Source organism: Streptomyces sp. NPDC052299 (genome assembly GCF_040679335.1).
Lineage (GTDB): Bacteria > Actinomycetota > Actinomycetes > Streptomycetales > Streptomycetaceae > Streptomyces.
Window position 1 is genome coordinate 337,288 of record NZ_JBFAUP010000004.1, and the last position, 53,809, is coordinate 391,096.

Genomic DNA, 53,809 nt, shown 5'->3' on the forward strand with positions numbered 1-53,809 from the left:
GGACCGGTAGTGCGGGGTGCCCAGGTAGTAGCGCAGGACGATGGGGCGCCAGGCCTTGACCATCTCGCTGACGAGGACGGAGTTGCCCAGCGACTTCGACATCTTCTCGCCGGACATGGTGACCCAGCCGTTGTGCACCCAGTAGCCCGCGAAGTCGTCGCCGAACGCCTTGGCCTGGGCGATCTCGTTCTCGTGGTGCGGGAAGATCAGGTCGATCCCGCCGCCGTGGATGTCGAAGGCGGTGCCGAGGTACTTGTGCGCCATGGCGGAGCACTCCAGGTGCCAGCCGGGGCGGCCGCGGCCCCAGGGCGTCTCCCAGCTGGGCTCGCCGGGCTTCGACGCCTTCCACATGGCGAAGTCGCGCTGGTCCCGCTTGCCGGTCTCGCCCTCGCCGGAGGGCTGGCGCAGATCGTCCAGCTCCTGGTTGGACAGCTCCAGGTACCCCGGGAACGAGCGCACGTCGAAGTAGACGTTGCCGTCGGCGGCGTACGCGTGGCCGCGCTCGATGAGGCCCCGCATCATCTCGATCATCTCCGGGACGTGCCCGGTGGCGCGCGGCTCGTAGCTGGGCGGCAGGCAGCCGAGCGCGTCGTAGCCCGCGTTGAACGCCCGCTCGTTCTCGTAACCGATGGACCACCAGGGGCGGCCCTGCTCGGCGGACTTGGCGATGATCTTGTCGTCGATGTCCGTGACGTTCCGGACGAACGTCACGTCGTAGCCGCGGTACGTGAACCAGCGGCGCATGATGTCGAAGTTCAGCCCGGACCTGATGTGCCCGATGTGCGGGGCGGCCTGGACGGTAGCGCCACAGAGGTAGATCGAGACACAGCCCGCTGTGAGCGGGACGAAGTCACGGATCTGCCGGGCGCTGGTGTCGTACAGGCGAATAGTCACCCCTCAAGGGTAGTGGGCCCGCACCAGTGCCCCGCGCCCCTGTGGATATTGCGGGCGCAGTTGTTACGGGGGCGGGCACGACCGCTCGCGCGCACGGGTCAGCCGGTGCGGTAGACGAGGGCGGTCGCGAGGCCGGCGATGCCCTCGCCGCGCCCGGTGAAGCCGAGCCCGTCGGAGGTGGCGGCGGACAGCGAGACGGGGGCGCCGACGGCGTCGGACAGCACCCGCTGCGCCTCCTCGCGCCGCTTGCCGATCTTCGGGCGCACGCCGACGACCTGGACGGCCACGTTGCCGATCTCGAACCCGGCCGCGCGGACGATGCGGGCGGCCTCGGTGAGCAGGGTGACCCCGGCCGCACCGGACCACTCGGGGCGCCCGGTGCCGAAGTGCTGCCCGAGGTCGCCGAGACCGGCGGCGGAGAAGAGCGCGTTGCACGCGGCGTGGGCGACGACGTCCGCGTCGGAGTGGCCGGCCAGACCGGGGCCCTCGCCGTCCCAGCGCAGACCGGCGCACCACAGCTCACGGCCCTCTTCGAAGGCGTGGATGTCGGTGCCGATGCCGACGAGCGGGATCACCGGCGCGGGGGCCCGGCCGGGCCCGGGGGTCTCAGAAGCCATCGTTGGCCCTCCTGCGTGCGAGTACGGCTTCGGCCAGGACCAGGTCCAGGGGCCGGGTGACCTTGAACGCCTCTTCGTGTCCGGGGACGACGACCACGGGCGCGCCGAGCTGTTCGACCATGCCCGCGTCGTCGGTCGCGCCCTCGCCGCTGACGGCGACCTGCTCGTGGGCGCGGAGCAGGGTGGCCCGGTCGAAGCCCTGCGGGGTCTGTACGGCCCTGAGCCGGGCGCGGACGGGGGTGGCGAGCACCGGCTCGGGCGCGCCGGGGGCCCCCGGCTCGACCTCCTTGACGGTGTCGGCGAGCGGCAGGGCGGGAACGACGGCGGGGGCGCCGTCGCGTACGGCCTCGACGACGGCGTCGACGGTGTCCACGGGGACGAGGGGCCGGGCCGCGTCGTGCACCAGGACGGCGGAGACGGTGTCGGGGAGCGCGTCGAGGCCGCGCTTCACGGATTCCTGGCGGGTGTCGGCGCCGGGCACGACGAGGAAGTCGGTGCGCTCCGGCAGGGCGTGCTCGTCCAGGAGGGTGCGGACCTCGGCGACGCCTTCGGGCGGTGCGACGACGACGACCAGGGACACGTGCCGGGAGGCCGCCATGGCGCGGACGGCGTGGACGAGCATGGGCGTCCCGCCGAGCGCGCGGAGCGCCTTGGGGGCGCCGGGGCCGAGTCGTACGCCGCGGCCGGCCGCGGGGATCACGGCGGCCGTGCGGGAGGGACGCGGTTGTTCAGACATCGGTTGCACTCCGAGGCTTCGGCATGTTTGTGTCCACGGCCGACGTGGGTATGGCCACAAGCGAGCCGGGGCGCTGCGCCACGACTCGACCGGGACCCTTTCCGTGACCCCGGGCGAGCCGGGACACGCCGCGGCCGTTCGGGGTCGGTCTCGCACGCCGGTTCAGCAAGATCGCGAGCAACGTACCAAGGACGTGTACCGGGGGACCGCCGGCAAGTGGCCGGAATTCGCCGTTCGATTGCGGTCCGGACATGCCGCAGCGCCCGACGACACAGCGTGAATACAGCTGGTCAGCGGGCACCGCGGCACATTATCTACGGCCGGTGCGATCCGGTCGTGACGACCGGTGCCATCCGGTTCAGGATGCGAGGACCTCGTCGAGGAGAGCCTCGGCCTTGTCCTCGTTGGTGTTCTCCGCGAGGGCGAGCTCGCTCACCAGGATCTGGCGCGCCTTGGCGAGCATGCGCTTCTCACCTGCGGAAAGTCCGCGCTCACGCTCACGACGCCACAGGTCGCGAACGACTTCGGCGACCTTGATGACATCGCCGGACGCGAGCTTCTCGAGATTTGCCTTGTAGCGCCGGGACCAGTTCGTCGGCTCCTCGGCATACGGTGCGCGCAGCACCTCGAAGACGCGGTCCAGCCCTTCCTGCCCGACTACGTCGCGCACGCCCACGAACTCCGCATTGTCCGCCGGCACACGCACCGTCAAGTCGCCCTGAGCGACCTTGAGCACCAAGTAGGTCTTGTCCACGCCTTTGATCTGGCGAGTTTCGATAGCCTCGATCAGCGCGGCCCCGTGATGGGGATAGACCACGGTGTCGCCAACCTTGAACGTCATGTGACAGGTACCCCTTCCGTGGCTATCAAGCGTAACACGAGAATCGCTACTCCTGAATGGCGTTTTCGCAGGTCAGGGCATATCTCGGGGCTTGACAAGAGAGACAGGGACGTGCTGCGGAGGGCCCGCGGAAGACGGTATTCGCAGGTCGGAGCGGCTGTCCGGCGGCACGGAAACGCGGACGTTACACACCCTCCCGCCCCCTTCGAAGGGGCCGAACGTCCCGTTTTGTCGGGTTCCGCTGACTGAACATTCCGTAGCCCGTTCGGTGATGGATCACTCGTTCGGACGTAAGTGCCGATGGCCAATGAAATTGATCAACGTACGGCCTCGCCGGGGATTATGCGCAATGAATGCGCCACCGTCCGTGAACAGCCAGGAAGCCCGGGGCGAACGCATGGCCGGAATTTGATCAAGCGCGTTATGTGAAGGGACTGCGAATGTCCGTACGTGTCCGGGCCCCCCGATCACGGGCCCGTCAGGGGCGGGTCGGGTGCGGGGCGGCGAGGAGGGCTCGGTAACCTGACCGCTGACAGACCCTTAGGGCGGCTTTACCCCAGGCGCCCGACCCGTCCGTACCGTCCGAACGTTCAAGGAGTTGCCGCCGCCGTGAGCCGCAGCCTTCGACACGGCGCCCTCGCCGCCACTGCCATCGCGTTCTCGATCACCGCGCTCACCGCATGCGGTGCGGGCAACAACGCGCAGACGCTCGAAGTCCGCCCGGACAACGCCTCCACCCGGTCCGGCGACATCAAGATCCAGAACGCCAACGTCATCACCCAGCCCGAGCGCGAGGCCAAGGGCCCGGCGGTCGTCACCGCCACGCTGTTCAACAACGGCTCCAAGCCGGAGACCCTGGACTCCATCACCCTGAAGGGCGGCAGCGGCACCGTGCAGCTGCACCCCGCCGAGGGCTCGGGTCCGGTCGTCGTCCCGGCCGGCGGCCGGGTGATCCTGGGCGGCCAGGGCAACGCCTCCGCCGTGATCGAGAACGGCGATGAAGCCACGAAGAACGGCAACGTGCAGCCGCTGGTCTTCAAGTTCAGCCGCTCGGGCGACATCTCGCTGGGCGCCTCCGTCGTCCCGGCGACCCACTACTTCAAGGGCTTCGGCCCCAGCGCGCTGCCCGAGCCGTCGCAGACGCCCGACGCCTCGCCGTCCGGCTCCGCGTCGCCGGACGCCTCCGGAAGCCCGTCCGGCGAGGCCTCGGCCTCGTCCTCGGCCTCCGAGTCCGGCCAGCCCGGCTGAGCCGCACCCCGAGCCACACACGGCCGAGGCGCCTTCCCCGCCGGGGGAGGCGCCTCGGCCATGTCATGTGCGTACGGGCCGGCCTACGGCTCGAACTTGTACCCGAGGCCCCGCACCGTCACCAGGTACCTGGGCGCGCCCGGGTCCGGCTCGATCTTGGCGCGCAGCCGCTTCACGTGGACGTCGAGGGTCTTGGTGTCGCCCACGTAGTCCGCGCCCCAGACCCGGTCGATGAGCTGCATCCGGGTCAGCACCCGGCCCGCGTTGCGCAGCAGCATCTCCAGCAGGTCGAACTCCTTCAGCGGCAGGTCGACCTTGCCGCCGGACACCGTGACCACGTGCCGGTCGACGTCCATGCGGACCGGTCCGGCCTCCAGGGCGGCGGGGGCGACCTCCTCGGGCTCGCCGCGCCGGCGCAGCACGGCCCGGATGCGGGCGACGAGCTCGCGGGAGGAGAACGGCTTGGTCACATAGTCGTCGGCCCCTATCTCCAGGCCGACGACCTTGTCGATCTCGCTGTCCTTGGCGGTGACCATGATCACGGGCACGTTGGAGCGGCTGCGCAGCTGGCGGCAGACCTCGGTGCCGGGGAGTCCGGGCAGCATCAGGTCGAGCAGTACGAGGTCCGCGCCGTTGCGCTCGAACTCGTCCAGGCCGTCGGGCCCGGTGGCCGCGATGGCGACCTCGAAGCCTTCCTTGCGGAGCATGTAGGACAGGACGTCGCTGAAGGATTCCTCATCCTCGACGACAAGCACTCGGGTCACGGAAGGGCCTCCGGGGAAGGGAAGGAATCGAAGGAGTCGGGGGTGGCGTCCGGGTGGGACGCCTCGTCGCCGTTGACGATGAGCGGGCCGCCGGACACACGGTCCCGGCCGCGTGCGGAGCCCGCTTCGGGCAGCCGCAGGGTGAAGGTGGAGCCCTGTCCCTCCGAGCTCCACACGGTGACCTCCCCGCCGTGCGAGGCGGCCACGTGTTTGACGATGGCCAGGCCGAGGCCCGTACCACCGGTGGCGCGCGAGCGGGCCGGGTCGACGCGGTAGAAGCGCTCGAAGACCCGTTCCCGGTCCTTCTCGGAGATGCCGATGCCCTGGTCCGTCACGGCGATCTCGATCTCGTCCCCGCCGGGCACGACCACGCGGCGGGCGGCGATGCCGACGCGGGTGCGGGCGGGACTGTAGTTGACGGCGTTCTCGACCAGGTTGCCCAGCGCGGCGGCGAGCTGGCCCCGGTTCCCCCATATCCGCAGGTCGGCGGTGCCGCCGGCGGCCATGGTGATCTGCTTGGAACCGGCCTGCTGGCGGCAGCGGTCGATGGCCTCGGCGACCAGCTCGTCCACGCGGACCGGCTCGGCGTCCTCCAGCGGGTCGTCGTTCTGCACCCGGGAGAGGTCGATCAGCTCCTGGACGAGGTTGGTGAGCCGGGTCGCCTCGATCTGCATGCGGCGGGCGAAGTGCTCCACGGCCTCCTGGTCGTCGGAGGCGTCCAGCACGGCCTCCGAGAGCAGGGACAGGGCGCCGGTCGGTGTCTTGAGCTCGTGGCTGACGTTGGCGACGAAGTCGCGCCGGACCGCCTCGATGCGGCGGGCCTCGGTGAGGTCCTCGACGAGCAGCAGCACCAGCCGGGAGCCGAGCGGGGCGACCCGCGCGGAAACCGCCAGCGCCTCGCCCCGGCCGGTGCCGCGGCGCGGGAGGTCCAGTTCGACCTGGCGTATCTCGCCGTCGCGGCGGGTGTCCCGCGCCATGTTGAGCATCGGCTCGACGGCGAGCCGGCCGCCCCTGACGAGCCCCAGCGCGTAGGCGGCGGAGCTGGCCTTGACGACGCTGTCGCTCTCGTCCAGCACCACCGCGGAGGAGCTGAGCACGGACAGGACCGTGTCGACGCCCGGGGGCAGCGGGGCGCCGCTGTCGGACCGCAGGGAGGTGCGCGTCGGCTTCTTCTGGTCGCGCTCGCTCCAGCGGAACGCCAGCATGGCGATCACGCCGGTACCGACACCGGCGATCGCGGCAGCTGCGGCGACCGCCGCGTTCACGTCCATGTGTCCAGGTTATGCGGCACGTCGGACACTCTCCCAGCCGTCCGGGGGCCTCCTCGGCCACTCGTCGCCCAGAGTTCACCGAGGGGCAAGTGCCGGTTCACTTGGCCGGTCGGAATCCGACGCGTACGCCCGTCACGGTGGTGGCGTGGGGTTCGGAGCCGGTCGTCGGCGGGCCCCGGCCTCGGTCAAGGACTGGAGAGGGACACCCATGCGTGACGCGTACCACGAGGAACTCGACTCGATCGGCGAGGGCCTGGTCGAGATGGCACGGCTCGTCGGCTCGGCGATAGGCCGGGCGACGACGGCGATGCTCGACGCCGATCTGAAGCTGGCGGAGTCGGTGATCGCCGCCGACCAGAAGGTGGACGACCTCCAGCACGAGCTGGAGGCGCGGGCCATCGCGCTCCTGGCCCGCCAGCAGCCGGTGGCGACCGATCTGCGGATCGTGGTGACGTCGCTGCGGATGAGCGCGGACCTGGAACGCTCGGGCGACCTCGCCCAGCACGTCGCCAAGCTGGCCCGGCTGCGCTTCCCGCAGTCCGCGGTCCCGCACGACCTGCACGCCACCATCCTGGAGATGGGCCAGCTCGCGCAGCGCCTGATGGCGAAGGCGGCCGAGGTGATCGTCACCAAGGACGTCGACCTCGCGCTCCAGCTGGAGCAGGACGACGACGAGATGGACCTGCTGCACCGCGCGCTGTTCCAGCACCTGATGGACGACCGGTGGAAGCACGGCATCGAGACGGCCGTCGACGTGACGCTGCTCGGCCGCTACTACGAGCGGTTCGCGGACCACGCGGTGTCGGTGGCGAAGCGCGTGGTCTACCTGGTGACGGGAGAGCACGCGGACGAGATCCAGCAGCCCGGTCCGGTCGACGGGGCTTAGGAGGGGCCCGGCGCGGGAAGGGCGGGGCGCTCGGTGGCAGGGCGCACGCCCGCGCGCACGGCTCGTACACACGTTCCTGCGCGTGTGCGCCGTTGATGCGCCCGTCCGGGTGGGCATGCAATGAGTCGGGGCGGCACGACGTGTCCGTACGCCCCGGGTCGCGGGCCCCTCGGTGGGCGTGCGGCCCTGTCGTACGCCTTGAGGAGGAGCCATGGCCGATTCCCCCATGACCGAACCTGAGCGGGAGGCCCCCGCCGAGGTGGTGCCGCTGACCGTGCTCGGCGCCTGCGGCTGCGGCTCGGGCTGCGGGTGCGGCTGCCAGTCCGGGGCGCCGTGCCAGTGCGGGGGCTGCTCCGGCTGACGCCGCCGGCCGTACGGGTTACGAGGGTGACGCCTCCGCCTTCGTGACCCGTGCCCCGGCCGGCCGCGCCGGGGCGGCGGTCTCCGTCACCGCGGTCTCCGCCGCCGGCAGGCCGCGCATGAGCAGCCAGTAGCCGGCGGAGGCCAGCGTGCCCAGGAGTGCGGTGGTCGCCCACAGCCAGCCGGCGCCGAAGTGGTCGATGACCACACCGGACATCAGCGGGGCGATGAGCGCGGCGGCCGACCAGGACAGCGTGTACATGCCCTGGTAGCGGCCCCTGCCGTGGGCCGGGGACAGCCGGACGACCAGGCCGTTCTGCACGGGCGCGTTGATGATCTCGGCGACCGTCCACACGCTGATGGTCAGCGCGTACACCCCGACGGAGCCCGCGAAGGCCGTCAGCCCGAAGCCGTACCCCGCGAGCAGCGACGAGGCGACGAGCAGCCGCCGCGGGTCGCGGCTATGGATGAACCGGGTGACCGGGATCTGGAGCACGACGATGAGGACGCCGTTGACGGCGATCGCCGTACCGAAGTCGGAGCTGCTGAGCCCGTCCGCGCCCATGGCCACCGGCAGGCCCACGTAGCCCTGCTGGAAGATCAGCGCGATCACGAACGACAGGCCGACGACGCCCATGAACCGTCCGTCGCGGAGCACGGTGGAGAGCCGTACGCCGTCGTCGGCGGGCACCCCGCCGGGTACGGCCGGGGCGGTGCGCTCCGGGCGGGACTCCGGCACCTTCATGAAGACGACGATCGCGCACACGAGGGTCATCGCGGCCTCGCCGAGGAAGCCCGCGCGGTAGCTGTACTCCGCGACGAAGCCGGCGCCTGCGGAGGAGACCGCGAAGCCGAGGTTGATGGCCCAGTAGTTGAGCGAGAAGGCCCGCACCCGGTCCTTCGCGGGGACGATGTCGGCGATCATCGCCTGGACCGCCGGGCGGGAGGCGTTGCTCGCCATGCCGACGAGGAAGGCGACCCCGGCGATGGCCACCGGATGCGTCATGAAACCGAGCACGGCGACCGAGGCGGCGGTGGAGAGCTGGGCGGCGAGCATGGTGGGCCGCCGCCCGATGCGGTCGGTCAGCACCCCGGCCCCGAGCGAGGAGACGACCCCGCCGAGGCCGTGGAGGGCGGCCACGAGACCGGCGTACGAGGCCGAGTAGCCCCGGTCCAGGGTCAGATAGAGGGCCATGAACGTGGCGACGAACCCGCCCAGTCGGTTGACCAGGGTGCTGGTCCACAGCCACCAGAACTCCCTGGGGAGCCCGGAGACGGTTTCCCGGGTGGCACGGGTGGCCCGACCGAGACCGGTGGCAGACATACGGGTTCCCCCCAGGGACGCACGGTGGATGAAGCCGGGGGAGGTAAGTGGCCCACCGACGCTCCGAACATTACGAATCCACGGGGTGCCGCTGCCACTCAATTGACGCCGCCCGTCAAACGTCGGCAGGCCCCCTCCGGCCCTGTCCGCTCTGTGGCCGGTCGCGCGCGGCTCGGACGGGTTCGATTACGCTCGGACTCATGGCCGACGCACCGTACAAGCTGATCCTCCTCCGCCACGGCGAGAGCGAGTGGAACGCGAAGAACCTGTTCACCGGATGGGTGGACGTCAACCTCACCGAGAAGGGCGAGAAGGAGGCGGTCCGCGGCGGTGAGCTGCTGAAGGACGCCGGCCTGCTCCCCGACGTGCTGCACACCTCCCTCCAGAAGCGCGCCATCCGCACCGCCCAGCTCGCGCTGGAGGCCGCGGACCGCCACTGGATTCCCGTGCACCGCTCCTGGCGTCTGAACGAGCGCCACTACGGCGCGCTCCAGGGCAAGGACAAGGCGCAGACGCTCGCCGAGTTCGGCGAGGAGCAGTTCATGCTCTGGCGCCGCTCGTACGACACCCCGCCGCCCGCCCTCGAGGACGGCACCGAGTTCTCCCAGAGCGACGACGCGCGCTACGCGACGATCCCGCCGGAGCTGCGCCCGCGCACGGAGTGCCTGAAGGACGTCGTCACGCGCATGCTGCCGTACTGGTACGACGGCATCGTCCCGGACCTCCTGACCGGCCGCACGGTCCTGGTCGCCGCGCACGGCAACAGCCTCCGCGCCCTGGTCAAGCACCTCGACGGCATCTCCGACGCCGACATCGCGGGCCTGAACATCCCCACGGGCATCCCGCTCACCTACGAACTCGACGCGGAATTCCGCCCCCTGAACCCGGGCGGCACCTACCTCGACGCGGACGCGGCGAAGGCCGCGATCGAGGCCGTGAAGAACCAGGGCAAGAAGTAGCACCCGCCCCCGAGAAGGCCTCCGCCCGGCACGGTCGGGCGGGGGCCTTGTCGTTGCCGGTGACCACCGACCGGAAGTGACGCGCGTCACCCCGCCCCGTACTCTGAGCTCCATGCGGGGAAGACCGGGAGGGCGGTTATGGGTGAGCCGTTGAAGACCTTTGTCGGGGGTGCCGAGGTCGAGGTGCCCAACAGCATTCCGGCGATCCGGGACGCGTTGCCGGAGGGGCGGCGGGCGGAGTTCGAGCGGGCCATCAATGAGGCCGGGGTGCATGAGATCCAGGCCGTGATGCGGCACTGGATGCTGGAGGCCGTTCCCGATCCGGAGGCCGAGCGGATTCTGGACCGGCTGGCGCAGGACGAGGCCGAGAGGCGGAGCGTCGCTTGAGCTTCCGGATCTCCTACGCGCCGCCCGCAGACGACACCCTTGCCAAGATGGCGGACGGTGAAACATTCCGGGACGAGATGGCGGCGACCCTGGGGCGTGAGCCCTACGGACACGGGTCGACCGCCGTCAAGGGGGAGCACGATCGCCGGGAGGCGACGGTCGCCGGGGCGATCGTGCTCTACTACGTCTCCGGGTCGGTCCTCACCGTCACCGTCGTACGCCTCGTTCCGCTTCCCTGACGGGCGGTCAGGCCAGCTTCTTCGCCTGCGCGTCGATCACCGCGGTCGGCAGGTCGAAGTCCTCGCCGGAGCCCGCGGCCGCGAGGTTCATCGAGCTGAGCGTGGCGAGCGTCGCGCCCTGACGCAGCGCCGTGAGCTTGAGGGTGCTCTTCTCGCCGTCGGACTCCACCGTCACCGTCCAGGCCGCCGCCTCCTCGCCGCCCTTGACCTGCTCCTCCGCGATCTTGGCGACCTTCTGCTTGTCCCCGGCGACGGTGAGCGTGAAGCCGCCCGCGCAGTCCGTCGCGGCGGTGCGCAGCGCGGCCAGCGTCTCCTCGGCCCCCTTGCCGTCGTACGACGCCAGCGTGGTCATCGTCGTCGTGATGTCGAAGGCCGCCTTGAACGCCTCCTCCGGGTCGGCGATGTCCTTGTCCGCGCCCTTCTTCGGCACACTGGCCACCTTGCGCTGCGTCGCGGCGGCGGGCGAACCGGCCTTCGCGCCCATCAGCGCGTCGGCGAAGACGTCGCAGGACTCCTTGTCCGCGGTCACGTCCTTGGCGTCGATCAGGTCGGCCGGACCGGCCTTGGTGATCTTGTGGTCCTTGACGTCGCCCTGCGCCAGCGAGACCTGCTCCAGCCCGGCGGCGGACAGCGCCTTCGCGGGGGCGTCCGCGCCCTTGTCGGCGCCCTTGTCCGAAGGCTGGGCCGAGGAACCGGCCGCCTTGCCGCTGTCCTTGTCGTCACCGTCCGAACCGCAGGCGGCGGTGAACAGCGCCAGGGACATCACGGTGGCGGCAACAGCGGTACGGCGTATGACAGTGGGTCGCATGGCCCGTCTTTCTGCTCAAAGTGTTTCGCCCGCACGCGAGCAGCCCCGCCGGGTTCGGCGCGGCTGAGATGGGGGTGCGTGGGGGTGAGCCAACTCTATGAGTCCGCTGTGGTTTGGCAATCCTTTACTTTGGGCATCGCACGTGATCGTGACGCCGTCGTGATCACTTCGAGCACACCGTTCAGGGGGAACTCACCGTGGCGATCGATTCCGTTCTCTCCGACGTCCTCGGCTCGTTGGGCATACGGCCCGGCCTGGTCGCCTCCTGCGAGCCGCTGACCGGCGGCACGTACAACGCCGTCAGCCGCGTCCGGCTGACGGACGGGCGCGACTGGGTGGTGAAGGTGCCGCCGCCGGCCGCCGGGGACTGCCTGTCGTACGAACACGGCCTGCTGGTCAACGAGGTGACGTTCTACCGGGCCGCAGGGGACGAGGCGACCGTGCCCCTCGTCGTGCGCGCCGAGACCCGTCCGGCCGCCCCCACCGGCCCGTACGTGGTCATGTCCGCACGCCCCGGCCGCCCCTGGCACGAGCTGACCGGCGGCATGGCCGACGGCGAGGAGGCGTCGTTGCGCACCGAGCTCGGGCGGATCGTCGGCCGGCTGCACGGCGTGCCCGCTCCGGGCGGCTTCGGCTACCCCTCTCAGGCGCTCGGCCCGCTCGCGCCCGGCTGGCGGCAGGCGTTCACCACGATGACGGACGCGGTCCTGGCCGACGCGCGGACGTACGCGGCCCGGCTCCCCCGTACGGCGGCGGAGACCGGCGCGGTGCTCGGCGCCGCCGCGTACGTGCTGGACGACGTGACCCGGCCGGCCCTGGTCCACTTCGACCTGTGGCAGGGGAACATCCTGGTCACCGGTGAGCCGGGCGCCCGGCGGGTGGGCGGGATCATCGACGGGGAGCGGATGTTCTGGGGCGACCCGGCCGCCGACTTCGTGTCGCTCGCCCTGCTGGGTGACATCGCCGACGACAAGGACTTCCTCGCCGGTTACGGGGAGGAGGCGCCGGGCGGGCCCGTGGAGTTCGACGGTTCGCTGCGGCTGAGGCTCGCGCTCTACCGGGCGTACCTGTACCTAATCATGCTGGTGGAGACCGTGCCGCGCGGCACGTCAGGGGAGCAGCTGGAGTGGACCTGGAACGAGGTCGCACCCCGTCTCGAGGCCACGCTCCAGGAGATCGAGTCGACGACGCGCGTACGGGGGTGACGCGAGGTCAGCCCGCGGGGCGCTGCGTGAGGTGCGCGAAGGCGTCGAGATTGCGGGTGGACTCGCCGCGCGAGACCCGCCAGGCGTACTCCTTGCGGATGGCGGTCGCGAAGCCGATCTCCAGCAGGGAGTTGAACGCGCCGTCCGCCGCCTCCAGCACGGAGCCGAGCAGCCGGTCCACCTCTTCGGGCGTCACCACGGACAGCGGCAGCTTGCCGGTGAGGTAGATGTCCCCGAGCCGGTCGATCGCGTAACTCACGCCGAACAGGCGCAGGTTCCGTTCCAGCAGCCAGCGGTGCACCGCCGCGTCGTTCTCGTCGGGGTGCCGGATGACGAAGGCGTTGAGGGAGAGGCTGTGCGCACCGACGATCAGTGAGCAGGTGGTGGCCAGCTTGCGGGTGCCGGGGAGCTGGACGACGTAGCTGCCCGGTGCGGGGCTCTCCCAGTCGAGCCCGGCGTCGGCGAAGCTCGCTTCGAGGACCTGGGCGGCCCGGGTGGCCTCGTTCTTCGCCGGTACGGGTGCGTCAGCCATGTTTCGAGCGTACGTCAGGCGGTGGGGGCGCGCGGTCGGGGAGGGTGCCGGGGGCGTCACGTGGTGCCGCCCGGCGGGTACGGCGCCGGTCACGCGTGACGGGTGCGGGCCCGCCTGCGGTGTTCCTGGACGGCGGCCGTGTAGACCTCCGCGGTGGCGGCCGCCGCCGTGTCCCAGCCGAACCGCTGGGCGTGCTCCGCCGCCGCCCCGCCCATCCGGGCCACCAGCTCCGGCGCCTGCGCGAACCGCTCCAGCGCCCGGGCGTACGCGGCCGGGTCGTGCCCCTGTATCAGGAAGCCGCTGACCCCGTCGCGCACGGCCACCGGAAGGCCCCCCACGGCCGCCGCGACGACCGGCGTCCCGGCAGCCTGGGCCTCGACGGCGACGAGCCCGAAGGACTCGCTGTACGAGGGCATGACCAGCACGGACGCGGCCCGGAACCAGTCGGCGAGCCGGTCCTGCCCGACCGGCGGGTGGAACCGTACGACGTCCGCGATGCCCAGCCGGGCCGCGAGCTTCTGCAACCCCTCCGGCTTCGCGAGGCCGCTGCCGCTGGGGCCGCCGACGACGGGCACCACGATCCGGGAGCGCAGCGAGGGGTCCCGGTCGAGCAGCACGGCGACCGCGCGCAGCAGCACGTCGGGGGCCTTCAGCGGCTGTATGCGGCCCGCGAAGAGGGGGATCAGGGCGTCCTGCGGAAGGCCGAGCCGGGCGCGGGCGGCGGCCCGGCCGTCGCCGGGGCGGAAGCGGTCGAGGTTGACGCCGGGGTGGACGACGGCGACGGCGCGCGGATCGGCGTCGTAGAACCGGACCAGCTCCCCCGCCTCCTCGGCGGTGTTGGCGATCAGCCGGTCGGCGGCGTCCACGATCTGGGTCTCGCCGATGACCCGGGCGGCCGGCTCGGGGGTGTCGCCCTCGGCGAGCGCGGCGTTCTTCACCTTGGCCATGGTGTGCATGGCGTGCACGAGGGGAACGCCCCAGCGCTGCGCGGCCAGCCAGCCGACGTGTCCGGAGAGCCAGTAGTGGGAGTGGACGAGGTCGTAGTAGCCGGGGCGCTGACCGGCCCACGCCTGCATCACCCCGTGGGTGAAGGCGCAGAGCTGCGCGGGCAGCTCCTCCTTGGCCAGGCCCTCGTACGGTCCCGCGTCGATGTGCCGGACGAGGACACCGGGCGCCAGGTCCACGGCGGGGGGCAGCCCTCCGGTGGTGGAGCGGGTGAAGATCTCGACCTCGATGTTGATCGCCGCGAGCCGCTTGGCGAGCTCCACGATGTACACGTTCATCCCCCCGGCGTCGCCCGTCCCCGGCTGGTGCAGCGGGGAGGTGTGCACGGAGAGCATCGCGATGCGGCGGGGCTTGCGGTGACCGGTGGTGAAGGAGCCGGTGAGACCTGCGGGGAACCTGCGACGCGGTGCGCCACGGCTGCTGCCGAGCCGAGAGACGTACTGGGTCACGTCGTCCGTCCTCCTCGCTGGGCCCCGGTGCCGGCGCGGTTCACGGCATGGCACCGAAGGGGCGCACGGTCCCTTCGAAGGTGGGGAACAGCGGAATCCCTCCTTTCATTTCCGCTTTGCCAAATCATTACGGTGCGGACGCGGTGGCCGTGCCGGTGCTCCTCCGCCCGCCCGGCGCCCGCATCCGCCCGGATCGTTACGCTCTGTGTCATGCGCCCGATCGGCACCGCGACGCGCGGCACCACCAACCCGAACCGGCTGCGCCGCATGGACCGCTGGATCGCCGCCACGCACGGTCCCGCCCTGCGCCGCGCCGGGAACCCCGTCGCCGTCGACCTCGGCTACGGGGCCGCGCCCTGGACCGCCGTCGAGCTGCTGGAGCGCCTGCGCACCGCCGAACCGCGCACGGCGGTGGTCGGCATCGAGATCTCCCCGGAGCGGGTCGCCGCCGCGCAGCCGTACGCCCGCGAGGGCCTCACCTTCCGGCACGGCGGCTTCGAGATCCCGTTGCCGGAGCGGCCCTCGCTGATCCGGGCGGCGAATGTGCTGCGCCAGTACGACGAGAGCGAGGTGGCCGGGGTCTGGCAGCGGCTGTGCGAGCGGCTGGCGCCGGACGGGCTGCTGGTGGAGGGCACCTGCGACGAGATCGGGCGCCGGCACGTCTGGGTGGCGCTGGGGCCGGAGGGGCCGCGCACGGTGACCTTCGCGACCCGGCTCGGCTCGCTGGACCGGCCGTCCGATCTCGCCGAACGGCTGCCGAAGGCGCTGATCCACCGCAACGTCCCGGGTGAGCGGGTGCACGCCTTCCTGCGCGACTTCGACCGGGCGTGGGCGGCCGCGGCGCCCTACGCCTCGCTGGGGGCACGGCAGCGCTGGATCACGGCGGTGCGGGCGCTCTCGGGCGACTGGCCGCTGACGGACGGAGTGCGCCGGTGGCGCCAGGGCGAGGTCACGGTGGCATGGGAGGCGCTGCGGCCCGGCGGGTAGTGAGGGCGCGCCTCGCCGCACCGGAATTCACCCCCGCGGCGGGAACGGCCGGGGGGTCGTCGTTCGTCGGAGTGAGTGGGACGTCGGGGGCGCCGGGGTGGCGGGGAGTGACGGAAGGGCGAAGTGCCGCCCGGAGGCCGTGGCGTGTCTGCCTCTGTTGCTTTTCAGTACGGCATGGCACGATCTGGTCGACGCCCCATGTTACTGACGGTTAATCAGACAATTGACCGATCTGGTTTGCTGGGTCTGCTCGAACAGTTGGGAACTGCTCGGAGGGGGAGCTCGTGTACCGACGCCACTGTGCCGCCGCCGCGATGACTCTGGTCTGCGCGCTGGCGGTCCTCGCCTCGCCGGTCCAGGCGTTCGCCGCGCCGACACCGCCGGAGTCCGCCGACGGCGGCGGGAAGAGCCTGGAACAGGTGCGCGCGGAGATCGACGAGCTGTACCTGGAGGCGGGCGCCGCCACGGACGCGTACAACCTCGCCGAGGAGAAGGCCAAGAAGCAGTCGGGCGAGCTGGTCGAGCTGGCGCAGTCGATAGTCGAGGGACAGGCGAGGATCACCGCCCTGAAGAACCGGGCCGGCGCCCAGGCCCGCGAGGAGTACCGCAACGCCGGACTCCCGCCGGGCGCCCGCCTCATGCTCAGCGGCGACCCGCAGCTCTTCCTGGACGGCATCAGCCGCACCCGCCAGGGCCAGCAGGCCACCAAGGGGCTCCTGGCGGAACTGACCAGGACCCAGCAGGACTTGGAGACGTACACCAAGGACGCCAGCACCAACTGGACCAAGCTGGAAGCCAACCGGGTCAAGCAGGCCAAGGCCAAGAAGAAGATCAACGCGCAGATAGCGGCGGCGAAGAAGCTGGAGTCGCGGCTGGCGAAGGAGGAGCGGGCCCGGCTCCTCGAAATGGAGCGGGAGGCCGCGCGCCAGGCACAGAGCGCGTGGCTCGACTCCGGCGCGCTGGAGGAGATCAACCGGGACGCCGGCCCGCTCGGCAAGAAGGCGGTGGCCTTCGCGACCGCGCAGATCGGCAAGCCGTACGTGTGGGGAGCGGAGGGCCCGAAGTCGTACGACTGCTCCGGGCTGACGTCCCAGGCATGGGCGGCCGCGGGCCGCCCGATCCCGCGCACCTCGCAGGAGCAGTGGCGGCTGCTGCCGCACATCGCGATCAAGGACATGCGCCCCGGCGACCTGATCATCTACCACGCCGACGCCACCCACGTCGGCATGTACGTGGGCAACGGCCAGATCGTCCACGCCCCCCGCCCCGGCCGCGACGTCACCCTGGCGGGCGCGGGCTCGATGCAGATACTCGGCGTGGTCCGCCCCGACGCGTAGTCCTCGGGCGGACGGCGGCCGGGGGCGCGGCTGCGGTGGCGCGCGTCGCGCCGGACACCGTTGCCCCTGGCGGAGCGACTCGCGCCCGGGCGAGCGAGGCGACGGCCGGCGGCCGGGACACGGCGGTGCGGCCGTCGGGACCGGTGGGGCGGGCGTCCCTGAGCGGCGTGCGGCTTCTCCCGGGTCCGGCACCGGCGAGTGCGCGCCCCGGCGCGGGCGGGCCTCCGGGCCTTCGACGGTGACGCGTCGGCGCAGCCGACCGCGCGGGGCCGGGGCGCGTGACCTTTGTCATGTCGCGATCGGCCGCCTCAGCGCGGCCCATCGCGCCTGATCCGTGGTGGGACGCGGCTTATGGCGGTGCATATGCCAGGCCCGGCGCGCGGGTCGCCATTCCGTTCCTGTGGTCCGTACCGCTATGGTCCCCGTCTGGCGGGACGTCGTTCGTCGCTCCGCCGCGCCCTCGGGGGGAGGGAAGGAAACCCGAACCGATGCCCGTACCCGAACCGCAGCCGTGTTCCGCGCCCGCCGCGGAGAGCAGCTCCGGCGCCGGCCTCACCCTCCTCGTGATCGAGGACGACCCGGCGGGCACCTTCACCGCCCCGGAGCTCTCCGCCGCGGCCGGTGCCCGGGTCCGAATCCGTGCCGCCCGCAACCTCACCGAGGCGGGCCGGCTCCTCACCGACGACGTGGACTGCATCCTGCTGGACCTGGCCCTGCCGGCCGGCGCCGAGGCGCGGGGCGACGGGGAGGGCGAGGAGGACGGGCTCGCCACGCTCAAGCACGTCCTGCGGATCGCGCCCCGGCACGCCGTGCTCGCCCTCACCGCCGAGGACGACGCCGAGCTGGCCGCCGAGGCGGTCCGGGTGGGCGCGCAGGACTATCTCTTCCGGGGCGAGCTGGACAGCAGGCTGCTGAGCCGGGCCATCCGCTACGCCGTCGAACGCAAACGGGCCGACGTCGCACAGCGCCAGCTCACCGAGTCCCGGCTGCGCGCCCAGGAGAACGCCCGGCTGGAACGCGGCCTGCTCCCGACCCCGCTCCTCGACGGCTCCGACCTGCGCTTCGCGGCGCACTACCGCCCGGGCCGCAGCCGCGCGCTGCTCGGCGGGGACTTCTACGACACGGTCCGCACCCCGGACGGCACCGTGCACGCGATGATCGGCGACGTCTGCGGCCACGGCCCGGACGAGGCGGCGCTCGGCGTGGAACTGCGCATAGCGTGGCGCGCGCTGACGCTGGCGGGGCTCTGCGGCGACGAGCTGCTCTCCACGCTCCAGGAGGTGCTGGAGCACGAGCGGGAGAGCGAGGAGATCTTCGCGACGCTCTGCACGGTGGACATCGCCCCGGACGGCCGCCGGGCGGGCCTGTGCCTGGCCGGGCACCCCGCACCGCTGGTCGCCCGGCAAGGACGGGCCGCACTGCTCCCGTACGAGGACGGCGGACCGGCCCTGGGCCTGCTGCCGCGGGCGCGGTGGCCGCGCAGGCAGGTGGAGCTGGGCGGGTCGTGGAGCCTGATGATGTACACGGACGGCCTGATCGAGGGCCGCGTCGGCGAGGGCACGCAGCGCCTCGGCCAGGACGGCATGGTCGCGATGGTCAACCGCCGGCTCGCCGAGGGCCTGACCGGCGAGGCGTTGCTCGAAGCGGCGGTGACACAGGCGCGGGAGCTGAACGGCGGCGAGCTGACGGACGACGTCGCGGTCCTGCTGCTCGACCGCGCCCAGGACACCGCCCGGCTCCGGCCCCCGGGCGGCGCGCGGAGCGTGAACATCCCGCGCCCGCGCCCGGCCTCACCGGCGAGGGCTCAGCGCCCGCCGTTGTAGGGGCCGTACGGGCCGTCGCTGCTGGAGCCGCCGCGGCGACGGCCGCCGCCGGAGACGGCCTTGAGGGCGGGCCGTACGTCCACGAGGAAGACGATGGTGGCGATCAGGCCGGCGATCTGCAGGAAGATGAAGATGGGCCAGAGGTTCACCGCCACCACGATGCCGAGAATGATCAGCCAGAAGGACTTCTTCTGCTTGTCCGCGGCGCGGTAGGCGTCCTCTCGGGCCATCAGGGCCATGACCAGCGCGACCACGGCAAGGACGAGCATGGCCGCGGAGAGCAGCCCCAGGAACGAGTTGAAGCCGTCGAGCAACATGATGTGCACCGCCTAGTCAGGTGGAAAGCGCCTCGCGGCCAAGGTACCGGGACAACGAACGGGCCACCCGGAATGTGCCCGCCCGCCGTCCCGGCACACCTGCCGGGGCATCGGCGCTACTTGCCGGACGGCGGGGTGGCCTTCTTCGCGGCGGGCTTCCGCGCCGGGGCCTTCTTCGCCGCGGCGGCAGGCTTGGCGGCGGCGGGCTTCGCGGCGGCCGGCTTGGCCGTGGTGGTGGGCTTGGCGGCGGCCGGCTTCGCGGCGGGAGCGGCCTTCGCGGGACCGGCCGGCTTCGGGGCGGCGGCCGGCTCGGACTCCTTGCGCGGCTCCACGACGACGGCGATCTCCACGATCTCGTCGGCGGTCTCGCCCCGCCACGTCCGCACGGTGCGCTCGCCGCGCTCGGCGACCTTCTCGTACGTCTCCCGGGCCCGTACGGCGTACTCGGCGGCGACTCCCACACCGCGCAGCGCCAGGTCCTGGGCGTTCTCGCCGAGCTTCTTCAGGTCGGTGTCGAAGGCGCCGATCACCTCGGTGACCTTGGCCTGGAGGACGGCCTGCGCCTCCCGGGCCTGCTCGGTGACCTTCTCCTGCACGGCCTTGGGGTCGGTGTTCCGCACGGCCTCGATCCGCTCCGGGGCCTCGGCCCGCAGCTGTTCGAGCAGCGCCGGCACCTTGCGGGCCTGGCGGACGGCGAGGTCGGCGGTACCGGCGGCGAAGTAGAGGGGGGTCGGGTCGGTGAGGGTCTTGCGCAGGTCATCGGTGATGGCCATGACTGTGGTCCTCCCGGATCATCAGACTGCGTGTGAGGGTGATGGAGCTCTCAAGCTGTATCGGCAGCACTGCCGTCGGCATTGAAGGAAGCGTCTGCCCCGGGCTCGTCGTCGAGCCCGTTCTCCTTGCGGAAGGAGGCGTAGATCTGGAGCAGCACGCTCTTCTGGCGCTCGTTGATCGACGGATCGGCGAGGATCACCGCCCGCGTCTCCAGCTCGTCCTGCTGCCGCTCGTCCAGAATCCCGGCCCGTACGTACAGGGTCTCGGCGGAGATGCGCAGCGCCTTGGCGACCTGCTGCAACACCTCGGCGCTGGGCTTGCGCAGCCCGCGCTCGATCTGGCTGAGGTAGGGGTTCGACACCCCGGCGGCATCGGCGAGCTGCCGCAGGGAGAGCTGCGCACTGCGGCGCTGCTCCCGCAGGTACTCGCCGAGATTGCCGACGTTGAGTGAGGCCATGCCTCGATGCTGCCCCCACTTGCTAACTTTTGCAAGCAGGCGCTTGCAAAAGTGTTCCCGCCCACATCGCGGTTCCGCTGACGGCAAAGCCGGTCGATGCCGGGCGGCGGGCTGCCAGGATGGGCGGATGGGGACCATCTCGGTACGCCGGCTCGACCTCGGGTACTTCGTCCGGCCCGCCGCGGAGACGGGCGGGCGGCTGCCGCGCGTCGAGCCCGTCCTCGCCTACTTGGTCCGGCACGACAACGGGCTGATCCTCTTCGACACCGGCATCGGTGACGCGGGTCCGGAGACGGAGGCGCACTACCGGCCCCGGCGGCGAGCCTTGCGGGAGGCCCTGGCGGCGGCGGGGACCGGCCTCGACGACATCTCCGTGGTCGTCAACTGCCATCTGCACTTCGACCATTGCGGCGGCAACCCCCTCCTGGGCGGCCGGCCGATCCTGGTGCAGGACGTCGAACTGGCCGCCGCCCGCGCGGGCGGCCACACCGTCGACGCGTTGATCGACTTTCCCGGCGCGGTGTACGAGGAGGTGTCCGGCGAATCCGAGATCTGGCCGGGGGTCCGGATCGTTCCGACGCCCGGGCACACCGACGGGCACCAGTCGCTGGTGCTCCGGCAGAGCGACGGCACGGTGGTCCTCGCCGGGCAGGCGCACGACTTCGCTTCGCACTTCGCGTCCGGGCAACTGGCCCGGCAGGCGGCCCTGGAAGGCGTGGAGCCGCCGCTTCCGCCGTATCGGCACTGGCTGGACCGGCTGGCCGACTTCGACCCGCGACGCGTGCTCTTCGCGCACGACTGCTCGGTCTGGGAGCCGGGGCGGCCCTGAACGAATCGGAGACCTGTCCATGCCCGAACGCGACGACACCCGAGCAGCACAAGACGTCCTGGACGAGGTCAACCTCGCCCACGGCACGCGGCTCCGGCTGCTGCGGCGGTTCGACGACGGGGTGCAGTCCGGGGCCTGGCTGCTGAGGGGTGAGGACGGGCGGCGGGCGGTCCTCAAGTGGAGCCCGTCGCGCTCCTGGGCCGGGCAGATCCTGCGCGCTGCCGACGCGGTGGCGAAGATCCGGAGCGCGGGCTACCCGACGCCGGAATGGATCGCCGTCGGTACGGGTAAGGGCGGGTTCGGATACCAGGTCCAGGCGTTCGTGCCCGGGCGCAGCCCGGACCGGGTCGGCGCGGAAGAGGCCCGGCTGCTCATCGGGCTCCTGGAGACGCACACCGGGCTCGACCCCGATCCGCGGCGGGACTGGTCGCGGTTCGTGCGGGAGCAGCTGTCCGGCCATCCGGACGGCCTCGGGCAGCAGGCGGCCGCGACCGGGGCGGCCGGGCGGGAGATGGCCGCCGTCTGCACCCGACTGCTCGCCGCCCACGGTGCCGTGGCGCTGCCCACCGGGGACCTGGTGCACGGCGATTTCCGCCCCGGAAACATCCTCCTGGACGCCGGCCGGGTCAGCGGCGTCGTGGACGTCGAGGCGATCGGCAGCGGGACCCGGGCCTTCGACTACGCGACCCTGCTGAGCGCCGAGGGCCTCACACCGGAGGCCGTGCGGATGCTCTGCGCCGCCGGTGAGCGGGCCGCCGGGCCCGGGGTGCTGGCGTACTGCTTCGCCCAGGTCGCCCTGGACCTCACCGTCTTCGTCCACCGACACCGGCTCGAACGCGGCATCCGGAACCTGCGCACCCTGACGGACCGAGCGGCGCTCCTCCTCAGCCGCGCCCCGTGACGAACCCCGCCACCACCGCCCCGAACGCTCCCCCGTCGTCCGCCCCCGGCCGCACGACGAGGGCGGCGTCCCGGAACAGTTCGGCGAACCTGCGGCGGCACGGCGACGAACTGGCCGCGCACCGGGACGAAGACGCCCACCCCGGCACCCCCTAGGCTCGTCCGCATGGCCTCGTTCCTGCCGTACCTCGTCAGCACCGGCCTCCTCGCGGCGGTCATGGGCTTGCTCGGGCTGCTCGCCGTACGGGTCAGGCGGCGCGGGCCCGCCGGGTCGGCGATGCGGGCCGCGCTGGCCGCGTACGACGAGGCGTTCCGGGTGACCGCCCACGAGTCGTACTACGAGATCCGCGCACAGGCGGACCGGCAGGCGCCGATGGCCTCGCCCGACGACGCGTGGCGCCCCGCGCCCGTCCTGACGCCCGCGCGCCGCGCCCGAGGGCCCCGGAGCCCCGGGAGGGCGTTCCTCCGCTGGTGGCGCCGGGGCTGACCGGGGTCAGAACACGTCCGGGCACCAGGGCCGCCGCGCCGCCCGGAACACCGGGTCCGCCTTCGCCGCCGCGCCCGGGACCAGCTCCTCCACCCGGCCCAGCGCCGCCAGCCGCAGGACCGATTCGTCGCCGAGCCAGAGCGTCCCCAGCTCCCGGATGTCCATCGCCAGGTCCGCCGAGCGCGTAGTCGGAGCGCAGGAGGCTCCGTCCGGCGTGGCGTCCAGGTGGACGCGGCCGGCCGCGTGGCCCGCCGCGTCCCGGATCTCCAGGACCAGCGACCCGGGCACCGCGTACGTGCGGGCCTCAAGGGCGCGGACGACGTCCAGGACGCGCACCCACAGGAAGTCCGCCTGCGTCACCACGCGCGCGGCGCGCGGGTCCGGCAGCAGCAGCGGGAGCAGGTCGTCCGCCGGGCGGATGCCGGTACGGATGGTGGAGATCCAGTCCACCGAGCACAGGTAGTGCCACAGCGCCCGCTCCGCCGCCGGGGTCACCGCGATCATGTCGCGCACCTTCGCGCCGTTCAGCGGCTGCTTCGCGTCGCTCCAGGTCTCGTCGACGCGGTAGACCAGCAGGCCGTCCACCGTGCCGTCGGGTCCCCGGTACACGGCGTAGAAGGGCTCGGTCCAGACGGCGAACTGGAAGGCGGCCACCCCGGTGAGCTGTTCCCACCAGCGCTCGTCGCGGTCCACCACTCCGTGCCGGAAGGCCCGCAGCCGCTCGTGCAGGGCGGGGCCGACCTCGCGGACCTCCGCCCCGTCCACCAGGTCGATCCGGCCGCCGTCCCCGTCCGCCGGTACGCGGCGCTGCCGGTCGAGGCCCGTGCGGTGGACATCGATCTCCCACACGGTGGCCCCGGCGGCCGGGCCGAACCCGTACCGCCCGTAGATCGGGTACTCGGCGGCGATCAGCGTCGCCGCCACCTCGCCGCGCTCCTTCGCCGCCGCCAGGTCACCGGCCATCATCCGGGTCAGCAGGCCCCGCCTGCGGTGCGTGGCGGAGACGGTGACGTTGGTGATCGCGTCCGTGGGCACCCGGGCGCCGCCCACCATCGTCAGCTCCTGCGCGAGCGAGCGGAACGTGGCCACGCACCGCCCGCCGTCGAACGCCCCCTGGGTGCGGGAGACGTCCATGTGGGTCCGCCGCCCGGTCACCTGCTCGTCGGTGGGCGTCGGCGCCCGCAGGAATCCGGTGTTGAGGGCACGCAGCCAGTCGGGGAGTTCGGACGGGGCGATGAGGCGGATATCGAGGTCGGTCATGCGCCTCACGCTAGGCAGCGCGGTGCGGGATGTCGCATGGTTTTGCCGCCCGGGCACGGGGACCGGCCAGGGCTCAGAAGACCGCCCGGATCTCCCCCACCTCGGCCCCGCCGCCCAGCAGCGGTGCCCGGCCGATCCGCCCGACCACCGGGGCGTCGATTCCCAGCAGCTCCAGCGCGCGGGCCAGGACGGGGCCCAGCGCCCGGGTCGAGCCGTCGTCGATCTTGAAGGCCAGCGCCCGGCCGTCCGCCAGGGCCACCGCCTGCACGGCCTCCGCGCCCATCTTCGACAGGGTGCCGGGCACCTCGCGCATCAGCCAGGTGTCGGGGCGCCGGGTCCCCGCCACGTACTCCGGGTGCGCCCGCATCGCGTCCGCCACCCGGCGCTCCGCCGTACCCGGCTCCGCGAGCACGAAGCCGCGGAACGCCCGCGCCAGGCCCACCAGCGAGACCGCCATCAGCGGCGCCCCGCAGCCGTCCGTGCCGACAGCGGCGACCTCCTCGCCCGCGGCCTCCTCCACGACCTGGTGCACCAGCTGCTGGAGGGGGTGCGCCGGGTCCAGATAGCCGTCCATGTCCCAGCCGTTGTGCGCGCAGACGGCGAGCATCGCCGCGTGCTTGCCGGAGCAGTTCATCGTGGCGCGCTCGCGGACGTGGCCGGCGGCGAGATACGTCTCGGCCTCCACCGCGTCCAGCGGCAGGTCCGGCGGGGTCTGCAGGTCCTCGGGCGACAGCCCGTGCTCGGCGAGCATCTTGCGTACGAGATCGAGGTGGAAGCCCTCACCGGAATGGCTCGCGGCGGCCAGCGCCAGCCGCTCCCCCGAGAGGTCGAGCCCGGCCCGCAGCACCGCCGCCGCCTGCATCGGCTTGTTCGAGGAGCGCGGGAAGACCGGCGCCGCCGGATCGCCCAGGGCCAGCTCCACGCCGCCGTCGGCGGCGAGCACGACCAGCGAGCCGCGGTGGTGGCTCTCGGTGAAACCGGACCGCACGACCTCCGCCAGCACGGGCAGGCCGGGGGCCGGGTCGGATATGGCGGGGGTGCGCGCTGCGCTGGAGGTCATGGGTGGCCTTCCGGGGACGAGAGGGACCCGCCCCCGGAAGGATCGCCTCAGGCGAGCAGGTCGTCTACTTGTGCTTCCCCGTCACGGTACCTGCGGGCGATCTCCGCCCCGCAACCGTCCGCCGTCCGCTGGAGCCGGTGCCGGCGCCGGGAAACCTGCTGTTCGTAGCGGACCAGGCGCCCCATGGCGGTGTGCAGCTCTTCGTCCGTCCGGGCGTCGAGGTCCGACAGCTCCACCTCGGCCAGCGTCTCGGCCGCCAGCTTGCGGTACTCGTCGCTGCGCGGCGTGGACAGCGTGACGTGCCGGGCGGACGAGCGGTGCGGGGACGGGGCGTCGGCGAGGATCTCCGGCAGCCGGTCCACCACCGGCGACTCCGGGTCCCGGCGCCGGGCCAGCTCGGCCCGGAGGATGTCGATCCGCCCCTGTACCAGCCGCCGCACGTAGCTGAGGTCGGCCTCGTCGCGCTGGGCGTCGCGGCGCAGGGCGCGCAGCTCCGGCAGGCGCAGGGCGGTCAGATCGGGCCGGGCCGCCCCTTCGCCGGCGTCGTCGCCCTGCCCGGTCCGCTGTACGGGCGGGCGCATGGTGCTGATGCTCGTACCGCCGCCCGTGCTGCCGCTGACACCGGGGCGCGCGACCGGCACTGCGCCCGGGGACTGCCCGGTTCCATGGGTGCTCATGCTTGTGTCCATCCCCTCGACCCGGTGCGTCGGCGCACCGCCTCCCGAGCATCGTGCCACCCCGAGGGGCCTTCTGAGGTTGCTCTGTACCCGTTCGGCCCAAGATAGGTTGGTCTGTATGCGTGCAGTGGTACAGAGGGTGGATGGTGCGAGCGTCACGGTGGCGGACGCCGCGGACGGCGACGGCGGTTCCCGCGTCGTCGGTGAGATAACCGGCGAGGGCCTGTGTGTCCTGGTGGGGGTGACCCATGAGGACACCCCGGCGAAAGCGGCACAGCTCGCCCGGAAGCTCTGGTCGGTCCGCATCCTGGAGGGCGAGAAGTCCTGCTCCGACGTGAATGCGCCGCTTCTGGTGATTTCGCAGTTCACTCTCTACGGGGACGCCCGGAAGGGCCGCCGCCCCACCTGGAACGCCGCCGCGCCCGGCGAGGTCGCCGAGCCCCTGGTGGACGAGGTCGTGGCGCAACTGCGGGCGCTCGGGGCGACGGTGGAGACGGGCCGGTTCGGGGCGGACATGCGCGTCTCGCTCACCAACCACGGCCCGTTCACCGTCATCGTCGAGGTCTGAGGCCCGTACCCGAGGCGGACAGGCCCTACGGCTCGACCACCGTCTCCTGCGCCGCCGCCGTGTCCCCGGCCAGCAGCGGCGCGTCGACCGCCACGTTCCGCTTCACCAGGGCGAGGGCGATCGGGCCCAGCTCGTGGTGGCGCGCGGAGGTGGTGACGAAGCCCAGCTGGCGCCCCTCCGGCCCGTCCGACGCGAGCCGGACCGGGGTGCCGGGGCCCGGCAGGTGGACCTCGCTGCCGTCCAGGTGCAGGAAGACCAGGCGGCGGGGCGGCTTGCCCAGGTTGTGCACCCGGGCGACGGTCTCCTGACCCCGGTAGCAGCCCTTCTGGAGGTGGACGGCGACGCCGATCAGGCCCAGCTCGTGCGGGATGGTGCGGTGGTCGGTCTCGAAGCCGAGCCGCGGCCGGTGCGCCTCCACGCGCAGCGCCTCGTACGCCAGCACCCCGGCGAGCGGGCCGTGCTCCGCCGCGTACGCCTCAAGACCGGCGCGCGGCAGGAACAGGTCGCGGCCGTGCGGAGTCTCGCGTACGACGGCCCCGTCCGGGACCTCGGCGATCGAGCCGGCCGGGAGGTGCACCACCGCGAAGTCCTCGGTGCGGTCGGCGACCTCCACCCGGTAGAAGAACTTCATCGACTCCAGGTACGCGACGAGGTCGCCCTGCGTACCCGGTTCGACGTGCATCCACACCGTCTCGCCGTCGTCCACGAGATACAGAGCGTGTTCGATGTGGCCGTTCGCGCTGAGGATGAGCGCTTCGGTGGCCTGGCCGGGGGCGAGTTCGGTGACGTGCTGCGTGATCAGGAGGTGCAGCCAGGCCAGCCGGTCGCTGCCGGTGACGGCGACGACGCCGCGGTGCGAGAGGTCGACCAGGCCCGAACCGTCGGCGAGGGCGCGCTGCTCGCGGAACAGGTCGCCGTAGTGCGCGGCGACGCCTTCGTCGCGGCCCTCGGCGGGGACGGCGCCGGGCAGGGACAGCAGGGGGCTCTTCATGCGACCAGCGTACGACTGGTTTTCCGGCCCCGAGGGCCCGGTGCCGGGGCTCGGGCCGCCCGGTGCCTCAGGCCCCGGGCGCCGGTGCCGGGCCGGTGGCGTCCGGGCCGCCTTCCGACGCCTTCGCCGTGCAGTCGGCGCAGCGGCCGAAGATCGCGAAGTGCTTCATGTCCGTCTCGAACCCGAAGGCGCCGCGCAGCTTCTCGGTGAACTCCGCGACGACGCTCACGTCCGCCTCGATCACGTCCGCGCAGTCCCGGCACACCAGGTGGATGTGGTGGTGGCGGTCGGCCAGGTGGTACGTCGGGGCGCCGTGCCCCAGATGGGCGTGGCTGACCAGCTCCAGCTCCTCCAGGAGCTCCAGCGTCCGGTAGACCGTCGAGATGTTCACGCCCGAGGCGGTCCGGCGCACCTCGGAGAGGATGTCGTCGGGCGTCGCGTGTTCGAGCGTGTCGACGGCCTCCAGGACCAGCTGGCGCTGCGGGGTCAGCCGGTAACCGCGCTTCCGGAGATCGGTCTTCCAGTCGGTGCTCACCACAGCCCCCAGTGTAGGTCCGGCCGGACGGCTACTCACCGGAAACAGCGGCTACTTGAAGAAGGCGATCCCGTCGTCCGGCAGGTCACCGAGGCTCTTGGCCATCGCTTCGACCTCCTCGGGCGTGACGGTCTTCTTCAGGTGCGCCGACATGTACGGCCGCAGCTCGACCTCGGGCGTCGCCTTCTCGCCGACCCACATCAGGTCGCTGTTCACATAGCCGTAGAGCCGCTTGCCACCGCTGTACGGGCCGGAGGCCGCGGTGCGGGCCACCGCGTCGGTGACGAGGTCGATCTGCGGCTTCTTGTCGGCCAGCTCGCCGTACCAGATCTCGATGACGCCCTGGTCGCGGGCCATGACGACCTCGACCTTGCGGTCCTTGTCGATGCGCCAGTAGCCGGTCTCGGTCTCCAGCGGGCGGGCCTTGTTGCCGTCGGCGTCGAGGACCCAGGAGTGCGAGGTGTACTCCAGGAAGTCACGGCCGTCGTGGCGGAAGGTGACCTCCTGTCCGAAGTTGCACTTCTCCGCACCCGGGAAGTCGGAGACGCCCGCGCCCACCCAGTTGCCCAGGAGGAAGGCCAGCGGGACGAGGTCCGGGTGGAGGTCGGACGGGATCTCGATCATGAGCGGCTCAGTCGATCTGTGAGGCGGGAGGCGGGAACGCCGGGAACGGGGAGGTGGTCAGCGCTGACCCTGGTACAGCTTCTTCACGGTCACGGCGGCGAAGGCGAGAACGCCGACGCAGACCAGGACCAGCAGGGCGGAGAAGAATGCCTCAAGCACGGGGGGCTCCTCGGACGAGCGGTTGGCGGCAGTACAGGGCAGTACAGGACCGGGCCTCAGCCTAATAGGTGGGGCCCGGTCCCGCCGTTCCGGGGCCGGTCAGCCCAGCAGCTGGTTCTGCAGGATCAGCGTCTGGTGGAACGGCACGCGCGGCGTCCCGGCAGCGCCCTTGCGGGACTGGACGACCACGGCGAGGGTGTCCCCCGCGATGACGTAGCCCGTCCGCACCTGCGCGGCGCCGTAGGGCTTCGGCTCGCTGAAGACGTACGAGGCCGTGGCCTCCACCTTCCCGCCGCCCTTCCAGCTCTCGTCGAGCTCCATCTCGTGCGCGCCGCGCATGTCGTCCCCGGCGGACGCCCCGATGAAGCGGTCGTCGCGGTACGCGTCGGCGTCGTCCGCCGAGCTGAACTGGAGCAGGTAGATCCGGTTCGACGTGCCGTCCGGCATGGTCCAGCCGCGGGCCGCGATGTGCCGCAGGGTGCCCTCGCGCAGGGTCTCGCCGATCCCGGCGCGCCCGCCCTCGGTGAACTCCGACTCGAACTGCTCGTCGCTGACCCAGCCGCCCTTGAGCTTCTTGTCCACCGTGGCCCCGGCCGGGGCGGGCAGCAGCAGCTCGCGCAGGTCGGCGTGGTGGATCTCGGACGGGTTGCCGTCGTTGTAGGGGCGCGGCGTGTCGGCCGGGAGCGCGGGCAGGGTGAGCCGGGGATAGTCCCAGCGCCCGTCGTCCTCGGTGGCGAGTCCGGGTACGTCGGTGCGCTCCATCGACGTGATGCCGTACGCCGTTCCCGCCCCGGCCGCGCCGAAGACCAGCACGGCGGCGGTCCACCGCGCCACGGCCCGCAGCACCCGGCGCGGGGGCCGGGGGCCCTGCGGCACGGGGCCCGGCGGCAGCGGCGGCATGGGCGGGAGAGCGGGGGCCGGCGGGGCCGCCTGGGGCTCCGGCCCGGTCGCGGGCGCGGCCGTCTGCTCGGTCATACGTATTCCCCCGGGGACGTGATGTGGTTCAGCTGGTCCTTCACCAGCTCGGCGACGGCCGACTTGCGGAACGGGTCGATGCCCGACGCGGAGAACGTGACCATCACCTCGCCCTCGTACGCCATGCAGAACATGCCCTCGACCCGCCGGTCGTCGTCCTTCGGGTCGAGGAAGCAGGAGGCGTTCCTCCTGTGGCCGGCGATCTTCGGGCCGTCGCGCAGGACGCCGATGCTGTCGAAGAGTTCGTGCCGGAAGGTGTAGAGGTCACGGACGGCCTTCTTGTCCTTCATCCGGACCAGCTGGGTGTCGATGACCAGGTCGTTGTCGTGCGAGGCGTAGGTGCGGATCGCCAGGCCCTGGATGCGGAGCTTGTCGATCCGCTTCTCGAACTCCCGCCGCTGCCGGCCCGACAGGCCGCGCCCGCCGTCCTTCATCTCCGCGGTGGCCGCGGCGCCGCTGAGTTCGGCGTCGTTGCCGTACGTGCCGGAGTCCGGGCCGAGCCGGTAGCCGGCCGGGACGGGCAGCAGCAGCTTGCTCAGCTCGGTGGAGGCCCTGCCCCGCGCCAGGTCCCCGGCGGGGTCCTTGGCCGGTTCGTGGGCCGGCTTCTGCCACAGCCGGGTCGGGACCGTGCGGTCCGCGCCGTCGACGGTGACCTTCGTGTACGCGGCGGCGCCGCCGACCCCGGCGAGCACCAGCACGACGGGGAGGACCGCGAGGACCACCCGGCGCGCCCTGCCCTTCCGTACGGGAGCGGGCTCCGGAGCGGCGAACGTCTCGGGTGTCTCAGGCGTCTGGGGCGTCTGGGGGACGCTGTGGTCGTTCACAGGCGCTCCAGCTGTCGCTCGGCCAGCGTCCGGATGTCCTTCTTGCTGATCGGCGCGCTGTCGTAGATGTGGATGTCGACCATGACGTCACCCCGGCTGAAGATCGCCCTGGCCTGGTAGAACGGCAGGTAACCGGCCTTGCGCTCGGCCGCGAAGAGGTAGTAGCGGCCCTCGGCGCTGCCCTTGATCGCGGTGCCGTCGTTGCCCGCGGCACTCTTCGCGGGCATGTACGAGCGCTGGTCCTCCGCGTGCGCGGCGGCAGCCGCGCCCGAGCCGAACTGCACCAGGTACACGTCGGCGGCGCGGTACTCGCCCTTCTTCCAGGACGCGCCCGCGACCCGGCGGATGCCCTGGTCGAGGAGGTCGCCGTACATGTAGTCCTCGTTGTTGAAGTTCAGGGCGTAGTCGTCCACCCCCATCCACCCGTTCTGGGTGAGGGCGGTCAGGCCCTTGTCCTCCTGCCAGCCCTTCGGCCGGGGCACGATCAGCTTGCGCAGGTCGCCGTCGGTGCGGACGCGGCGGTCCTGCGAGGCCGGGAGCGGGTCGGGTGCCTCGTCGGCGGGCAGCGCCTTCGCCGGATACGCCAGACCGGGCTGCGAGAGCGCGGACAGCGGTGTCGGGGCGCGGCCGGCCTGGACCCCGTAGCCGGTCGCGACGCCGCCCGCGATGCCGAGCACGGCCGCGGCGGCGATGATCAGGGCCGTACGCCCTCGCGGGCGCCGCTTCCCGACGACGGCGGGCTCCGCCGCGTCCTCCGGATGTTCCCCCGCCCCGGCCGTCCCGGCCGCATCGACGGGCGGCTCGGGCTGCCCGTCGGAAATACCGTCATTCGGATGCAAAATGGGTCCCCCCACGAGACCTTGAAGCACGGATTCCGTTATCCGCGCACACAACTGACCCACAGGTACGCGGTGGGGTTGTGCGGCCGACGATTACAGTTCCGTATATGCCGAAGAAGCTCGTGATCAAGGTGACCGCAGGTGCCGACTCCGCCGAGCGGTGCTCGCAGGCGTTCACGGTGGCGGCCGTGGCCGTCGCCAGCGGGGTGGAGGTCTCGCTCTGGCTGACCGGGGAATCGGCGTGGTTCGCCCTCCCGGGCCGCGCCGCCGAGTTCGAACTGCCGCACGCCGCACCGCTGCCGGATCTGATCGAGTCGATCCAGGCGGGCGGCCGGATCACGTTGTGCACGCAGTGCGCGGCCCGCCGCGACATCACCGAGGAGGACGTCCTGGAGGGCGTGCGGATCGCCGGGGCGCAGGTCTTCGTCAGCGAGATCATGGCCGACGGCGTACAGGCCCTCGTCTACTGAGAAGCCCTCTCAGCCGCGCCGCTTCCGGCCGTCCAGCTCGTCCCACCACGCGTCCGACTCCGGATCACCGGTGGCGCCACCGCCCTTGCCGGTCCTGGCGTCACCGGGCGGCGGCTGCGGCTCCTGCCGCCCGCCGGGCTCGTCCCACCAGCGGTCCTCCGGCCCCTTGCGGTTGCCGACCATCGCCGCCACGGGCGGGATCACCATCGCGACCACACACATCGCGATGGCGGCGGGCATCGACCAGAGCCTCACGAAGGCCCAGGCCGAGACGAAGAGGACGAGGCATGCGCCCATCAGTACGAAGTAGGCGCGCCGGCGTCGGCGGTACATGAGTCCAGCGTAGGCCCGATCGGCCCACTCGGCCGGTCCGGAGGAAACCCGCACTTCAAGCGGGCAGCACGAAGGGCCGTACCCGCGCCAGGCAAGCGTCCAAACCCCCTGGGGTACGGCCCTTCGGCCGGTCGTCGGCCGCGCCGACGGTCGTCCTAGACGGCGATGGCCACCTCGGCCAGGCCACCGGTCTGCGCGACGACCGTGCGGTCGGCGGTGCCGCCGGGGACGAGGGCGCGGACGGTCCAGGTGCCCTCGGCCGCGTAGAAGCGGAACTGGCCGGTCGCCGAGGTCGGGACCTCGGCGGTGAACTCGCCGGTCGAGTCCAGCAGGCGGACGTAGCCGGTGACGGGCTCGCCGTCGCGGGTCACGCTGCCCTGGATGGTGGTCTCACCGGGCTTGATGGTCGAAGCGTCGGGGCCGCCGGCCTTTGCTCCACACATGGTTCAGTCCTTCTGGTCGGGGGAACGTGCTGGTCCGGGTCGTACGGGTTACTTGTTGGCGCCGAGCTCGATCGGCACGCCGACGAGGGAGCCGTACTCGGTCCACGAACCGTCGTAGTTCTTGACGTTCTCCTGGCCGAGCAGCTGGTGCAGCACGAACCAGGTGAGCGCGGAGCGCTCGCCGATACGGCAGTACGCGATGGTGTCCTTCGACAGGTCGACCTGCTCGGCCTCGTAGAGGGCGCGCAGCTCGTCGTCCGACTTGAAGGTGCCGTCGTCGTTGGCGTTCTTCGACCACGGGATGTTGCGGGCGCTCGGCACGTGGCCGGGGCGCTGCGACTGCTCCTGCGGGAGGTGCGCCGGGGCGAGCAGCTTGCCGCTGAACTCGTCGGGCGACCGCACGTCGACCAGGTTCTGGGTGCCGATGGCCTTCACGACGTCGTCGCGGTAGGCGCGGATGGACTCGTCCTGCGGCTTGGCCTTGTACTGCGTGGCCGGGCGGGACGGGACCTGGTCGCCGTCCACCAGGTCGCGGGAGTCGAGCTCCCACTTCTTGCGGCCGCCGTCGAGCAGGCGGACGTCCTGGTGGCCGTAGAGCTTGAAGTACCAGAACGCGTAGGAGGCGAACCAGTTGTTGTTGCCGCCGTAGAGGACGACCGTGGTGTCGTTGGCGATGCCCTTCGCGGACAGCAGCGCCTCGAAACCGGCCTGGTCGATGAAGTCGCGGCGGACCGGGTCCTGGAGGTCCTTGGTCCAGTCGATCCGGATCGCGTTCTTGATGTGGTTCTTCTCGTACGCGGAGGTGTCCTCGTCGACCTCGACGATGGCGACCTGCGGGTCGTCGATGTGGGCCTCGACCCAGTCGGCGTCGACCAGGACGTCACTGCGGCTCATTGTGTTTCTCCTCCGGGGCAGTCTGCGGCGAGATGGTGCACGGGTGGTGCGTGATGCGGATGTGCGGGGCGCGGGCCGGGGCCGTATCCACGGGCGGCATGCGCGATGGCCCCGACGTGCGGTCGAAGGGCCTGGGAATGCGGGAAACCGGGCGTCCCGCTCAGACAGTGCGACAGAGCATGGCGGCGACGCGGCACAGGTCCACTGCCCGCCGCTTCGTGAGATCCGCCTGGCCACCCTGAGGGAGGCCGCCAATAGAGCACTGCATGGGTCCGATCGTAGGGACGTACGGGCGGACATGTCACCGCCGTGTCGCATCCTGAGACAGGATCGTCCGCATTGCGGGACACCCGCCGCTCACCCGCATCCCCGGCGCCCTCGGGCGAGGCGTCCGGGTGGTCGGCCATCTGCGGACCGGACCCGCCCGTCTCACTATGTGGCTGGCCACTCACCCCTGCCCGCCGACGGGGCCGGTCATCCGGCCAGGCGCACATCGGTGCCGGTCACCGATATCTCCAGACCCTCGGCGGTCGGCTGGATCTTCTCCAGCTTCAGGCCGTTCGGCAGCCCTCCGACCTCGCGCTCGAAGTCGGTCTTCTCGCGGATCAGCTTCTCCAGGCCGGGGATGCCCTCACCCGGCACCTTGTCCGCGTGGACGCGGACGGTGCGGCCGTCGAGCAGGGTGACGGTGGACAGGACGCTGCGCGAGACCGGGCGCCCCAGGAAGGGGACGGCGACCGTCCCGGACACCTTCACCTTGTTCTTGCCGCCGTACTCGACCTTGACGCCCTTGCTGGCGGCCTCGGTCAGGTCCTCGTACGAGATGACGGCCGACCCGGTGGCACGGGCGGCGGTGGCGCCGGACAAGCCGTCGGTCAGGCGCACGTCGTGCAGTTCGGCCTTCATGGTGGAGATCCGCAGTGTGCGTCCCCCGGCGCGGGTCTCGATGCCGGTGATCTTCACGTCGACCCGGTCCAGCTCCGAGCCGGCGAGCTGGGTGAGGAACGGGAAGCCCTTGACGGAGATGTCGGTGGAGCCGATCCGCGCGCCCGGTACCTGCACCCGGTCCTCGGCCTGCGACTCGGCGACGTAGACCGCCACCCGGTCCACGGCCACGAACAACGCCGCCAGGATCACCAGGGCGATGCCCCATATTCGCAGTGCACGCATGCCTGTCCTTCCCCCACCCTGCCGTCCCCGTACGGCGTGATCGACGTGCGGAAGCCCCCCAACGGTTCCCCGTGGAGGGCTTCGCCATGCGGATGGAGCGGTACGGATTCGAGACGTGCGGGACTACGTCAGGACGCGCCCCAGCACGTAGACGGCCGGCGCGGCCGCGGTCAGCGGCAGGGCCACACCCGCCGTCATGTGGACGAAGCGTGACGGGTAGTCATAGCTCGCGACCCGCAGTCCGATCAGCGCGCAGACCCCGGCGGCGAGGCCGAGCAGCGCACCCTTCGCACCCAGGTCCGTGGCCGCCCCCGCCACCGCTCCGGCCCCCGCCGCGACGGCCAGCGCGGCCACCACGGAGACCGGCGCGGGCAGCGGCAGCGCCCGTACGAGCACGGCGGCGGCGACCGCGACCGCACCCGCCGTCACGGCGTCCGGGACGGCCGCGAGGTGGCCGGCCGCCAGCACCGCGAGGGCGGCCGACGCGACGGTGGCCATGAGGCCCTGCATCCGCTCGTCGGCGCCGGCCCGGCTGCGCAGCTGGAGGACCACGGTGAGCAGCACCCAGACGCCCAGCGTGCCGATGATCGCGGCCGGACCGTTCTCCCGGCCCGCCGCGAGGAGCGCCACATCGGCGACCAGGCCGCCGGCGAACGCGAGCGCGATGCCCTGCCGGGCCGGCCACATGCCGTTGAGCCGGAACCAGCCCGCCGCCGTCACCGCCTGGAGCAGCACCAGCGGGACGGCCAGGACGTACGGGCCGACGGCCGCGCCGAGCGCCAGCAGCAGTCCGAGCGCCGCGGTGATCGCGGCCGGCTGGATTCCCGGCGCGATGATCGGGGAACGCCCCTCGGCCCGGGCGCGCTGCGCGTCGGTGATCCGGGCGTTGCCGAGGGTGGTGGGCGCGCCGTACCCGTCGGCGCCGGAAGTGGCGGGGGCGGGCGGCGCGGGCTCGGCGTGCACCTCGGGCGGCAGCGGACGGGAGCCGGTGGCCGGCTGGTACTGCGTGTCCCAGGTCTGGCCCTGCCAGGTCTGTGTGGCGCCCTGGTCCGGCTGCCCGGCCGGGGCGTCCGGATACACCTGGCCGCCGTAGGCCGGTTCGCCGTACGCGGGTTCGCCGTACGCCGGCTCGCCGTACGCCTGCTGCGGATACGCCTGGGGGTACGCGTCCTGCTGCGGATACGCCTCCGCCTGGGGATACGCCTCCGCCTGCGGGTAGCCGTACGCCTGCTGCGGGTCCTGCCCGTACCCGTACTGCGGCTGCTGGCCCGGGCCCTGGGCGCCCGGGTGGTACGGATGCTGCTGATCGTTGCTCATGTGCTGGGGTTCACCCTCCTGCGAACGGCGGGAGCACCTCGACCGTGCCGCCCTCGGCAAGGCGTACGGTCTCATGGCTCCGGGTCCCGACGGGGTCGCCGTCGATGAGGAACGAGCACCTTCGCAGTACGCGGCTCAGCTCGCCGGGGTGCCGCTCGCGCACCGCGTCGAGCGCCTCCTTGAGGGTCGCGGCGGCGTACGGCTCCTCCGCGGTCCCGGCCGCGGCCTTGGCGGCTGCCCAGTAACGGATCGTTCCCGCAGGCATGGCGGCGCTCCTTTCGTTCCGTTCCTCCGGTGCCGGTTCGGGGGACACCGGCCCCCCATCATGGTTCACCGTTGCGCCACCCAGTCGGCGATGCGGGTGAGCAAGGTCTCGTCGGCCGCGTTCTCCGCGTGCCCCATGCCGGGCTCCAGCCACAGCTCCGCCCCGTCGCCCGCGGCGGCGGCGAGCATGCGGGGGTGGTCGAGCGGGAAGTACGGGTCCCGGTCGCCGTGCACGATCAGCAGGGGCGTCGGGGTGATGAGGGCGGCCGCGCCGACCGGGGAGAGCGGGACCGGGTCCCACGCCTCGCGGTGGATGCGCGTGCGGAAGCCGTAGCGCCCGACGAGCCGTCCGGCGGGCCGGGTCACCATCCAGTGCAGGCGGCGCATCGGAGCCGTACCCCGGTAGTACCAGCGCGCGGGGGCGCTCACGGCCACGACCGCGTCCGCGTGCGCCCCCGTACGCGCTCCCGCGCGCTCCCCGTGCTCCGCAACGTCCCGGGCTTCGCCGTCCGCCCCCGGCGACGCGTACAGCGCCCCGTGCCGCAGCACCACCGAGCCGCCCATCGAGAAGCCGACGGTCACCACTCGCCGGTGTCCCAGCGAGCGCGCCCAGGCGACCGCCGCCGCCAGGTCCAGCACCTCGCGGTCGCCGACCGTGGAAAACCCTCCGGACCTGCCGTGACCCCGGAAGGAGAAGGTCACCACCGCCGCGTGCCGGGAGAACGTCCGCACCGCCCTGCGCACCGCCGGGCGGTCCACCGAACCGGTGAATCCGTGCGCGACGACGATCGCCGTTCCCCCGCCGTCATCCCCCGTACACGGGTCGTACACCGCCTCGATCCAGGTCCCGTCATCCGCCCGCAACGCGGCCCTCAGGGGCACTCGCGTGACCGAGCGAACAGCGAAATCCGGAATTCTCCCCTCTGACACAGAACTCATGTGGGTTATTCTCCTGTGAAGAGGATCCGGGCAGAGCAGCCCCCGGATCCTTTTGTGCTTTCCGGACGTTGTTACGGCGACGTTTCGACAAGCTCAGCAATGCCGTACGAAGCAGAGCCGCATACTCCCCCGGGCCCCGCCCGGGAGTGCCCCTCTCGCAGGGAACGAGGAGGACCGAACGTCATGGGCGAGCCGACTGTGCACCATCAACGACCGACGAACCGGGCAGGTGGACGGCGATGAGTTCTCTGCTGCTCCTGACCAATGCCCTCCAGCCGTCGACGGAGGTGCTTCCCGCCCTCGGCCTCCTGCTGCACAGCGTGCGCGTCGCACCCGCCGAGGGCCCCGCACTCGTGGACACCCCGGGTGCCGACGTCATTCTCGTGGACGGGCGCCGCGACCTGCCCCAGGTCCGCTCCCTCTGCCAGCTTCTGCGGTCCACCGGTCCCGGCTGTCCGCTGATCCTCGTCGTCACGGAGGGCGGCCTCGCGGCCGTCACCGCCGACTGGGGCATCGACGACGTCCTGCTGGACACCGCGGGCCCCGCCGAGGTCGAGGCGCGGCTGCGGCTGGCGACCGGCCGGCAGCAGATCACCGCCGACGACTCCCCCATGGAGATCCGCAACGGTGACCTCTCCGTGGACGAGGCGACGTACAGCGCGAAACTCAAGGGCCGGGTCCTCGACCTGACCTTCAAGGAATTCGAACTGCTGAAATACCTGGCGCAGCACCCGGGCCGGGTCTTCACCCGCGCCCAGCTGCTCCAGGAGGTCTGGGGCTACGACTACTTCGGCGGTACGCGCACGGTCGACGTGCACGTACGGCGGCTGCGCGCGAAGCTCGGCCCGGAGCACGAGTCGCTGATCGGGACCGTGCGGAACGTGGGCTACCGCTTCGTCGCCCCCGAGAAGGTCGAGCGGGCGGCCGAGGAGGCCAAGGCGGCCAAACGGGACGTCGCCCGTTCGGAGCAGTCGCACGTTGCCGAGGTCACGGAAGAAGCCCCGGTCCGGCCTGCCAAGAGGTAGTTCCATCCGCGTAGACTGCCGCGCGTGGCCAAGGTGACGCGGGACGATGTGGCGAGACTGGCGGGGACGTCGACCGCGGTGGTCAGTTACGTCATCAACAACGGACCCCGGCCGGTCGCCCCGGCCACGCGCGAACGCGTGCTCGCCGCGATCAAGGAGCTGGGTTACCGGCCCGACCGGGTCGCCCAGGCCATGGCCTCGCGGCGGACCGATCTCATAGGGATGATCGTGCCGGACGCCCGGCAGCCGTTCTTCGCGGAGATGGCACACGCGGTCGAACAGGCCGCCGCCGAGCGCGGGAAAATGGTCCTCGTCGGCAACTCCGACTACCGCGACGAGCGCGAGGTCCACTACCTGCGGGCCTTCCTCGGCATGCGGGTCTCCGGTCTCATCCTGGTCAGCCAGGGCCCCAGCGAGCGCGCCGCCGCGGAGATAGAGGCGTGGGACGCCCGGGTCGTGCTGCTGCACGAGCGGCCCGAGGCCATCGACGACGTCGCGGTCGTCACGGACGACATCGGCGGCGCCCAGCTCGCCACCCGCCACCTCCTGGAACACGGCAACGCGTACGTGGCCTGCCTCGGCGGCACGGAGGAGACCCCGGCCGTCGGCGACCCGGTCGCCGACCACGTCGAAGGGTGGCGGCGCGCGATGCACGAATCCGGCCGCTCGACGGAGGGCCGGCTCTTCCAGGCCCCGTACAACCGCTACGACGCCTATCAGGTGGCCCTGAAGCTGCTCTCCGGGCCGGACAGGCCGCCGGCCATCTTCTGCGCCACGGACGACCAGGCGATCGGCGTGCTGCGGGCCGCGCGCGAGCTGCGCATCGACGTGCCGGGCGAGCTGGCCGTCGCCGGATTCGACGACGTCAAGGAAGCCGGGCTGACCGATCCGCCGCTCACCACGGTCTCCTCGGACCGCCCGGCGATGGCACGGGCGGCGGTGGACCTGGTGCTCGACGACTCGTTGCGGGTGTCGGGGTCGCGGCGGGAGCGGCTGAAGCAGTTCCCCTCGGCGCTGGTGGTCCGCCGCTCGTGCGGCTGCGGAGAGCCGCCCGCGTCCGCCTGAGCCCCGCCCTTATACCGGGCATACGCGGTTCTGCCGGGCTTCTCAGGGCGCCCTCACGCTTCTCTCATCTTGGCCGGACAGGCTCATAGACATGACAGAGAGCCAGCGCCCGAGCGGCGAGTACCCGATGTACCCCTCGTACGGCAACGGCGAAGCGGCCTACCCGCCGCCGCCGTCATACCAACCCGCCCAGCCGGTCTTCCCGGACCCGGTGGGCCCGGCCTCCGAGCCGCCCGCCGCCCGCCGCCGGGTCCGCAGGCCGGTCGCGCTCCTCGCCGCGGTGGCCATCGCGGCGGCGATCGTCGGCGGCGGCACCGCGACGGTCATCGGCAGGCTCACCGACGACCCCGCCACCACGGCCGCGGGCAGCGGTGTCGTGCCGGGCACCACCGTCTCGCAGAGCGACAAGGGCACAGTGGCCGGTGTGGCCAAGGCGCTCTCCCCGACCATCGTGGAGATCGGCGCGACCTCGACGGCCGGCCAGTCCACCGGTTCGGGCGTGGTCATCACCTCGGACGGCGAGATCGTCACCAACAACCACGTCATCGCGGACGCCTCGCAGATCAAGGTGACCCTCAGCACCGGAAAGACGTACACCGCCGACGTCGTCGGCACCGACCCCGACAAGGACCTCGCGCTGATCAAGCTCCAGGGCGCGAGCGGCCTGAAGACGGCCACCCTCGGCGACTCCTCGCAGGTCGCCGTCGGCGACGAGGTCGTCGCGATCGGCTCGCCCGAGGGCCTGACCGGCACCGTCACCAGCGGCATCGTCTCCGCCCTCGACCGCGACGTCACGGTCGCCAAGGAGGGCGACAACGGCCGGAGCCAGGAGCAGCAGGGCGGCGGGCGCCAGTGGCCCTTCGAGTTCGGCGGGCAGCAGTTCAACGGCGACACCGGCGAGTCCACCACCACGTACAAGGCCATCCAGACCGACGCCTCGCTCAACCCGGGCAACTCCGGCGGTGCGCTGATCAACATGAACGGCGAGATCATCGGCATCAACTCCGCGATGTACTCGGCGAGCTCCGCGAGCGGCCAGGGCAGCTCCGCCGCGGGCAGCGTCGGCCTCGGCTTCGCCATCCCCGTGAACACCCTGAAGGCCGACCTCGACACCCTGCGGGCCGGGAACGGCTCCTGACCGTACGGGGCTGAGAAACTGGGGCCCCGCGCTCCGGCCCGTACGACCGAGAAGAGGACGAGACAGCGATGAGCCCCGCCGAAGACGATCCGCAGCGCATCCTGATCGTCGACGACGAGCCCGCCGTGCGCGAGGCCCTGCAACGCAGCCTCGCCTTCGAGGGATACGGCACCGAAGTCGCCGTCGACGGCATCGACGCCCTCGCCAAGGCGGAGTCGTACGCCCCCGACCTCATCGTCCTGGACATCCAGATGCCCCGCATGGACGGCCTGACCGCCGCACGCCGCATCCGCTCCACGGGCGCCACCACGCCCATCCTGATGCTCACGGCTCGGGACACCGTCGGCGACCGCGTCACCGGACTCGACGCGGGCGCCGACGACTACCTGGTCAAGCCGTTCGAACTGGACGAACTGTTCGCCCGCATCCGCGCGCTGCTGCGCCGCAGCTCGTACGCGACGGCCTCGGGCGGCCCCGTCCCGGACGACAACGTGCTGTCCTTCGCCGATCTGCGCATGGACCTCTCGACCCGCGAGGTCATGCGCGGCAACCGGCGCGTGGAGCTGACCCGTACCGAATTCACGCTCCTGGAGATGTTCCTCGCCCACCCCCGCCAGGTGCTGACCCGCGAGCAGATCCTCAAGGCCGTATGGGGCTTCGACTTCGAGCCGAGCTCCAACTCCCTGGACGTGTACGTGATGTACCTGCGCCGCAAGACGGAGGCCGGCGGCGAACCACGCCTCGTCCACACCGTGCGCGGTGTGGGGTACGCGCTCCGCTCGGGCGGGGGCGACGGATGACGGGGCCGCTGCGACGCGTCCGCGCGCTGCCGCTCCGCTCCCGCCTCGCGCTGCTGGTCGCGACGGCGGTCGCGGCGGCAGTCGCGGCGGTGGCGGTGGCGTGCTGGTTCGTGGTGCGGGAGCAGCTGGAGGAGCGGCAGGACGAGACGTTGCGCGCGTCCACGGTCGACCAGGAGTACCTGGTCAGCCTGTACCAGTACTGCAAGCGCACCACCAAGCTGCAGCCCCCGCCCTACACCGGCCTCACCGTCCAGCTCATCGACGGCCAGGGCAACGCCTGCGTCGCCCCCGGCTCCCCCGAACTCCCGATCACCGCCGACGACCTCGCGGTGGTCGGCGGCAACCAGCCCGGTCCGCTGCACACGGAGACCGCGTCCGACGGTGCGAAGATGCGCGCCTTCACCTACCCGGTGACTGCGACACGCGGGCCCGGACTCGACCAGCCCCGGGTCGACCTCGGCGTCACCATCGCGCGGCCCCTGAGCGAGATCGACGAACCGCTCTCCACCCTCGCCTGGGTCCTCGCCCTCGTCGGCGGCATCGGCGTCATCGGCGCCGGCGCCGCCGGCCTCTGGGTCGCCCGGTCCGGGCTGCGCCCCGTGGACGAGCTCACCGAGGCCGTCGAGCACGTGGCCAGGACCGAGGACCTGAGCGTCCGCATCCCCGTCGAGGGCGAGGACGAGATCGCGCGGCTGTCCCGGTCGTTCAACTCGATGACCGCGTCCCTGGCGACCTCCCGCGACCGGCAGGCCCAGCTCATCGCGGACGCGGGCCACGAGCTGCGCACCCCGCTCACCTCGCTCCGGACCAACGTGGAGCTGCTGGCCCGCAGCGACGAGACCGGCCGGGCCATCCCGCCGGACGACCGCAGGGCCCTGATGTCCTCGGTGAAGGCGCAGATGACGGAGCTGGCCGCGCTCATCGGCGACCTCCAGGAGCTGGCCCGCCCGGACGCCGCCCAGCCGGGCCCGCTCCAGGTGGTGGCCCTGCACGACATCACCCGGGCCGCCCTCCGCCGCGCCCGGCTGCGCGGTCCCGAGCTGACGATCACGGAGGACCTGGCCCCCTGGTACGTACGCGCCGAACCGGCGGCCCTGGAGCGGGCGATCGTCAACGTCCTGGACAACGCGGTGAAGTTCAGCCCGTCACGCGGCACGGTCGACGTGGTGCTGCACCGGGGCCGCCTCACGGTCCGCGACCACGGCCCCGGCATCCCCGCCGACGAACTCCCCCACGTCTTCGAACGCTTCTGGCGCTCCCCGTCCGCCCGCCAGCTCCCGGGCTCGGGCCTGGGCCTGTCGATCGTGGCCCGCACCGTCCAGCAGTCGGGCGGCGACATCGCCCTCACCCCGGCCCCGGGCGGCGGCACGGAGGCGGTGATCAACCTCCCGGGGGCGCCACAGCCGCCGCCGGACGGGGTGGGGAGCGGTGACGCAGCCGATCAGCAGTGGTCGTAGTAGGCGTGGCGCTCCGTGGTGCCGATCCAGACGATCCAGTGTCCGCTCGCATCGCGGTCGGCGAGCGGGCGGTAGCTGGACTGCGGGGAGTCGTAGCGGATGATGCGCTGGCCGTAGATGTTCGTTCCGGCGTCCTTCAGGTACTTGCCCGCCTTGGTGAACGTGTTCTTCCCCGGCACCCCGTCGGCCGTCAGGCCGTGCGCCTTCTGCCACTTCTTCGTGGCCGCGAGGGTGTCGGCGCCGAAGGAGCAGTCCACCGCGTCCGCGGCGTAGGGGCCCAGGTAGCCGTCGTTCCAGAGGATGGTCTGCCACACCGCGACCGCACCGCTGCGGTCCCCGTAGTGCAGAGGTCCTTCGTCGTTCAGGTCGTCCAGAACCGACCCGGTTCCCGAGATGTACCCCGAGGAAGCCGAAGCGCTGGCCGGGGTACTGATCGTCAGCGCGCCGGCGAGCGCGAGGGCGATGGCTGTGGCACCGACATACAGCTTGCGTGTCACGACTGCTCCGATCATCGTTTCGCCAAAGGGAGGAAGCCCTCGCCGGACGACGGCGACTTCAGGCCAGAGACTAGAAGCGGCCGGGGGCGTCGGATGTGTCGTACGTGCGCGGGTGTTTGTCGAGCGTGCACGGCGGCAGGTCACCCGCACGCGTGCCGAGGGCCCGCCACCTTCCGGTGACGGGCCCTCGGTGCGGGACGCGTGTTACTTCACGACCGTGATCCGGTCCGTCACCGGCGGGGCCAGCGGGGACGCGGCCGTGGAGTGCGCGGCCAGGTAGGCGTTGAACAGGTCCAGGTCGGAGGCGCCGACCAGCTTGTTGGTGCCCGCGCCGAGGGCCGCGAAGCCGTCGCCGCCGCCCGCCAGGAACTCGTTCATCGCGACGCGGTACGTCCTGCCCGGGTCGATCGCCTCGCCGTTCAGCCGGATCGTGTCCGTGACGACGCGGTCCGCGCCGGACTTGGTCATGTCCAGCGTGTAGGTGAGGCCCTTGGAGACCTGGAGGATCTTCGGGCTCGCCTCGTTCGAGCCGCTGACCTGCTGCTGGAGGGCGCTGACGAGCTGGGCGCCGGTCAGGTCCACGACGTTCATCATGTTGGTGAACGGCTGCACGGTGAACGACTCGCCGTAGGTGACGACCCCGTCGCCCTCACTGCCGGACGCCTTGTAGACCAGGTCCGAACGGATGCCGCCCGGGTTCATGAAGGCGACGACCGCCCCGCCCTTGTCCGCCGGGGCCAGGCCCTCCAGCTGGGCGTCGGCGATCAGGTCGCCGAGCGGCTTCTCCAGGGCCGTGGAGCCGCGGCCGTCGATGTCGGCGGAGATGTAGCCCTGCGGCCGGTTCGAGATCGGGGCCGCGAGCGTGTTCCAGCGGGCGATCAGTTTCGTCATGTCCTTGGCGGGCTTCTGGTCGCGGCTGACGAGGTGGTTCGCGGAGACCGGGTTCGACGGTGCCGGGTGCTTCGCGCCCTCCTTGCTGCTGCCCTCCACCGCCGTGCGCACGATGTCGCCGGTGCGGCGGTCGTACGTCAGCGTCGTGTCCGTGTACAGCCGGCCGAAGGAGGCCGCCGAGGTGACCAGGCGCGGGTTGCCCGCGGGGTCCGGGATGGTGCAGACGTACGCCTGGTGGGTGTGGCCCGTGACCAGGGCGTCCACCTTCGGCGTGATGCCCTTGGCGATGTCCGTGATCGGCCCGGAGATGCCGTCACCGGCGCCCGGGCTGTCGCAGTCGTAGTTGTATGAGGAGGAGGCGGGCAGACCGCCCTCGTGGATGAGCGCGACGATCGACTTCACGCCCTGGCGGTCCAGCTCCTTGGCGTACTTGTTGATCGTCTCGACCTCGTCGTGGAACTTGAGTCCCTTGACGCCGTTGGCCGTCACGATGTTCGGCGTGCCCTCCAGGGTCACCCCGATGAAGCCGATCTTGACGCCGTTCTTCTTCCACACGGTGTACGGCTTGAGGATCGGCTTCCCGGACTTCTCGTCCGTCACATTGGCCGCGAGGTACGGGAAGTCGGCGCCCTGGAACTTCTTGCCCTTCTCGTAGCACCCCTCGACCGGGTGGCAGCCACCGTTCTGCAGGCGCGCCAGCTCGGTCGCGCCCTCGTCGAACTCGTGGTTGCCGACGCTCGTCACGTCGAGGTCGATCTTGTTCAGCGCCTCGATGGTCGGCTCGTCGTGGAAGAGCCCCGACAGCAGCGGGCTCGCGCCGACCATGTCGCCGCCGGCCGCGGTGATGGAGTACGGGTGGCCCTTGCGGGCGGAGCGCAGCGAGGCGGCGAGGTACTCCACGCCGCCGGCCGGGACCGGCTTCACCGAGCCGTCGGGCTGTGTCTCGTTGACCGTTCCGGACGACCCGGCCGGCGGCTCCAGGGTGCCGTGCAGGTCGTTGAAGGACAGCAGTTGGACGTCGACGGTCGAGGCCGGCGTGTGGTGCCCGTGGGCGTCGGCCGGCATGGCGGCGACGAGCGCGCCCACGGTGGCAAGACCGGCCGCGGCGGCGAGCACCCGCCGTGACGCCCGGTTCTTCTGCGGTGTCGCTGACATCGGTCCCCTTGTGAGTTCAGCGGGTGAAGTACGAGCCGCAGCCTAGAGTCAACGCGCGTAGCGCGACAGGTGTACGGGGTTACGAAGTGGTTGCCGACCGGTGCGGGCCGCAGCCGCATACGCTCGTACACATGACGACAGACGCACCCCTCCCCGCACCCGGACGCGAGATCCAGACCCTCGACACCCTCTCCCCCGACCAGGCCGCGGCCGTGCTCGACCTGCTCGCCGAGGCCGCGCGGGCCGACGGCCGGCAGGCCGTCTCGGAGCAGGGCCGTCTGCAACTTCGAGGCGGACAGCGCGAAGGCGTACGGCACTTCCTGCTGACCGCCGGAGGCGTGCTCGCCGGGTACGCGCAACTGGAGGACACCGACCCCGTGGAGGCACCGGCCGCCGAGCTGGTCGTGCACCCCTCGCACCGGGGCCGCGGCCACGGCCGCGCGCTCGGGGCCGCCCTGCTCGCCGCCACCGGGAAGCGGCTGCGGGTCTGGGCGCACGGCGGGAAGGCCGCGGCGCGCCATCTCGCCCAGGTCCTCGGCCTCTCCCTGTTCCGGGAACTGCGCCAGCTGCGCCGCCCGTTGAGCCCGCTGAACCTCTCCGACCCGGTCCTCCCCCCGGGCGTCGCCGTGCGCACCTTCGTCCCGGGCGAGGACGACGCCGCCTGGCTCGCGGTCAACCGCGCGGCCTTCGCCCACCACCCCGAGCAGGGCTCCCTGACCCAGCGCGACCTGGACGACCGCAAGGCCGAGCCCTGGTTCGACCCGAAGGGCTTCTTCCTGGCCGAGCGCGAGGACGGCGCGGGCGGCGCGGAGCTGATCGGCTTCCACTGGACGAAGGTGCACGCCGAGGAGCAGCTCGGCGAGGTCTACGTGGTCGGCATCAGGCCCGACGCGCAGGGCGGCGGCCTCGGCAAGGCCCTCACCGCGATCGGCCTGCACCACCTGGCGGCGGAGGGCCTGCCGACCGCGATGCTCTACGTCGACGCGGACAACCCGGCGGCGCTCGCGGTGTACGAGCGCATGGGCTTCACGACGCACGAGGTCGACCTGATGTACCGCACGGAGTCCTGACCCTTCCTCAACTTGCCCGGGGGCGGCTTCGCTTGACGCCGCCCCCTCCCTTACGACACCCTTTCACTACTCAATTAGTGAAAGGGTGAAGATGGCAGAGTCCGCGGCAGTCGAGTTCCGCATCGACCGGCGCAGCGGCGTCGCCACCTACCTCCAGATCGTCCAGCAGACCAGACAGGCCCTGCGCCTGGGCCTGCTGGAACCGGGCGACCGGCTGCCCACCGCCCGGGAGGTGGTCGAGGCGACCGCGATCAACCCGAACACCGTGCTCAAGGCGTACCGCGAGCTCGAACGCGAAGGGCTGGTCGAGGCCCGGCGCGGCCTCGGCACCTTCGTCACCCGGTCGCTCGGTGGCGCGGCGGCCGCCGACGACTCCCCGCTGCGCGCCGAGCTCACCGCCTGGGCGGGCAGGGCGCGGGCGGCCGGACTCGAACGCGACGACGTGAGCGCGCTCTTCACCGCCGTACTGGACAGCACATTCGAGGGGGAACAGGACCGATGACAGGTACCGCGCTGGAGGCCGAAGGGCTCGGCATGAGATACCGGGGCCGCGGAGGCGGCTGGGCGCTGCGGGACTGCACGTTCCGGCTGCCCGCCGGAGCCGTCTGCGCGCTCGTCGGGCCGAACGGCGCCGGGAAGTCCACCCTGCTCGCCCTGGCGGCGGGTCTCCTGCGGCCGGCCGAGGGAACGCTGCGGGTCCTGGACTCGGCGCCCGGCGAGACGCGTGCCCGGATGGCCTACGTGGCCCAGGACAAGCCGCTCTACCCGCAGTTGACGGTCGCCGAAACCCTGTGGGCCGGTGCGGAGCTGAACCCGGTCGGCTGGGACCGGGAGGCGGCGGCGCGCATCGCCGAACCGCTGCCCCCGGGCATGAAGGTCCGCGACCTCTCGGGCGGTCAGCGCACCCGGCTCGCCCTCGCCCTCGCGCTGGGCAAGCGCGCCGAACTGCTGCTTCTGGACGAGCCGATGGCCGACCTCGATCCCCTCGCCCGCCACCAGTTGATGGGCGCCCTCATGGCCGAGGCCGCCGAGCACCGGACGACCATCGTGATGTCCTCGCACATCCTCAGTGAGCTGGAGGGCGCCTGCGACCACCTCCTCCTGGTGGACGGCGGCCACATCCGCCTCGGCGGCGAGACGGACGACCTGATCGCGGCGCACGCCGTCCTCACGGGCCCGGTCCGCGACCTGGCCCCGCACACGGTGATCGAATCCCGCACGACCGGCCGCGCCCTGACCGCCCTGGTCCGCCCGGAGGGGGCGGTCGACCCTGCCTGGGAGCGATCCGAGCCCACCCTGGAGGAGCTGTTGCTCGCCCACCTGCGCTCCCCGGAGGCCCCGGCGCTGCTCACCCCGAGCACGACGAGCCGTCAGGCGGTGGCGGCATGAGCGCGCTTGCCCTGCGCGCCCCGGCGCGCGTCGTCGTACGCATGCAGCGCCGTGCCCTGTGGGCGGGCGGCATACTCGTGGTCCTCGGCATCGCCTTCGTGATCGGGCTGCGGATCTGGGTCGCGTCCGGGCACGAGAACTGCCCGGACGGCGACACCACGCGCTGCGGCGACGGCACCTATCTGGCCACCTACGCCCGCAGCGCGACCCAGACCTACCTGTCGGGTGGGGGGGCCGCCCTCCTGGTGCTCTCCGTGCTCATCGGGGTCTTCGTCGCGGGCCCGCTGATCGCCCGCGAACTGGAGAACGGCACAGTCCGCTTCGCCTGGGCCCAGTCGGTCTCACCCGCCCGCTGGCTCGCGGCCCGGCTCGCCCTGCCGGCCGTCCTGGCGACCGCCGGCGTGACCGTGCTGGTGCTCGTCTACCGGTGGGGCCGGTCGGGCGTCCTCGGTGACTCTCCCTACGAACTCAGCTGGTCCCGAAGCGGCGTCTACCCCGCCCTCGGCCCGGTCGCCCTCGCCTACGCCCTGTTCGCCGTCGCCCTCGGAGCGCTGTGCGCCGTCCTCGTACGCCGCACGCTCCCGGCCATGGCCCTCACGGCCGTGGTCCTGGGCACGGTCATGTACGGCTTCGGCAAGCGGCGCTACGAGCTTTGGCCCGCCACCCGCGGCCTCGGCCACGACCCGTGGCCCAGCGGCAACGCGTGGCCCGTCGAATCGGGCATGCTCACCGCCTCGGGCAAGGAGCTGTACTGGAAGGATTGCTTCGCCAGGGGCACCGCGGGTCCGGACTGCCTGAAGGACCAGGGCGGGGTCACCAGCTTCGTCGACTACCACCAGGCCTCCCATTTCTGGCCCCTCCAGCTCATGGAAACCGGCATCCTGCTCGTCCTGGCGGCAGCCGCCACCGCCCTCGCCTTCCGGGTCCTGCGCCGCTACCACGCCTGAGCCGTTTCCAAACCCGTCCGGGGCCCCTGCCCCGGACGGGACCCCCACACACGGCCACCCACCGCTTCCCGCACGTCATGTCGTCGTAACCACGCATTCAGACGGCCTTGCGACCCTCGCAGGATGCAGCCAGCTGTGCCGTCCCCCCGCAACGGGCGAAATACCGGCAGAACGCGCCCCGACCGCGCCGTCCACGCGATCTCGTCCTCCTCCGACGCGCCCCCGGAGCGCTCCGGGCGGAACAATGGGCTCATGAGCCAGCAGCCCAGCTCCGAGGTCCCGGTCCAGCCCGCCGCCCAGCCCTCCGTCGGTGCCCTCGCCGCACACCGGCCGCATGCCGTCGCCGCCTCCGGGAGGAGCGCGGCCCTGTCCACCGCCGCCGATTTCGACCCCGACATCGACGCCGACGCCGACGCCTACGAACCCGAGGTGGACGGCGACGAGCTGCCGCAGGGCCGCTTCCTGGACCGGGAACGCAGCTGGCTCGCGTTCAACGAACGCGTCCTCGAACTGGCCGAGGACCCGACCACGCCCCTCCTGGAGCGGGCCAACTTCCTGGCGATCTTCGCGTCGAACCTGGACGAGTTCTTCATGGTCCGGGTCGCCGGCCTGAAGCGCCGCATCGCGACCGGGGTCGCCACCCGGTCCGCATCCGGCCTCCAGCCCCGCGAGGTGCTGGACCTGATCTGGACCCGCTCGCGCGAGCTCATGGCCCGGCACGCCGCCTGCTACCAGCAGGACGTCGCCCCCGCCCTGTCCGACGAGGGCATCCAGCTGATCCGCTGGCCGGAGCTGACCGACAAGGAGCAGGCCCGGCTGTTCACCTTCTTCCGGCAGCGCGTCTTCCCCGTCCTCACCCCCCTCGCCGTGGACCCGGCCCACCCCTTCCCGTACATCTCCGGCCTGTCGCTGAACCTCGCCGTCGTCGTACGCAATCCGGTCAGCGGCCACCGCCACTTCGCCCGGGTCAAGGTGCCGCCGCTGCTGACCCGCTTCCTGGAGGCGTCGCCCCAGCGCTACGTCCCCATAGAGGACGTCATCGCGGCCCACCTGGAGGAACTGTTCCCGGGGATGGAGGTGCTGGCCCACCACATGTTCCGGGTCACCAGGAACGAGGACCTGGAGGTCGAGGAGGACGACGCCGAGAACCTCCTCAAGGCCCTGGAGAAGGAGCTGATGCGCCGCCGCTTCGGCCCGCCGGTCCGCCTGGAGGTCGAGGAGTCCATCGACCCGTACGTGCTGGACCTGCTGGTCCGCGAGCTGAAGGTGTCCGACGCCGAGGTCTACCCGCTGCCGGGTCCCCTCGACCTCACCGGCCTCTTCGGCATAGCGTCACTGGACCGCCCCGAGCTGAAGTACCCCAAGTTCATCGCGGGCACCCACCGCGACCTCGCCGAGGTCGAGTCCGCGTCCGCCCCGGACATCTTCGCCGCCGTGCGCGAGCGCGACGTGCTGCTGCACCACCCGTACGACTCCTTCTCCACCTCCGTCCAGGCGTTCCTGGAACAGGCGGCGGGCGACCCGGACGTCCTCGCGATCAAGCAGACGCTGTACCGGACCTCCGGCGACTCGCCGATAGTGGACGCCCTCATCGACGCCGCCGAATCCGGCAAACAGGTCCTCGTCCTGGTCGAGATCAAGGCCCGCTTCGACGAGCAGGCCAACATCAAATGGGCGCGCAAGCTCGAAGAGGCGGGCTGCCACGTCGTCTACGGGCTCGTCGGCCTGAAGACCCACTGCAAGCTCTCCCTCGTCGTCCGCCAGGAGGGCGACACCCTGCGCCGCTACTCGCACGTCGGCACCGGCAACTACCACCCCAAGACGGCCAGGCTCTACGAGGACCTGGGGCTGCTCACCGCCGACCCGCAGGTCGGCGCCGACCTCTCCGACCTCTTCAACCGGCTCTCCGGCTACTCCCGCCGCGAGACCTACCGCCGCCTCCTCGTCGCCCCCAAGTCGCTGCGCGACGGCCTGGTCGCCCGCATCACCAAGGAAGTCACGCACCACCGCGCGGGCCGCCCCGCCTACGTACGCATCAAGGTCAACTCGATGGTGGACGAGGCGATCATCGACGCCTGCTACCGGGCCGCCCAGGCCGGCGTCCCCGTCGACATCTGGGTGCGCGGCATCTGCGCGATCCGCCCCGGCGTCACCGGCCTCTCCGAGAACATCCGGGTCCGCTCGGTCCTCGGCCGCTTCCTCGAACACTCCCGGGTCTTCGCCTTCGGCAACGGCGGCGAACCCGAAGTCTGGTTCGGCAGCGCCGACATGATGCACCGCAACCTCGACCGCCGCATCGAGGCCCTGGTCCGGGTCACCGACCCCGCCCACCGCGCCGCCCTCAGCCGCCTCCTGGAGACCGGCATGGCCGACACCACCTCCTCCTGGCACCTGGGCCCCGACGGCAACTGGACCCGGCACTCCGTGGACGCGGACGGCAAACCCCTGCGGCACGTACAGGAAATGCTCATTGACGCCCGGAGGCGCCGGCGTGCGACGCCCTGACCACCACACCCAGGCCGCCGCCCCGGCCCACGCCCCCGGCATCACCGGCGTGAACGCCGGGGCCGTCCTCGGCCCCTATCTGCGCACCCAGGCCGCCGACTTCCTGCGCAGCCTGCGCCTGCACCGCGAGAACACCGCCCCCACGGACGCCGGAACGCGCGCCGCCGAACAGGCCGCCACCGCACTGCGCCGCTCCTCCCGCCGGATCGGTGCCACCCTGCGCACCTTCCGCACCGCGCTCGACCCGCTCTGGGCGGAGCAGCTGCGCACCGAACTCTCCTGGCTCTCCGGCACCCTCGCCCGCGAACACGCGTATGCGGACCGGCTCACCCGGCTCCTGGAAGCGCTGCACGGCCTCTCCGGCGCCCCCGTCCTCCCGGCCGCCCGTACCGGCGACTCCACGGGAACGGCCCGCCCCGTGCTCGGCGTCGGCGCCGCCCGCGCCGGCGCCCTGCTGGAACGGCAGCTCACCCTCGCCCGGACCCGCGCCCACTCCGCCGCCCTCCAGGCCCTCGGCTCCTCCCGCTTCCACGCGGTGGCCGACGCCGTCGCGCTGCTCGCCTCCGAGGTCCCGCTCTCCCCCGCCGCGGCCGGCCCCGCCGGTGACGTCCTCGCCGAACCCGCGGACCGGGCGGAGCAGCGGCTGCTCGCGGCCGTCGCCGCGCTGCCCTCCGACGAGTCGGCGGAGCCGTACAACGAGGCGCACGACGCGCCCTGGCACCAGACCCGGCTGCTGCTCCGGCTCCACCGCTACGCCCACGAGGTGGTGCACGGCGCCCCCGACCCGGTCCTGGCCGCCCCGGGCCGCGCCCTCGACCTGCACCGGGACGCGGCGGAGGCGGCCGCCGCGGCCGCCACGGCCGCCCGCACCCCGAGGATCGCCCCGGCGACCGCGTACGCCCTGGGCGTGCTCCACGCCGACCAGCGCCACGAGGTGGAGGCGGCGCGCGCCGTCTTCCGCGAGAGCTGGGCCTGTGCGACGACGGGGGCGGCGCGGTCGTGAGCGGCACGGTGCGGGCGGCGGGCTGCGTCCTGTGGCGCCGGCCGCCCGCGCCCGCCGGGGGCGTGGAGCTGTGCCTCGTCCACCGGCCGCGTTACGACGACTGGTCGTTCCCCAAGGGCAAGCTGAAACGCGGCGAGTCCCCGCGGGAGGCGGCGGTCCGCGAGGTCCTGGAGGAGACGGGCCACCACTGTGTGCCGGGGGCCGTGCTGCCCATGGTGCGGTACGTCGCGAACGGGCGCCCGAAGGAGGTCACGTACTGGTCCGCCGAGGCCACCGCGGGCTCCTTCGCCCCGAACCACGAGGTGGACGCGGTGCTGTGGCTGCCGCCGGCGGCCGCCCGCGAGCGTCTGACCCAGCCGCGCGACCGCGAGGTGCTGGAAGCGGCACTGAGGACACTGCCGCAGAACCCCAGCCCGTCCGGCGTTTGAGGACGGAACCGGCGCCCGCGACCGGGCCGCTCACGCGTGTTTCGCCGCCCCGGGGCCCGGGAACCTCGTCGCCCCGCACGGTTCACCCCCCGTTCACTCACCCCCGTAAACCACGTCACCTGTTCTGCCTAATTTCAGACCTACCGGGTGCAGCGATCAGCCACTGCACCGCCCGCGTCGCACGCCGCCCGCAAGCAGCCGCGGCGGCTTCTGGAAGGAACACCCGAAAGTGAAGCTTCAGCGCAAGAACCGGCTTCGTGCCACCGCGCTCGGTGCCCTCGCCGTCTCCGGCGCCCTGGTCCTCACGGCGTGCGGTTCGGACGACAACAGCGGCGACACCTCCGCCACCGGCGGCGCCAAGACGAAGGCCGCGTCCAACGTCAAGTGCGACGGCGCCAAGGGCCAGCTGCGCGCCTCCGGCTCCAGCGCGCAGAAGAACGCCATGGACCTCTGGGTCAAGGAGTACATGGCCGCCTGCTCCGGCGTGGAGATCAACTACAACTCCTCCTCGTCCGGCGAGGGCATCGTCGCCTTCAACCAGGGCACCGTCGGCTTCGCCGGCTCCGACTCGGCGCTGAAGCCCGAGGAGGTCGCCGACTCCAAGAAGATCTGCAAGACCGGCCAGGGCATCAACCTCCCGATGGTCGGCGGCCCGATCGCCGTCGGCTTCCACCTCGAGGGCGTCGACAGCCTGACCCTGGACGCCCCCACCCTCGCCAAGATCTTCGACACGAAGATCAAGAAGTGGAACGACGAGGCGATCGCCAAGCTCAACCCCGACGCCAAGCTGCCGGACAAGGCGATCCAGCCCTTCCACCGCTCCGAGGACTCCGGCACCACGCAGAACCTCGGCAAGTACCTCGGCGCGGCCGCCCCGAAGGACTGGACGTACGAGGCCGAGAAGAAGTGGCCCGCCCCCGGCGGCCAGGCCGCGTCCGGCTCCTCCGGTGTCGCCACCCAGGTCAAGCAGGTCGACGGCTCCATCGGCTACTTCGAGCTGTCCTACGCCACCTCGCAGCAGATCTCCACGGTCGACATCGACACCGGCGGCTCCGCCCCGGTCAAGGCGTCCTCCGAGAACGCCTCGAAGGCCATCGCCGCCGCCAAGATCAAGGGCACCGGCAAGGACCTGGCGCTCGACCTCGACTACACGACCAAGGCCGAGGGCGCCTACCCGCTGGTCCTCGTCACCTACGAGGTCGTCTGCGACACCGGCAACAAGGCCGACACCCTCGGCACCGTGAAGTCCTTCCTGACCTACACCGCCTCGGCGGACGGCCAGAAGCTCCTCACCGAGGCGGGCTACGCCCCGATCCCCGAGGAGATCAACGCCAAGGTCCGCGAGACCGTCGCCGGCCTCTCGTAACCGGCCGGACGACACCCAGCGCATCCGGCGGCCGGCCCGGAACACCCCTCCGGACCGGCCGCCACCCCTCCGGTGCACCGCCGCCAGGGGAGCCCCGGCTCCCCCACACAGACCGGAAAGACCATGGCTTCCACCACACAACAGATACAGACCCCACCGGGCAGGCGACCCCGCCCCCGGTCCACGGGCCGCGCCGGCGACCGGATCTTCCTCGGCCTCTCACGCGGCTCCGGCATCCTGCTCCTGGTGATCATGGCGTCGATCGCCGTGTTCCTCACCTACCGCGCCGCGATCG

General features: G+C 72.2%; 62 protein-coding genes (2 of these 62 running past the window's edge). 30 read left to right on the plus strand and 32 right to left on the minus strand.

Annotated elements, in window-relative coordinates; all coding sequences use genetic code 11:
• From cysS to AB0L33_RS09375, 4 genes are all read right to left on the minus strand, one after another.
• Positions 1–894: the 5' portion of a cysteine--tRNA ligase gene (gene cysS / locus AB0L33_RS09360; RefSeq protein ID WP_365679237.1), read on the minus strand. Its footprint begins 510 nt before the window's first position; only the first 894 of its 1,404 coding nucleotides appear in the window; the start codon lies at positions 892–894; its stop codon lies off the left edge, out of view.
• 98 nt (positions 895–992) lie between these two features.
• Entirely contained in the window at positions 993–1,511 is a 519-nt protein-coding gene (ispF, locus tag AB0L33_RS09365; protein WP_365679239.1) for a 2-C-methyl-D-erythritol 2,4-cyclodiphosphate synthase, read from the minus strand.
• Complete coding sequence (gene ispD / locus AB0L33_RS09370) at positions 1,501–2,247, minus strand: 2-C-methyl-D-erythritol 4-phosphate cytidylyltransferase (RefSeq protein WP_365679241.1); 747 nt, start codon at positions 2,245–2,247, stop codon at positions 1,501–1,503. The genes ispF and ispD overlap by 11 nt, the downstream gene beginning before the upstream one ends.
• A 358-nt stretch (positions 2,248–2,605) precedes the next feature.
• Positions 2,606–3,088 (minus strand): CarD family transcriptional regulator, encoded by a 483-nt coding sequence (locus AB0L33_RS09375; protein ID WP_006380568.1) that lies wholly within the window; start codon positions 3,086–3,088, stop codon positions 2,606–2,608.
• A 609-nt stretch (positions 3,089–3,697) separates the two neighbouring features.
• On the opposite strand from AB0L33_RS09375, the gene AB0L33_RS09380 reads away from it, so the two are divergent.
• Entirely contained in the window at positions 3,698–4,336 is a 639-nt protein-coding gene (locus tag AB0L33_RS09380) for a DUF461 domain-containing protein (RefSeq protein ID WP_365679243.1), read from the plus strand.
• Between the two features lie 83 nt (positions 4,337–4,419).
• Here the strand turns inward: AB0L33_RS09380 and AB0L33_RS09385 are convergent, their stop codons facing one another.
• On the minus strand, positions 4,420–5,100 hold the full coding sequence (locus tag AB0L33_RS09385; protein WP_365679245.1) for a response regulator transcription factor: 681 nt from the start codon (positions 5,098–5,100) through the stop codon (positions 4,420–4,422).
• Positions 5,097–6,371, minus strand: a complete 1,275-nt coding sequence (locus AB0L33_RS09390) for an ATP-binding protein (RefSeq protein WP_365679247.1) — start codon at positions 6,369–6,371, stop codon at positions 5,097–5,099. Before AB0L33_RS09390 ends, AB0L33_RS09385 begins: the two co-directional genes overlap by 4 nt.
• A gap of 208 nt (positions 6,372–6,579) precedes the next feature.
• On the opposite strand from AB0L33_RS09390, the gene phoU reads away from it, so the two are divergent.
• Both phoU and AB0L33_RS09400 read left to right on the plus strand, forming a co-directional pair.
• Positions 6,580–7,257 (plus strand): phosphate signaling complex protein PhoU, encoded by a 678-nt coding sequence (phoU, locus tag AB0L33_RS09395; protein WP_365679249.1) that lies wholly within the window; start codon positions 6,580–6,582, stop codon positions 7,255–7,257.
• Positions 7,258–7,468: 211 nt separating this feature from the next.
• Positions 7,469–7,618, plus strand: a complete 150-nt coding sequence (locus tag AB0L33_RS09400) for a hypothetical protein (RefSeq protein ID WP_185992863.1) — start codon at positions 7,469–7,471, stop codon at positions 7,616–7,618.
• An 18-nt stretch (positions 7,619–7,636) separates the two neighbouring features.
• Here AB0L33_RS09400 and AB0L33_RS09405 read toward each other — a convergent pair whose 3' ends face one another.
• Complete coding sequence (locus AB0L33_RS09405) at positions 7,637–8,941, minus strand: MFS transporter (RefSeq protein WP_365679251.1); 1,305 nt, start codon at positions 8,939–8,941, stop codon at positions 7,637–7,639.
• A 200-nt stretch (positions 8,942–9,141) separates the two neighbouring features.
• On the opposite strand from AB0L33_RS09405, the gene AB0L33_RS09410 reads away from it, so the two are divergent.
• The 3 genes from AB0L33_RS09410 (at position 9,142) to AB0L33_RS09420 (ending at position 10,526) form a co-directional block, all read left to right on the plus strand.
• A complete protein-coding gene (locus tag AB0L33_RS09410) occupies positions 9,142–9,900 on the plus strand; it encodes a phosphoglyceromutase (protein ID WP_265542705.1) in 759 nt (252 codons plus the stop codon).
• 138 nt (positions 9,901–10,038) lie between these two features.
• Positions 10,039–10,287 carry a hypothetical protein gene (locus AB0L33_RS09415; RefSeq protein ID WP_143621014.1) on the plus strand — a complete coding sequence of 83 codons (249 nt, stop codon included), beginning with the start codon at positions 10,039–10,041 and terminating at the stop codon, positions 10,285–10,287.
• Complete coding sequence (locus AB0L33_RS09420; protein WP_161207978.1) at positions 10,284–10,526, plus strand: hypothetical protein; 243 nt, start codon at positions 10,284–10,286, stop codon at positions 10,524–10,526. The genes AB0L33_RS09415 and AB0L33_RS09420 overlap by 4 nt, the downstream gene beginning before the upstream one ends.
• Positions 10,527–10,533: 7 nt before the next feature.
• Here the strand turns inward: AB0L33_RS09420 and AB0L33_RS09425 are convergent, their stop codons facing one another.
• Complete coding sequence (locus AB0L33_RS09425) at positions 10,534–11,334, minus strand: hypothetical protein (RefSeq protein WP_365679254.1); 801 nt, start codon at positions 11,332–11,334, stop codon at positions 10,534–10,536.
• Between the two features lie 197 nt (positions 11,335–11,531).
• On the opposite strand from AB0L33_RS09425, the gene AB0L33_RS09430 reads away from it, so the two are divergent.
• Positions 11,532–12,539, plus strand: coding sequence for an aminoglycoside phosphotransferase family protein (locus tag AB0L33_RS09430; protein ID WP_365679256.1), 1,008 nt, complete (start codon positions 11,532–11,534; stop codon positions 12,537–12,539).
• A 7-nt stretch (positions 12,540–12,546) separates the two neighbouring features.
• On the opposite strand, the gene AB0L33_RS09435 is transcribed toward AB0L33_RS09430, so the two are convergent.
• Together AB0L33_RS09435 and mshA are read right to left on the minus strand one after the other, a co-directional pair.
• On the minus strand, positions 12,547–13,071 hold the full coding sequence (locus AB0L33_RS09435) for a YbjN domain-containing protein (protein ID WP_365679258.1): 525 nt from the start codon (positions 13,069–13,071) through the stop codon (positions 12,547–12,549).
• A gap of 89 nt (positions 13,072–13,160) precedes the next feature.
• Positions 13,161–14,525 (minus strand): D-inositol-3-phosphate glycosyltransferase, encoded by a 1,365-nt coding sequence (gene mshA / locus AB0L33_RS09440; RefSeq protein WP_365679260.1) that lies wholly within the window; start codon positions 14,523–14,525, stop codon positions 13,161–13,163.
• A 210-nt stretch (positions 14,526–14,735) separates the two neighbouring features.
• On the opposite strand from mshA, the gene AB0L33_RS09445 reads away from it, so the two are divergent.
• The 3 genes from AB0L33_RS09445 (at position 14,736) to AB0L33_RS09455 (ending at position 18,672) form a co-directional block, all read left to right on the plus strand.
• Positions 14,736–15,512 carry a class I SAM-dependent methyltransferase gene (locus AB0L33_RS09445; RefSeq protein WP_365679262.1) on the plus strand — a complete coding sequence of 259 codons (777 nt, stop codon included), beginning with the start codon at positions 14,736–14,738 and terminating at the stop codon, positions 15,510–15,512.
• A 284-nt stretch (positions 15,513–15,796) separates the two neighbouring features.
• Entirely contained in the window at positions 15,797–16,849 is a 1,053-nt protein-coding gene (locus AB0L33_RS09450; RefSeq protein WP_365679264.1) for an NlpC/P60 family protein, read from the plus strand.
• Positions 16,850–17,337: 488 nt separating this feature from the next.
• Positions 17,338–18,672, plus strand: a complete 1,335-nt coding sequence (locus tag AB0L33_RS09455) for a SpoIIE family protein phosphatase (protein WP_365679266.1) — start codon at positions 17,338–17,340, stop codon at positions 18,670–18,672.
• Here AB0L33_RS09455 and AB0L33_RS09460 read toward each other — a convergent pair.
• The 3 genes from AB0L33_RS09460 to AB0L33_RS09470 form a co-directional block, all read right to left on the minus strand.
• Positions 18,654–18,989: a DUF2516 family protein gene (locus tag AB0L33_RS09460; RefSeq protein ID WP_365679268.1), complete on the minus strand. Its 336-nt coding sequence runs from the start codon at positions 18,987–18,989 to the stop codon at positions 18,654–18,656. The two genes, AB0L33_RS09455 and AB0L33_RS09460, sit on opposite strands and share 19 nt — an antisense overlap.
• Before the next feature lie 116 nt (positions 18,990–19,105).
• Positions 19,106–19,762, minus strand: coding sequence for a hypothetical protein (locus AB0L33_RS09465; RefSeq protein ID WP_365679270.1), 657 nt, complete (start codon positions 19,760–19,762; stop codon positions 19,106–19,108).
• Positions 19,763–19,812: 50 nt separating this feature from the next.
• Complete coding sequence (locus AB0L33_RS09470; protein ID WP_365679272.1) at positions 19,813–20,220, minus strand: helix-turn-helix transcriptional regulator; 408 nt, start codon at positions 20,218–20,220, stop codon at positions 19,813–19,815.
• A 127-nt stretch (positions 20,221–20,347) separates the two neighbouring features.
• Between AB0L33_RS09470 and AB0L33_RS09475 the strand changes: the two genes are divergently transcribed.
• The 4 genes from AB0L33_RS09475 to AB0L33_RS09490 are packed head-to-tail and all read left to right on the plus strand — an operon-like array spanning position 20,348 to position 22,436.
• On the plus strand, positions 20,348–21,049 hold the full coding sequence (locus AB0L33_RS09475; protein ID WP_365679274.1) for an N-acyl homoserine lactonase family protein: 702 nt from the start codon (positions 20,348–20,350) through the stop codon (positions 21,047–21,049).
• Positions 21,050–21,068: 19 nt separating this feature from the next.
• Positions 21,069–21,950 carry an aminoglycoside phosphotransferase family protein gene (locus tag AB0L33_RS09480; RefSeq protein ID WP_365679276.1) on the plus strand — a complete coding sequence of 294 codons (882 nt, stop codon included), beginning with the start codon at positions 21,069–21,071 and terminating at the stop codon, positions 21,948–21,950.
• Positions 21,947–22,105, plus strand: coding sequence for a hypothetical protein (locus AB0L33_RS09485; protein ID WP_365679278.1), 159 nt, complete (start codon positions 21,947–21,949; stop codon positions 22,103–22,105). Before AB0L33_RS09480 ends, AB0L33_RS09485 begins: the two co-directional genes overlap by 4 nt.
• Before the next feature lie 10 nt (positions 22,106–22,115).
• On the plus strand, positions 22,116–22,436 hold the full coding sequence (locus tag AB0L33_RS09490) for a hypothetical protein (RefSeq protein ID WP_365679280.1): 321 nt from the start codon (positions 22,116–22,118) through the stop codon (positions 22,434–22,436).
• 6 nt (positions 22,437–22,442) lie between these two features.
• Here the strand turns inward: AB0L33_RS09490 and AB0L33_RS09495 are convergent, their stop codons facing one another.
• The 3 genes from AB0L33_RS09495 to AB0L33_RS09505 all read right to left on the minus strand — a co-directional run bounded on the left by AB0L33_RS09495 (position 22,443) and on the right by AB0L33_RS09505 (position 25,433).
• Complete coding sequence (locus tag AB0L33_RS09495) at positions 22,443–23,696, minus strand: GNAT family N-acetyltransferase (protein WP_365679282.1); 1,254 nt, start codon at positions 23,694–23,696, stop codon at positions 22,443–22,445.
• 73 nt (positions 23,697–23,769) lie between these two features.
• Positions 23,770–24,756, minus strand: a complete 987-nt coding sequence (locus AB0L33_RS09500) for an asparaginase (protein ID WP_365679284.1) — start codon at positions 24,754–24,756, stop codon at positions 23,770–23,772.
• A 47-nt stretch (positions 24,757–24,803) separates the two neighbouring features.
• A complete protein-coding gene (locus tag AB0L33_RS09505; RefSeq protein WP_365679286.1) occupies positions 24,804–25,433 on the minus strand; it encodes an ABC transporter substrate-binding protein in 630 nt (209 codons plus the stop codon).
• A 118-nt stretch (positions 25,434–25,551) separates the two neighbouring features.
• On the opposite strand from AB0L33_RS09505, the gene dtd reads away from it, so the two are divergent.
• Positions 25,552–26,001: a D-aminoacyl-tRNA deacylase gene (gene dtd, locus AB0L33_RS09510; RefSeq protein WP_365679288.1), complete on the plus strand. Its 450-nt coding sequence runs from the start codon at positions 25,552–25,554 to the stop codon at positions 25,999–26,001.
• Between the two features lie 25 nt (positions 26,002–26,026).
• Here dtd and AB0L33_RS09515 read toward each other — a convergent pair whose 3' ends face one another.
• From AB0L33_RS09515 to AB0L33_RS09540, 6 genes are all read right to left on the minus strand, one after another.
• Entirely contained in the window at positions 26,027–26,992 is a 966-nt protein-coding gene (locus AB0L33_RS09515; RefSeq protein WP_365679290.1) for a folate-binding protein, read from the minus strand.
• Positions 26,993–27,059: 67 nt separating this feature from the next.
• Positions 27,060–27,530 (minus strand): Fur family transcriptional regulator, encoded by a 471-nt coding sequence (locus tag AB0L33_RS09520; protein ID WP_365679292.1) that lies wholly within the window; start codon positions 27,528–27,530, stop codon positions 27,060–27,062.
• Between the two features lie 48 nt (positions 27,531–27,578).
• Positions 27,579–28,151 (minus strand): FABP family protein, encoded by a 573-nt coding sequence (locus AB0L33_RS09525; RefSeq protein WP_361029918.1) that lies wholly within the window; start codon positions 28,149–28,151, stop codon positions 27,579–27,581.
• A gap of 258 nt (positions 28,152–28,409) precedes the next feature.
• Entirely contained in the window at positions 28,410–29,285 is an 876-nt protein-coding gene (locus AB0L33_RS09530; RefSeq protein ID WP_365679294.1) for a hypothetical protein, read from the minus strand.
• A complete protein-coding gene (locus AB0L33_RS09535; protein WP_365679296.1) occupies positions 29,282–30,109 on the minus strand; it encodes a hypothetical protein in 828 nt (275 codons plus the stop codon). Before AB0L33_RS09535 ends, AB0L33_RS09530 begins: the two co-directional genes overlap by 4 nt.
• Entirely contained in the window at positions 30,106–30,948 is an 843-nt protein-coding gene (locus tag AB0L33_RS09540) for a hypothetical protein (RefSeq protein WP_365679298.1), read from the minus strand. The genes AB0L33_RS09535 and AB0L33_RS09540 overlap by 4 nt, the downstream gene beginning before the upstream one ends.
• 107 nt (positions 30,949–31,055) lie before the next feature.
• Between AB0L33_RS09540 and AB0L33_RS09545 the strand changes: the two genes are divergently transcribed.
• A complete protein-coding gene (locus AB0L33_RS09545) occupies positions 31,056–31,418 on the plus strand; it encodes a DsrE family protein (RefSeq protein WP_018101651.1) in 363 nt (120 codons plus the stop codon).
• A gap of 9 nt (positions 31,419–31,427) precedes the next feature.
• Here AB0L33_RS09545 and AB0L33_RS09550 read toward each other — a convergent pair whose 3' ends face one another.
• From AB0L33_RS09550 to AB0L33_RS09585, 8 genes are all read right to left on the minus strand, one after another.
• Positions 31,428–31,751 (minus strand): DUF3099 domain-containing protein, encoded by a 324-nt coding sequence (locus tag AB0L33_RS09550; RefSeq protein WP_365679301.1) that lies wholly within the window; start codon positions 31,749–31,751, stop codon positions 31,428–31,430.
• A gap of 155 nt (positions 31,752–31,906) precedes the next feature.
• Positions 31,907–32,194, minus strand: coding sequence for a DUF1416 domain-containing protein (locus AB0L33_RS09555; protein ID WP_018101653.1), 288 nt, complete (start codon positions 32,192–32,194; stop codon positions 31,907–31,909).
• Positions 32,195–32,242: 48 nt separating this feature from the next.
• Positions 32,243–33,088 (minus strand): sulfurtransferase, encoded by an 846-nt coding sequence (locus AB0L33_RS09560; protein WP_365679303.1) that lies wholly within the window; start codon positions 33,086–33,088, stop codon positions 32,243–32,245.
• Positions 33,089–33,248: 160 nt separating this feature from the next.
• Complete coding sequence (locus AB0L33_RS09565; RefSeq protein ID WP_365679305.1) at positions 33,249–33,356, minus strand: putative leader peptide; 108 nt, start codon at positions 33,354–33,356, stop codon at positions 33,249–33,251.
• 206 nt (positions 33,357–33,562) lie between these two features.
• Positions 33,563–34,258, minus strand: coding sequence for a DUF2993 domain-containing protein (locus AB0L33_RS09570; protein ID WP_365679307.1), 696 nt, complete (start codon positions 34,256–34,258; stop codon positions 33,563–33,565).
• Positions 34,259–34,381: 123 nt separating this feature from the next.
• Positions 34,382–35,575 carry a hypothetical protein gene (locus AB0L33_RS09575; RefSeq protein WP_365679309.1) on the minus strand — a complete coding sequence of 398 codons (1,194 nt, stop codon included), beginning with the start codon at positions 35,573–35,575 and terminating at the stop codon, positions 34,382–34,384.
• A 10-nt stretch (positions 35,576–35,585) separates the two neighbouring features.
• Positions 35,586–35,840 (minus strand): MoaD/ThiS family protein, encoded by a 255-nt coding sequence (locus AB0L33_RS09580; RefSeq protein WP_143621062.1) that lies wholly within the window; start codon positions 35,838–35,840, stop codon positions 35,586–35,588.
• Positions 35,841–35,905: 65 nt separating this feature from the next.
• Positions 35,906–36,703: an alpha/beta fold hydrolase gene (locus AB0L33_RS09585; RefSeq protein WP_365679446.1), complete on the minus strand. Its 798-nt coding sequence runs from the start codon at positions 36,701–36,703 to the stop codon at positions 35,906–35,908.
• 314 nt (positions 36,704–37,017) lie between these two features.
• Here AB0L33_RS09585 and AB0L33_RS09590 point away from each other — a divergent pair, with 314 nt between their 5' ends.
• The 5 genes from AB0L33_RS09590 (at position 37,018) to AB0L33_RS09610 (ending at position 42,263) form a co-directional block, all read left to right on the plus strand.
• Positions 37,018–37,803 (plus strand): response regulator transcription factor, encoded by a 786-nt coding sequence (locus AB0L33_RS09590; protein ID WP_365679311.1) that lies wholly within the window; start codon positions 37,018–37,020, stop codon positions 37,801–37,803.
• 24 nt (positions 37,804–37,827) lie between these two features.
• A complete protein-coding gene (locus AB0L33_RS09595; RefSeq protein ID WP_365679313.1) occupies positions 37,828–38,868 on the plus strand; it encodes a LacI family DNA-binding transcriptional regulator in 1,041 nt (346 codons plus the stop codon).
• Positions 38,869–38,959: 91 nt separating this feature from the next.
• The gene (locus AB0L33_RS09600; protein WP_365679315.1) at positions 38,960–40,006 is read left to right on the plus strand and encodes a trypsin-like peptidase domain-containing protein; all 1,047 of its coding nucleotides are present in this window, start codon (positions 38,960–38,962) and stop codon (positions 40,004–40,006) included.
• A gap of 68 nt (positions 40,007–40,074) precedes the next feature.
• Positions 40,075–40,806 (plus strand): response regulator transcription factor, encoded by a 732-nt coding sequence (locus AB0L33_RS09605; protein ID WP_365679317.1) that lies wholly within the window; start codon positions 40,075–40,077, stop codon positions 40,804–40,806.
• Entirely contained in the window at positions 40,803–42,263 is a 1,461-nt protein-coding gene (locus tag AB0L33_RS09610; RefSeq protein ID WP_365679319.1) for a HAMP domain-containing sensor histidine kinase, read from the plus strand. Before AB0L33_RS09605 ends, AB0L33_RS09610 begins: the two co-directional genes overlap by 4 nt.
• Here the strand turns inward: AB0L33_RS09610 and AB0L33_RS09615 are convergent.
• Positions 42,248–42,760: a peptidoglycan-binding domain-containing protein gene (locus AB0L33_RS09615; protein WP_365679321.1), complete on the minus strand. Its 513-nt coding sequence runs from the start codon at positions 42,758–42,760 to the stop codon at positions 42,248–42,250. The two genes, AB0L33_RS09610 and AB0L33_RS09615, sit on opposite strands and share 16 nt — an antisense overlap.
• A gap of 204 nt (positions 42,761–42,964) precedes the next feature.
• Complete coding sequence (locus tag AB0L33_RS09620; RefSeq protein WP_365679323.1) at positions 42,965–44,806, minus strand: 5'-nucleotidase C-terminal domain-containing protein; 1,842 nt, start codon at positions 44,804–44,806, stop codon at positions 42,965–42,967.
• Positions 44,807–44,937: 131 nt separating this feature from the next.
• Between AB0L33_RS09620 and mshD the strand changes: the two genes are divergently transcribed.
• The 9 genes from mshD to pstC form a co-directional block, all read left to right on the plus strand.
• Complete coding sequence (gene mshD / locus AB0L33_RS09625) at positions 44,938–45,876, plus strand: mycothiol synthase (RefSeq protein ID WP_365679325.1); 939 nt, start codon at positions 44,938–44,940, stop codon at positions 45,874–45,876.
• Positions 45,877–45,967: 91 nt separating this feature from the next.
• Entirely contained in the window at positions 45,968–46,378 is a 411-nt protein-coding gene (locus AB0L33_RS09630) for a GntR family transcriptional regulator (RefSeq protein WP_365679327.1), read from the plus strand.
• Positions 46,375–47,265 (plus strand): ABC transporter ATP-binding protein, encoded by an 891-nt coding sequence (locus tag AB0L33_RS09635; RefSeq protein ID WP_365679329.1) that lies wholly within the window; start codon positions 46,375–46,377, stop codon positions 47,263–47,265. Before AB0L33_RS09630 ends, AB0L33_RS09635 begins: the two co-directional genes overlap by 4 nt.
• A complete protein-coding gene (locus AB0L33_RS09640; protein ID WP_365679331.1) occupies positions 47,262–48,212 on the plus strand; it encodes an ABC transporter permease in 951 nt (316 codons plus the stop codon). The genes AB0L33_RS09635 and AB0L33_RS09640 overlap by 4 nt, the downstream gene beginning before the upstream one ends.
• 252 nt (positions 48,213–48,464) lie before the next feature.
• A complete protein-coding gene (locus AB0L33_RS09645; RefSeq protein ID WP_365679342.1) occupies positions 48,465–50,717 on the plus strand; it encodes an RNA degradosome polyphosphate kinase in 2,253 nt (750 codons plus the stop codon).
• Complete coding sequence (locus AB0L33_RS09650) at positions 50,683–51,720, plus strand: CHAD domain-containing protein (RefSeq protein ID WP_365679344.1); 1,038 nt, start codon at positions 50,683–50,685, stop codon at positions 51,718–51,720. The genes AB0L33_RS09645 and AB0L33_RS09650 overlap by 35 nt, the downstream gene beginning before the upstream one ends.
• Complete coding sequence (locus tag AB0L33_RS09655) at positions 51,717–52,148, plus strand: NUDIX hydrolase (protein ID WP_365679346.1); 432 nt, start codon at positions 51,717–51,719, stop codon at positions 52,146–52,148. Before AB0L33_RS09650 ends, AB0L33_RS09655 begins: the two co-directional genes overlap by 4 nt.
• A gap of 229 nt (positions 52,149–52,377) precedes the next feature.
• Positions 52,378–53,514, plus strand: coding sequence for a phosphate ABC transporter substrate-binding protein PstS (gene pstS, locus AB0L33_RS09660; protein WP_365679348.1), 1,137 nt, complete (start codon positions 52,378–52,380; stop codon positions 53,512–53,514).
• Between the two features lie 123 nt (positions 53,515–53,637).
• Positions 53,638–53,809, plus strand: the beginning of a protein-coding gene (pstC, locus tag AB0L33_RS09665; protein ID WP_365679350.1) for a phosphate ABC transporter permease subunit PstC. 815 nt of this gene lie beyond the right edge of the window; only the first 172 of its 987 coding nucleotides appear in the window; the start codon lies at positions 53,638–53,640; its stop codon lies off the right edge, out of view.

Coding starts and splice junctions, on each gene's coding strand:
- AB0L33_RS09405 (WP_365679251.1), bottom strand. CDS start 8,941: ATGTCTGCCACCGGTCTCGGTCGGGCCACCCGTGCCACCCGGGAAACC.
- AB0L33_RS09545 (WP_018101651.1), top strand. CDS start 31,056: ATGCCGAAGAAGCTCGTGATCAAGGTGACCGCAGGTGCCGACTCCGCC.
- AB0L33_RS09640 (WP_365679331.1), top strand. CDS start 47,262: ATGAGCGCGCTTGCCCTGCGCGCCCCGGCGCGCGTCGTCGTACGCATG.
- ispD (WP_365679241.1), bottom strand. CDS start 2,247: ATGTCTGAACAACCGCGTCCCTCCCGCACGGCCGCCGTGATCCCCGCG.
- AB0L33_RS09490 (WP_365679280.1), top strand. CDS start 22,116: ATGGCCTCGTTCCTGCCGTACCTCGTCAGCACCGGCCTCCTCGCGGCG.
- AB0L33_RS09505 (WP_365679286.1), bottom strand. CDS start 25,433: ATGAGCACCCATGGAACCGGGCAGTCCCCGGGCGCAGTGCCGGTCGCG.
- AB0L33_RS09455 (WP_365679266.1), top strand. CDS start 17,338: ATGCCCGTACCCGAACCGCAGCCGTGTTCCGCGCCCGCCGCGGAGAGC.
- AB0L33_RS09445 (WP_365679262.1), top strand. CDS start 14,736: ATGCGCCCGATCGGCACCGCGACGCGCGGCACCACCAACCCGAACCGG.
- dtd (WP_365679288.1), top strand. CDS start 25,552: ATGCGTGCAGTGGTACAGAGGGTGGATGGTGCGAGCGTCACGGTGGCG.
- AB0L33_RS09500 (WP_365679284.1), bottom strand. CDS start 24,756: ATGACCTCCAGCGCAGCGCGCACCCCCGCCATATCCGACCCGGCCCCC.
- AB0L33_RS09515 (WP_365679290.1), bottom strand. CDS start 26,992: ATGAAGAGCCCCCTGCTGTCCCTGCCCGGCGCCGTCCCCGCCGAGGGC.
- AB0L33_RS09410 (WP_265542705.1), top strand. CDS start 9,142: ATGGCCGACGCACCGTACAAGCTGATCCTCCTCCGCCACGGCGAGAGC.
- AB0L33_RS09555 (WP_018101653.1), bottom strand. CDS start 32,194: ATGTGTGGAGCAAAGGCCGGCGGCCCCGACGCTTCGACCATCAAGCCC.
- AB0L33_RS09565 (WP_365679305.1), bottom strand. CDS start 33,356: ATGCAGTGCTCTATTGGCGGCCTCCCTCAGGGTGGCCAGGCGGATCTC.
- AB0L33_RS09560 (WP_365679303.1), bottom strand. CDS start 33,088: ATGAGCCGCAGTGACGTCCTGGTCGACGCCGACTGGGTCGAGGCCCAC.
- AB0L33_RS09645 (WP_365679342.1), top strand. CDS start 48,465: ATGAGCCAGCAGCCCAGCTCCGAGGTCCCGGTCCAGCCCGCCGCCCAG.
- AB0L33_RS09375 (WP_006380568.1), bottom strand. CDS start 3,088: ATGACGTTCAAGGTTGGCGACACCGTGGTCTATCCCCATCACGGGGCC.
- AB0L33_RS09635 (WP_365679329.1), top strand. CDS start 46,375: ATGACAGGTACCGCGCTGGAGGCCGAAGGGCTCGGCATGAGATACCGG.
- AB0L33_RS09425 (WP_365679254.1), bottom strand. CDS start 11,334: ATGCGACCCACTGTCATACGCCGTACCGCTGTTGCCGCCACCGTGATG.
- AB0L33_RS09390 (WP_365679247.1), bottom strand. CDS start 6,371: ATGGACGTGAACGCGGCGGTCGCCGCAGCTGCCGCGATCGCCGGTGTC.
- AB0L33_RS09435 (WP_365679258.1), bottom strand. CDS start 13,071: ATGGCTGACGCACCCGTACCGGCGAAGAACGAGGCCACCCGGGCCGCC.
- AB0L33_RS09525 (WP_361029918.1), bottom strand. CDS start 28,151: ATGATCGAGATCCCGTCCGACCTCCACCCGGACCTCGTCCCGCTGGCC.
- AB0L33_RS09465 (WP_365679270.1), bottom strand. CDS start 19,762: ATGGCCATCACCGATGACCTGCGCAAGACCCTCACCGACCCGACCCCC.
- AB0L33_RS09495 (WP_365679282.1), bottom strand. CDS start 23,696: ATGACCGACCTCGATATCCGCCTCATCGCCCCGTCCGAACTCCCCGAC.
- phoU (WP_365679249.1), top strand. CDS start 6,580: ATGCGTGACGCGTACCACGAGGAACTCGACTCGATCGGCGAGGGCCTG.
- mshD (WP_365679325.1), top strand. CDS start 44,938: ATGACGACAGACGCACCCCTCCCCGCACCCGGACGCGAGATCCAGACC.
- AB0L33_RS09630 (WP_365679327.1), top strand. CDS start 45,968: ATGGCAGAGTCCGCGGCAGTCGAGTTCCGCATCGACCGGCGCAGCGGC.
- AB0L33_RS09570 (WP_365679307.1), bottom strand. CDS start 34,258: ATGCGTGCACTGCGAATATGGGGCATCGCCCTGGTGATCCTGGCGGCG.
- AB0L33_RS09600 (WP_365679315.1), top strand. CDS start 38,960: ATGACAGAGAGCCAGCGCCCGAGCGGCGAGTACCCGATGTACCCCTCG.
- AB0L33_RS09470 (WP_365679272.1), bottom strand. CDS start 20,220: ATGGCCTCACTCAACGTCGGCAATCTCGGCGAGTACCTGCGGGAGCAG.
- AB0L33_RS09400 (WP_185992863.1), top strand. CDS start 7,469: ATGGCCGATTCCCCCATGACCGAACCTGAGCGGGAGGCCCCCGCCGAG.
- AB0L33_RS09550 (WP_365679301.1), bottom strand. CDS start 31,751: ATGTACCGCCGACGCCGGCGCGCCTACTTCGTACTGATGGGCGCATGC.
- AB0L33_RS09590 (WP_365679311.1), top strand. CDS start 37,018: ATGAGTTCTCTGCTGCTCCTGACCAATGCCCTCCAGCCGTCGACGGAG.
- AB0L33_RS09415 (WP_143621014.1), top strand. CDS start 10,039: ATGGGTGAGCCGTTGAAGACCTTTGTCGGGGGTGCCGAGGTCGAGGTG.
- AB0L33_RS09580 (WP_143621062.1), bottom strand. CDS start 35,840: ATGCCTGCGGGAACGATCCGTTACTGGGCAGCCGCCAAGGCCGCGGCC.
- AB0L33_RS09460 (WP_365679268.1), bottom strand. CDS start 18,989: ATGTTGCTCGACGGCTTCAACTCGTTCCTGGGGCTGCTCTCCGCGGCC.
- AB0L33_RS09480 (WP_365679276.1), top strand. CDS start 21,069: ATGCCCGAACGCGACGACACCCGAGCAGCACAAGACGTCCTGGACGAG.
- AB0L33_RS09620 (WP_365679323.1), bottom strand. CDS start 44,806: ATGTCAGCGACACCGCAGAAGAACCGGGCGTCACGGCGGGTGCTCGCC.
- AB0L33_RS09475 (WP_365679274.1), top strand. CDS start 20,348: ATGGGGACCATCTCGGTACGCCGGCTCGACCTCGGGTACTTCGTCCGG.
- AB0L33_RS09605 (WP_365679317.1), top strand. CDS start 40,075: ATGAGCCCCGCCGAAGACGATCCGCAGCGCATCCTGATCGTCGACGAC.
- AB0L33_RS09530 (WP_365679294.1), bottom strand. CDS start 29,285: ATGACCGAGCAGACGGCCGCGCCCGCGACCGGGCCGGAGCCCCAGGCG.
- AB0L33_RS09575 (WP_365679309.1), bottom strand. CDS start 35,575: ATGAGCAACGATCAGCAGCATCCGTACCACCCGGGCGCCCAGGGCCCG.
- ispF (WP_365679239.1), bottom strand. CDS start 1,511: ATGGCTTCTGAGACCCCCGGGCCCGGCCGGGCCCCCGCGCCGGTGATC.
- AB0L33_RS09610 (WP_365679319.1), top strand. CDS start 40,803: ATGACGGGGCCGCTGCGACGCGTCCGCGCGCTGCCGCTCCGCTCCCGC.